This window comes from Marisediminicola sp. UYEF4 (genome assembly GCF_040546025.1).
GTDB lineage: Bacteria > Actinomycetota > Actinomycetes > Actinomycetales > Microbacteriaceae > Marisediminicola.
In genome coordinates, this window is the sequence record NZ_JBEPNA010000013.1 from 56,263 (window position 1) to 100,866 (window position 44,604).

Sequence of the window (44,604 nt, forward strand, 5' to 3'; positions counted from 1 at the left end):
AGATCACGCCCCGTCAGTTCCGTGACGACCGGGGCGTCTTCCTCGAGTGGTACCGGTTCGACAAACTCTCCGAGGTGGTGGGGCACCCGCTCGACCTGCGACAGGCGAACACGTCGGTGTCGCGCCGGGGGGCGTTGCGCGGCATCCATTTCGCGGATGTCCCCGCCGGGCAGGCGAAATACGTGACCGCGTCGCAGGGCGCCGTGCTCGACTTTGTGATCGACATCAGGGTCGGGTCGCCGACATTCGGTGAATGGGACAGCGTGCTGCTCGACAGCGTCGACCGGCGGGCCGTCTACCTGGCCGAGGGGCTCGGGCACGCCTTCGTCGCGCTCACGGAGGATGCGACGGTCAGCTACCTCGTCTCCGACGTGTTCAACGCCCCGCGCGAGCATGGCATCAACCCGCTCGACCCGGCCATCGGGCTCGTCTTTCCGCCGGAGGCGGGCGAGCTTCTGCTCTCCACGAAGGATACCGACGCGCCCGGCCTGATCGAGGCGGCCGAGGCCGGGCTCCTTCCCACCTGGGACGTCGTCCGCGCCCATTACGCCTTCCTCTCCGAAAAGAGCAACTGACCATGCGCGGAATCATCCTCGCCGGCGGATCCGGCACACGCCTCTGGCCCATCACCAAGGGCATCTCGAAGCAGCTCATGCCGATCTACGACAAGCCGATGATCTACTACCCCCTCTCGACGCTCATGATGGCTGGCATCCGCGAGATCCTCATCATCACGACGCCGGAATACAACTCGCAGTTCCGGGCCCTCTTCGGCGACGGCTCGGCCCTCGGGCTCGACATCCAGTATGCGGAGCAGCCGTCGCCCGACGGGCTCGCCCAGGCCTTCATCATCGGCGAAGATTTCATCGGCGACGATTCGGTCGCGCTCGTGCTCGGCGACAACATCTTCCACGGCGCCGGCCTCGGCACGGCGCTCCGGCGCCACCACCAGATCGACGGCGGCCTGATCTTCGCGTACCGGGTCGCGGACCCGCGGTCGTACGGCGTCGTCGAATTCGACGACGACCTCAAGGCGGTCTCCATCGAGGAGAAGCCCACGAGGCCGAAGAGCAACTACGCGGTGCCGGGGCTCTACTTCTACGACAACTCCGTCATCGAGGTCGCCAAGAGCATCGAACCTAGCGCACGAGGTGAACTCGAGATCTCGACCATCAACGAACGGTACCTGGAGCGCGGCACCCTGCAGGTGCAGGTGCTCGACCGCGGCACGGCCTGGCTCGATACCGGCACCTTCGAGTCGATGATGCAGGCATCCGAGTACGTGCGCGTCATCGAGGACCGTCAGGGGTTCAAGATCGGCTGCATCGAGGAGATTGCGTGGCGGGCGGGCTGGATCGACGATGCCCGCCTGTCGGAGCTGGCCACGGAACTGAACAAGAGCGGCTACGGCACGTATCTCGCCTCCCTTCTCGCGCGGGCCTACCCGGCCTGAGACGCCACCGGGTATAGCCGGGCGGCGACCGCCAACTTCGCCTCGCCGCACTCGATCGCGTGCGCCGCGAACCGGCGGTTGCCCGTGGCGTGCAACCCGGACTCGTCGATCGCCTCGGTGCTGCCGGCATTGGACCATCCGGTGCCCAGCTCGACCAGCGAACCGTGCTTGATGTCGTAATAGCCGGGCTTGCCGGTGATGAACGCGCCCTTCGCGCCGCCGGCCGCGGCGAGCAGGTGGATGTGAAAGCGGGTGGTGAGCCACTGCTGCCCGGGGCGGACCGGAAGGCCGATGTTCCAGAGGTAGGAGAACGGGTAGAAGCGGCTCTGGGGGAACCGCCCGCGTACCAGTTCGTAGAAGCGCGAGTCGTCCGGCGGGATCGCCTCGACGAAACCGATCGGGTTCCCGCGGTCGCCGCCCACCCCGGCGACGAAACGCTCGACGGCATCGAGCAGACCGTCCACGTGGCCATCAGGAATCAGGTCGCCCTGGATCAGGATCATGATCTCCGGGCTTGATGCGTCGCCGTCGAATACATCGCCCTGCGTGATGCCGAGAAAAGCGTCGTCGACGCCCAGCGGGATTCCGAGCAGCTGGGCACCGGCGGAATCCCGTGATTCCACCAGGTCGAACTCGGGCAACACGCGGCGCAACACCTCGGCGGAGTCATCGTTCTGGGGCAGGAGTCCCATGCCGGTCGCGTAGATGGGGATGCCGAATGCCCGCTTGATGGCGACGAGGGCGTGGATGAGTCCCACATTGTTCTGCCAGAGGCGGTTGATGTAGCCCCCACCGAGCAGGTGCACCGAGCGCATCGTGCGGATCGCCTCCAAGCCGGGATCGAGGCGCGGTGTCCCGAGCTCGCGAATGAGCCGTTCGGCGGTGCGGCCGACCTCGAGCGGATCGCCATCGCCGATCAGACCAGTCAGCTGCCATAGGGTGTTCGTCGTCCGCAGGCGCGGGTGAGCGTCCGCGAACAGGAATGCGGCACGGCCTGGCTCGAGGCAGTCGAGCCACACGTCGACATCCGGATGCTCCGCCGCGAGATACCGCAGCCATGCGCGGGTGATGAATTCGTCGCCGTAGTTCGGCAGTCCCGCTGCGCTCACGAGGTAGAAGGCCCGCCCGGTCGATGGCACCAGTCGAGCCTGCAACTTCTGCAGCCCTCTCGCGCCGCGCCCGAATGTGGCGCCGATGATGCGTTGTGCTTGGTGACGCAATGCCATGCTGCCTGTGCTTCTCTGAACTGTGCCGGAGTGGATCGGACCGCGTGCTCGGGCGGCTCGAGAGCACAAGGCATCGAGCCAGCTCCCGGCGTGACCTGCCCCTGAGAATAGGGCATTGCGCGGCTCCCGACCAAGTGCGGCCGCGCCGGGAGTGAGCCCGCAGCTCACCTGGCGCGGATGGTGCCCCGATACTCTAGGGGTGTGCCTTTCATGACCCCGACAGACGAGACTCGCCACTTCGAGGCTCCAGCATCCACCGGGGGACCGGACTGGCGCTCATCCGGCGTGCTGTGGGGAGTGGCCACCCCGGTCGTCGCCGCTCTCGTCGCCCTCATTCCCCTCCTGTTCAACGCCCGCTTCTACTTCTACGACGACACCCAGATCGGCGCCTACCCGATCTGGTTCGAGATCGGCAGCCAGGTCAGGGACGGCGTGTGGCCGGTCTTCAGCGCGCAGGGCTGGCAGGCGGGCAACTATGCGGCAGAGGGACAGTGGGGGATCTTCAGCGTTCTGACGATCGCGATCGGCGTGGCCGCGTCGTACGCGACCGATGCCGTTCTGTTCTCGTCCGCCATCAAGATCGTCTTCCTGTGCACGGCAAGCATCGGGATCTTCCTCCTCGCCCGGTCCTACGGTGTCTCTGCCCCCCTCGCCCTTGCCGCTGGCGTCACGAGCGTGATGGCCGGGTTCACGGTGTACCTGGACTCCGCATCGTGGGTGACCGGCCTCATGGTGTGGGCCTTCCTCCCGCTGGTCTGGTGGGCGCTCAGGCGGATGGTGAGGGACGACAGGTCGCCGATCCCCGCCATCCTTCTCGGGTATCTGCTCATCTCGGTGGGATACGTGCACGGCACGATCATGCTCGTCCTGCTGTTCGTCGCGGTAATCGTCGAGGTGGCGATCGCGCGGGACTGGCGCCAGCTTCGCCGCGTCTTCTTGGCCGGCGTCATCCTCGGCCTCGTGGCGCTCGCCGTCTACCTTCCCGGCGTTCTCACCCTGCAGTCGACGTCCCGCAAGACGATCATCGACAACACGAACTTCCTCACTGTCGACCTCAGCGGATTCGCGGGCTCCACTCTCGCCACCGCCTCGCCGCAGGTGGCGTCGTGGTGGTGGGGCCCATTCGCGCCCGTCCCGCTCACCTACATCGCGTGGTTCCTCCCCCTGCTCGCGCTCGTCGACTTCGGGCGACTCCGAACCCTGCTGGCCGCCGGAGCGGCGGTGCCGGTCTACCTGCTGCTGTCGACGGCGCTCGTGCTCGCGCCGAGCGATCTCGGCCCATTGCGCACACCCGTGCGGCTCATGCCCTACGTGAGCCTTAGCGTCATCCTCCTCTTCTTCATCGCGTTCTCCCTTGCGAGACTCGCGAGGTCAGGTCGAGCGCGGTGGGTGGCGGTCGGCGCCCTCTTCGTGGGAAGCGCCTACGTGGGATGGACGGGCAACCCCGACACCTGGAAGGCGTCCGCCCTCGTCAGCGCGGTCATGGCACTGGGCTTCGCGGCCATCGCTATCGTGTTCAGAAAGCGCGGAAGCGACGCGACGGCGACGGTACTGGCGGCCGGCATCGTGGTGCTCGTGAGCGCGGCCATCGCCGTTCCCCAACACCGGTTCTTCCCGAGTCCCCCGGTGCAGGACTTCCTGATGTCGGCGTCGGTCGGCGACTATACGGACCAGCTGGCCGGTGCGGTGGGCCAGACCATCGTGGTCGGCACACCGTCGGCGCTCGGCGACGAGGGGGTGGATGAGGCCCTCGTTGGCAACTCCTGGTACCTCAACGAGAATCCGGTGCATAACCTCTACAGCCCCACCCAGAACGCGGCCTACGCGACCGACCTGTGCATGGCCTCCCGAGGTGAGACCTGCGACGAGCTGGCGTCGAAGCTGTTCGAGATCGATCCGACCACGTCACTGCCGATTGCCGACCTCCTGCGGGTCGACTCGGTACAGATCGTGCGCACGCCGGAGGATGCCGGCGTGTCCCGCCTGCTCGACGAGGAGGTGCCGGAGGGCTGGACCCTCGCCGACATCGGCGAGGACTCGGTGTTGTGGACACGCGACGAGCCGCTCGGCGACGTCGGCGCGCCGGTGTGGGAGTCGGAAGGCACGAGTGTCGAACTGGTGTCGAACGAGAACCGCGAGGTGGTCTTCACGGTGACCGCCGTCCCGGAGGACGGGGGAGAGGTCGTGCTCAGCAGGATCGACTGGCCGGGCTACAAGGTGAGCGGTGCCGAGCTCACGGACTCGCTGCGCGACTATCTGCTGACGGTGAGCCTCGACGATGCGAGCGTCGGCGACACGGTGACGATCCGGTTCGACCCGCCCGGCTGGACTCTGGAGATCGGATCGATCCTGCTCGCGGCGCTTCTCACGGTCACGTGGGGAGGGCTGCACTGGTGGCGGCGGCGTGGCTCGGGGGATGAGCGGCGGCTGAGCGTCGCCGCTCTCTAGCAAGCGTTCAGCTCGCGGCCTTGTCCGCACCGGGCGGCGTCGCCGCCACCGGGACGTCGGTGCCCGCCGGAGAGTCGTGGTGAAGCGGCGGATCATCGACGGCGCGTTCCGGGATGTTCTGCACTGACATCGACCGGAGTTTGCGCCGGGAGGGCTCCTCGACGAACCGCCAGAGCAGGTACCCGCCCGCGACAACCACGAACGGCAACAGGATGAATCCGATCTTCGACCCCACGGACCCCTGTCCGAGCGCGTTCGGCCAATGGTTCTGTGCGAACCAGAAGATCTCGATGAGCGGCATGTGCACGAGGTAGACGCTGTAGGAAGCCATGCCCCCGGTGACCATGATGCGAGTCCCGAGGAGTCTCGCGACGTGGCGATCGGCGATGCCGAGAGCGCCGACCGTGACCACGAGAATCGGGATGAGCACGCCGATGTAGCGGGTGCGTCCGGTGAGGTCGAGCACGAAACAGCCGACGATGACGCCGACAATGGCGACGAGCGCGATATGGCTCGCGAGACCACGGCTCCTCGCGGTGTCGGGAAAACGATCGACCACGTAGAACGCGAGCGCCCCCGCAATAAACGCGCACAGGATCCGCAGCGCCCACATCCACGGCGCGTAGAGGCCGAGAACGTAGGAGAAGAACACGACGGGGAAGAGGGCGAGCAGCCCGGCGATGACGAGACTGCGGGTGGAGAAAACCCGGTTGAACCGGAAGACGGCGAGAATGATGACAGGGAAGAGCAGGTAGGCGAGCGCCTCGGCGGACACGGACCAGGCGGGGCCGTTCCAGGCCAGGCGGTCGGAGTCCGACTCGGTCCACTGCACGACGAGGAGCGCCTGCCTGATGAAGCTCGTCACTCCGTAGTCGCGCACGGCGACGGGGTCGGACACGTCACGCGCGAGCAGCACGCCGCGCCAGATGGTGACGAAGATGAGCATGAACATGTAGGCGGGCCAGACCCGGGCGATGCGCGCCCACCAGAACCGCACCGTCGCCCTCCGGTCGAGCCGGAGACCCATCCGGCTGCCGTAGTTGAGCGCGAGCACGTAGCCGCTGAGTGCGAAGAACAAGTCGACGCCGAGCTCGCCGTGGTTGATAACCGGGCCGATGACTCGCGTGAGCTCGGGGAACTCGGCGGCAAGGTTGCCGCGCAGGTGGAACAGCACGACCCAGAGCGCAGCGATTATCCTGACGCCTGTGAGGGCGTGGACCTGGCGCACCTTCCGTGGCGCGGCCACCGCGTTGGGCGCCCCGCCTCCGCTCACGCCCGGCTCCCCGCCCCGACCGCCACGCCGGCCGGGTAGCGCACCTTCGGATTGAAGCGGAACCCCTCGACGAGCTTCTTGGTCATCGTCCAGCGCAGCGACCGCCGCACGCGCCCGCGGCGCATCATGATGAGCACTCGCGCAGCGAACAGCGCGAACGCGGCGAGCCCCTCGTGATGGCGCCGGTAGGACGCCTCGTTCCGCACGCCGTACGCGAATTTCCACGCGTTGCCGGCATCGATGCCGGCGAAGTTGACACCCTGGTTGACGCCCATGTCGTGCACGACGAGGCTGTCCAGCACCTGCACGCCCGGGCAGGTCCGCGTGAGCCGCAGGGTGTACTCGTGGTCGTCGAACCAGATGAAGTACTCCGAGTACGGCAGCCCGTGCTTCTCGAGCGCCCAGCGCGGGATGAGCACCGACACGAAGGAGCACGACTTGACCATGACGCTGTTCTGCCCCTTGACGAGCAGTCGGCCCCAGTCCCAGGTCGGCGCCGGGTTGTTCATCTCGCAGATGTTCCCGTCGATGAACTTCACGACGGAGCAGGAAAAGGGCACATCCGGTCCGAGTTCGGCCACGGCATCCGCGAACCCGCTCTGGAGGAGAGCGAGCGTGGTGGGTGCCGCATAGCAGTCGTCGTCCATGATCCACACGAAGTCGGCGCCGAGATCGTGGCCGCGCTCCATCCCGGTCGAGAAGCCTCCGGCGCCGCCGGTGTTCGTCGCCAGGCCCACCACATCGAGAGTCAGCGTCGACTCGCGGGTGCGGAGGTACTCGCCTGTGCCATCGGTCGACGCGTTGTCCACCACGACGATCCAGGTTGGCGGCGTCGTCTGCGCCTCGATCGCGGCAAGCACGGTCTTGAGCTTCTCGAGCCGGTTGAAGGTCACAACGACCGCAGCTACTTTGTCCATGATTTGAGGACCCCCTGTGCCCATTCGCTCGCCTGAGGCAAGTCGGAGAATTGTCGTGCCCTGGTCATCTGTTCTGTCCAGGCATCGCGCCGCCGATCGTCGTCCACGGCGAATCGGATGATGGTGGCCGCCGCCTGCTCGATGAACGGGCCCGGTGCGCGCGGCACGAGGCTCTCGCCGCCGATCAGGGTGTTCTGCGAGCCGACGTCGGTGGAGAGAACCGGGATTCCGCGGGCAATCGCTTCGAGCGTGGTGAGGGTGAGCCCCTCGTTCTGGGAGCTCACCACGAGCACGTCGGAGTCGTCCAGCGTGCTGTCGACGTCGCTGTCGTGCGCCCGCAGCTCGACGACCGAGCCGAGGTCGAAGCGGTCGATCAGCCTCGTGACGACCGAATCCAACTCGCCGCCGCCCTGCATGATCGCCCTGATCGGCACAGGGCTCGACGCCGCAAGCTCCTTGACGAGGCGGAGGAAGAGATAGGGCCGCTTCTGCCGCACGAACCGGCCGATGAATGAGATCGTGAACGCGTCGGCGGATGCGCGGGGCGCGTAGGCCCCGCCGGACTGGTCGCTCGTGAGCTCGACGAGCGGCGCGAGCACGATCTTGGATTCATCGACCCGCTGCACGTCGTGGAGCCAGGTCGCGAGCTGCGGGGAGATGACGTGGTGGGTGTCGATGTAGTTGTCGAAGTGGGCGCCGATCGCGGGGTAGCCGCCGCCGGCGTACTCGATGATGTGGAGCGAGTCGACGACGGCGACGTCGGGGCGACAGTGCTTGATCCACGGGAGGCGGTCGTAGAGCCACTGGCAATGGTGCAGGTAGACACCGCGGACGTCGACGTTCTCCAGGATCGCCCGCAGGAGGTTCTGCGAGCCGTCGCCGTCACCGGTCGGGTGGGTCAGCGGCAGCACGATGGCGCCGTCGAGTTCCGGCCGGGTGACCCAGTCGTGCTGTGACTCACGATCGGTGATGACGATGGGCAGCAACCCCGCCTGGGCGGCGATTGTGACGGTCTGGATGGCCCAGCGCTCGGCGCCGCCGATCTCGAGCCAGTGCAAGCCGAAGATGGCCGCACCACGGGCATCCTCCGCCGCCGGCCCGGCCGGCACGATCGGCTCGTCCCCGGGCACGCGGTCGACCCTGGCGATGACGTGGCTTTGCAGGCTCCGTTCGCGCCGGCTCAACACGAGCTGGCGGAGCGAGTCGTAGTAGTTGGGGAACGACTGCTCGAGGTCGCGGCGAAGCCGCCAGTAGGGCGAAATGTGCCGGTCGATCTCGAGCGAGCCGCCCGTGTCGCCCGCGAGTTGGATGTGGCGCACGCCGGACTCGATGAACGGCGACCCGGTCGACCCGTCGAGGGGGGGCAGCGAGCGCTCGCCGTCGGCGATGCTGCGGATCTCGAGCGATCCGACCAGTACAGCGCTTTCGTCGAGGTCACCGGTCCTCGTGCCGAGGTCGGTGAAGTGCGGCGGCGCGGAGGGGCTCGCGACGTACACCTCGAGGGCGAGTGGCGCGCCCTGGTTCTCCAGCGCGTGGAAGTTGGCGGCGCCGAGCAGGAGAAGGCGGTTGCGTTCGCTCAGCTCCATCAGCCAGTCGGGGAGGTGGCCGTCGCCGGCCAGCTCGAAGAAGACCGGCCGTCCGAGAATCTGTCCGATCACGGGTTCCCTGCAGCAGTGGCGGTCAGGCGCGGCTTCAGCTTGTTCTCATACATCGTCAGGGCCGCCCCGATTGCCATGTGCATGTCGAGGTACTGGTAGGTGCCGAGCCGGCCGCCGAAGAACACGTCGGTCTCGGCACCCTGGAGGGCGCGGTAGGCGAGCAGCATCTCCCGGTCGGCGGCGGTGTTGACGGGGTAGTACGGCTCGTCGTCCTTCGTCGCGAAGCGGGAGAACTCCCGCATGATGACCGTCTTGTCGCTCGGGTAGTCGCGCTCGGGGTGGAAGTGCCGGAATTCGTGGATGCGGGTGAAGTCGGCGCTCTCGTCGGCGTAGTTCATGACCGACGTGCCTTGGAAGTCGCCGACGGGGAGAACCTCCTGCTCGAAGTCGAGGGTGCGCCAGCCGAGCTCGCCCTGGACGAAGTCGAAGTAGCGGTCGAGCGGCCCGGTGTAGACGATCGGCACGGTGCCCAGCAGGGCCGCCTTGTTGATCTCCTGGCTCTCGTCGAAGAAGTCGACCCCGAGCCGAACTTCGATGTTCGGGTGGTCGGCCATCTTCTCGAGCCAGGCGGTGTAGCCGTCCTTCGGAAGCCCCTCGTGGGTGTCGCTGAAGTATCGGTTGTCGTAGGTGTAGCGCACGGGAAGGCGGCTGATGACCGAGGCCGGGAGCTCGGTCGGCGAAGTCTGCCACTGCTTGGCTGTGTAGTCACGGATGAACGCCTCGTAGAGCGGCCGTCCGATGAGGGCGATAGCCCGCTCCTCCAGGTTCGTCGCATCGTCGACGCCGAATTCGCTCGCCAACTCGGCGATGCGCGCCCGCGCTTCCTGCGGCGACATGGCCGACCGGAAGAACTGGTTGATCGTACCGAGGTTGATGGGGAGCGGGTAGACCTCGCCGTTGTGGTTCGTGTAGACGCGGTGCTCGTAGGAGGTGAACTCGGTGAAGCGGTTCGCGTACTCCCAGACCTTCTCGTTGGAGGTGTGGAAGAGGTGGGCGCCGTACTTGTGGATCTCGATGCCCGTCGTCGGCTCGACCTCGCTGTAGGCGTTGCCGCCGATGTGCGATCGACGGTCGATGACGATGACCCGCAGACCGAGTTCGTTGACGATCCGCTCCGCCACCGTCAGTCCAAAGAAGCCGGATCCAACGATCACAACATCGGCGTTTACCATTCACTACCCTCTGCTTCGGTGCGGACGCCTCGCTATTCCGCAACCGTTAGAGTACCGGAACAGTCTGCGCGGGCCGTCTCGGCGCTCCGCCGCGCCGACCCGACCGCCGAGCGCACGGCTAAGCTCGTCTGGGATCGCCGTGTGAAGCAGAGGCTGCCGCCCTTACATCCCGGTCTACTCCCGAATGCAAAGGATCACGTCTTGTCGGAAATGTCTGCACGGAGTGTTGGTGCGTTCGTGCGCCCGGGAAAGGGCGGCGGGCTCGCGGATGTTGTCGAGCGCCGGTACCTGCTCTCGCTGCTCGTGCGTAAAGAGGTGCAGGTCCGCTATCGAGGCTCAGTTCTCGGCTGGGCGTGGTCGTACGTCAAACCCGCCGCGCAGTTCGCCGTGTTCTTCGTGGCCCTCGGCATCTTCCTCCAGCTCAACCAGTCGCAGGTCAACTACCCGATCTACCTGTTCTCGGGCATCATCCTCATCAACCTCTACGTCGAGGCCTTCTCGAACTCGACCAGATCGCTCGTCGACAACGGGGCCCTGATCAAGAAGATCTACCTGCCGAGGGAGCTGTTCCCGGTGGCATCCACGATCGTCGCGCTCGTGAACTTCCTGCCCCAGGTCGTCATTCTCTTCGCCGTGTGCCTTGTGGTCGGCTGGGCCCCCGTTCCTCTCCAGGTGCTGGGGATCCTCCTCGGCATCGCCATCGTCGTCATCCTCGCGATCGGGCTCGGGATGCTGTTCGGAGCCGCGAACGTCTCGTTTCGCGACTCCCAGAACCTCGTCGACCTCATCGTCATGGTCGTCGTCTGGGCGTCGCCGGTGCTCTACCCGTTCACGCAGGTGCAACAGGTGCTCCCCGAGTGGCTCCTCGTCCTCTACCGGCTGAACCCGATCACCTCCGCCGTGGAACTGTTCCACGCGGGGTTCTGGTATCCCACAACGGGCGGCGACGGGTCCGTCCCCGACGACCTCTTCCTCTACGGGGCCATCGCACTCGGCACGGCGCTGCTCACGCTCGTACTGGGCCAGCTCGTGTTCAGAAGGCTGGAGGGTCGTTTTGCCCAAGACCTCTAATCGCGTCCAGGAGACGCGACGGGTGATCGTCGAGAACGTCAGCAAGCGCTTCCTGCTCCGCCACACGCACTCCCTCAAGGAGACGTTCATCGCGACCGTTCGGCGCAAGCCGCTCGCTACCTCGTTCAATGCGCTCGAGAATGTGAGCTTCGAGATAGCCGAGGGCGAATCGGTCGCACTGCTCGGATTCAACGGATCGGGAAAGTCGACGCTCCTGAAGCTCATCGCGGGCGTGCTCCAGCCCGATTCCGGAGAGGTTCTCACGCGGGGCCGCGTCGCGGGGCTCATCGAGGTGGGGGCCGGGTTCCACCCGGACCTGTCCGGCCGCGAGAACATTTACCTCAATGCCGCGATCCTCGGGATGACGGCGAAGGAGACCCAGGCGCGATTCGCCGAGATCGTCGAGTTCTCCGAGATCGAGAAGTTCATCGACACCGAGGTGAAGCACTACTCGTCGGGAATGTTCCTGAGGCTCGCCTTCTCCGTCGCGATCCACACCGAGGTCGACATCCTGCTCATCGACGAGATTCTGTCCGTCGGGGACGAGCCGTTCCAGCGCAAGTGCCTCGCGAAGATACGCGAGCTCCACCTCGCCGGGAAGACGCTCGTCGTCGTCAGCCACGACCTCGACATGGTCTCCGGGCTGTGCGAACGCGGCATCCTCATCTCCGGCGGCACGGTGGCCTTCGACGGCGGCTCGAAAGACGCCGTGAATCGGATGCGTGCCTGAGGTGGAGGCAGAGTCTACCCAGCCGCCAGCGGGCATGAGCGGCGCGCCCGGCCCCCTGTTCCGCCTCATCAGGAACCAGAAGGTGGCGTTCCTCATGGTCGGCGCCGCAAACACGGCAATCGGCTTCGGCTTCTTCGTGCTCTTCGAGCTCACCATCGGCGTGCTCTACGGCTATCTCGTGACCCTCATCTTCGCCCATGTGTTCAGCGTCATCTGCGCTTTCTTCCTCTATCGGACCTTCGTTTTCAAGGTGCGCGGAAACTTCTTCGGAGACCTCGCGCGCTTCGAACTGGTCTACCTCACCTCGCTCGGCGTCAATTTCGTGCTCCTCCCGATCCTCGTCGAGCTCGCGGGGCTGCCCCCGATCACCGCGCAAGCGCTCATCGTGTTCGTCACCGCGATGATCAGCTTCTTCGGGCACCGCGACTTCTCGTTCCGCCGCAAGGCACCGCTGCCGGACACGCCGGCAGCACTCCCGACCCCGTCGCCTGAGGAGGCAGATCCCGTGACTCCGAAGGTTTCGATCGTCATTCCCGCGTACAACAACGCCGACTACCTCGCCGAGACGGTCGGGTCGGTGCTCGCCCAGACCTTCCAGGACTTCGAGGTGATCATCTCCGACCACTCGTCGACCGACGCAACCTGGGAGGTCATGCAGGGCTTCGCCGGCGACCCCCGGTTCCGTCTGCTCAAGACGGAGGCTGGGGGCGGCGCACTTCGCAATTGGAACCGGGTGAGCCAAGAGGCGACGGGCGAGTACATCAAGCTCGTCTGCGGTGACGACTTGCTCTATCCGGAGATCCTCGCCCAGCAGGTTGCCGCGCTCGACGCCGCTCCGACCGCGGTCCTCGCCGCCTCGAAGCGCGACATCGTCGACGCGAACAGTGCACCGATCATCCGGGCCAGGGGGCTCGCCGGGCTGTCCGGGGTGAGCGACGGGGGGCTCGCCGTGCGCAAGACCGTGCGCGCGGGAACCAACATCTTCGGTGAACCGGGTTGTGTGCTCTTGCGCCGGCGCGATCTTGAGGCGATCGGCTGGTGGGACGACCGGTGGCCCTATCTCATCGACGAGACCACCTACGCCCGAGTGCTGCTCCGCGGAGACGTCATCGGCGTTGGCTCCGGGGCGCTCGCCGGATTTCGAGTGTCCGACAGCCAATGGAGCGTTCGGCTGGCGGGGAGCCAGCACCAGGCCGCCTCCGCCTTCCACCAGTGGATGCACGAGACGCACCCCCACATTGTCAGCCGCGCAGACGTGGTCGTCGGCAACCTCACGGCGCGGGCGATGGCCCTCGCCCGCCGACTCACCTACCTCTACCTCGGCAGGCGCATGTCGAAGTCGAAAGCCAAGGTCGCGTGATGTCGACTCAGCACCCGGGGACGACAGCGCCGCCCGTGGTAAAGTCGGCGATTGTGAGTTCGCAAGTGGGTGATGCGCCGGTCGCAGACCACAGCATCTCGATCGTCGTGCCCGTGTACCAGGGAGAGCGCACGCTGCCGTCGCTCCTGGCCGAGATCGAGCCCCTCACTCGGCCGTCCTTCAGCAAGTCCGGCCACAGCTTCGTGGTGAGTGAAGTACTGCTGGTTTTCGACAACGGCCGGGACAACTCGGCGGCGGTCATGCGGGACATCGCCGGCGAGTACGACTTTGTCCGCTTGGTCTGGCTCAGCAAGAATTATGGGCAGCACGCCGCCACCCTCGCCGGTATGGCCTCCTCCGGGGGCGACTGGATCGTCACCCTCGACGAGGACGGCCAGCACGACCCTCAGGATATCGCGTCGATGCTCGACGTGGCGATGGACCGGCACGCCTCGGTGGTCTACGCGGCCCCGACGAACAAGCCCTCCCACGGCTACCTGCGGAACACGGCCTCGAGCGGTGCGAAGTGGGTGCTCAACCGGCTCGCCTCGGGGTCGAACGCCGAGATCTTCCAAAGCTACCGGCTCATGCTCGGCGGTGTCGGGCGAAGCGTCGCGGCATATGCCGGTTCCGGCGTCTACCTAGACGTTGCCCTCGGCTGGGTCGCGCACAATGTCGTCACCTGTCCGATCCGCCTCCGCGACGAGGGTGATCGGCAGTCCGGCTACTCGGCGCGTCGGCTGTTCTCCCACTTCTGGAAGATGGTGCTCTCGAGCGGCACGCGAGGGCTCCGGCTGGTCAGCGCTGTCGGCGCGGTCTTTCTGATCCTCGCGGCGGTCGTCGCGATCGTCATTCTGATCGGAAGACTCACCAGCAACGACGTACCGGAGGGCTGGGCGTCGACGATCGTCGCGGTCCTGGTCAGCTCTGGGGCTGTGCTGTTCTCGCTCGGTGTCATCGCCGAATACATCGGGGTCGCCGTCGGGATGGCGCAGGGCAGGCCACCGTACCTCATTGTGCGCGACCCCTTGGATGGCCCGCTGGGCAGGCCGGCGCGTCGGACGCCGTGACCACCACCCACGCGTGGGTGGTGGGCGCCAGGGGCCTGCTCGGGGCGGCGGTCGCCGAACGGATGGCCGTTGCGGCCGACTGGGTCGTCGTCGACATCGAACCCCTGCCGTGGTCCGAGCCGGACGCCGACGAATTCGACGGCGCCGTCCGCGCCGGCGCTGAGCGGCTGCTTGCCTCCGCCGCAGGGTCGACCTGGGCCGTCGTCTGGTGCGCGGGGGTCGCCGTGACCGGGAGCACCGCGGCGCAGCTCGAGCGGGAGCGCGACCAGTTGCAGCGGGTGCTCGACATCCTCGCGGGTGCGATCGCCCGCTATACGGGTCCGCCGGGGTCATTCTTCTACGCCTCCTCGGCCGGGGGCGTCTACGCGGGCGCGGACGCTCCGCCGTTCACCGAGAACACCGAGCCCAGGCCGCTGGCCCCCTATGGTCACGCGAAGTTGCGGTCCGAAGCCATGGTCACGGGGTTCGGGGTCACGACGGGCACGAAGGTGCTCGTCGGCCGGATCGCCAACCTGTACGGGCCCGGGCAGTCGATCGGCAAGTCGCAAGGACTCATCACCCAGCTCGCGAAGGCCAATTTTTCGCCCCAACCGGCGTCGATCTACGTTCCGCTCGAAACAGTGCGTGATTACATCTACGCCGACGATTGCGCCGCTCTCGTCGTCGACGCCCTTGAGCGCCTCGTCCACGGTGACGACGCGTCCGTCATGAAGATCTTCGCGTCCCATCAGGCGGTCACGATCGCCGCACTGCTGGGGCACTTCACTGCGCTTCACAAGTCCCGTCCACACGTGATGCTCGGCATGTCGCCCACCGCGGGCTACCAGGCCGTCGACCTGCGCCTGCGTTCCGTGGTCTGGACCGACCTCGACCGCCGCGACCAGATGCCGCTGCCGGTGGGAATCCAGGTCACGGCACAGGCAATCATCGCCGCGATGCAGGCCGGGTCGCTCGCGCGTTGAGCCGCCCCGCGCGGACCGGCCCGGTGCTCCCGCAGCTCCCCGTACACTGGACGCCTATGTCAACGGCCCCACACACCACCCGGCGCAACAGGCCCGTCCGGATCGCGCTGTCCGCGCTGGCCGTCGGTGCGGCCGCCGTCATCCACCTGTTCGCGCAGGCGGGAATGCTCTTCTTCCGCCCCGAGTGGTCGATCTCGACCTTCCGGGCCTACTACCCTTTCGACCAGCTGTCCTACCTGAGCATGGTGACCAACGCGTCGATGGGCGACTACGCCGCCGTCGAACCCTTCACCGAGACCGGATCGAACTTCTACCCGCGGGCCTGGTACCTGTTTCTCGGCACGGTCGCGAGGGTTCTCGACTTGTACCCGCCCACCGCGTGGCAGGTCGGCGGCCTGGTCATTCAGGTGATGCTCGTCGTGACTCTCGCGGTCACGCTTATCATCATGACGGGCCGTCCGCTCACGGGGCTCCTGGCCCCTGCGCCCTTCGTTCTCGGCACCTTCGCGTTCCTCGGCGGCGAGAACTGGTTCACCTCCATGGGATCGCACGCGGTTCTGTGGGGGCCGTTCGGCGTGCTCCACACCCTCAACGGGGAGGCCGCGTCGCTGTCGATTGCGGGCATGGCGATCCTGCTGCTGCTGCTGGCGTGGGGGAGGGACACCCCTCGGGCGCGCCGGATCGTGCTGACGCTCGTCGCCGCGGCCGCCATCGGGGCGCTTGCCAACGTGCAGACCTACTCATTTCTCGCCGCGGTCTACATCGCCTCGATGGTTGCTGCGGCGTGGGCGCTCGTCCGCTGGCGCAACCGCGTCGCGATCGTGCTCTCGATCGTGCTCCTCCCGACCCTGTTCATTGTCGGCCCGATCGTGTTCGAGCGCTTCGGGCAGTTGCCGTCTCTCGTATTCGGTCTGCTCCCGGCCATTCCCGGGCTGGTCCTTCTGCTGGTCCGAGCGGGCCCGCTCGTGCTCGCCTACTTCGGTATCGCCGTGCTCGCTGCCGCGCCCCAGGTCGTGTTCACGGTGCTCGGAATCGCATCCGACGACCCCTTCCTCAGCTATCGCGTCGCGTCCAACCAGAACCTCGGCGTCGAGCCCGGCCCCGGCCTGCTCGGTGCCGTCGTCCTGCTGCTTCCGCTCGCCGCACTCGCTGCCGCCGGAGTCATCCGCCGCCGCCCGCTCTGGATCGCGTATCCGATCGGCGCGGCCACCACCTGGTTCATCCTGGCCACGAACGACATTTGGGGCCCGAACGCCGAGCCCTATCGGCTCTGGATCGACTCCTTCCTCCTCGTCGCGGTCGGCCTGCTGCCGTTGTTCGTCACCGCCGTCATCGACCTCGCAGGTCCAGGGGCGCGAACCCCCGACCGGGCGGGCGCCGCCCGTAGCCTGCGGGTGGGGACCGTCGTCGTCGCCGCACTCGTCACCCTGACCGCCGCGGTGTCCGCCACGGACTGGATCAGGTTCTATCAGGACGATGAGGTCCACGGGGTGTTCGTCTTCACGGACTCGCGGTCCGCCGCGCACTCCGACCTCGCCCGGCTCGCGGACGACGGCTCTGGCGACCTTGTCGGCATGGACACGTGCGTCGATCCGCAAATCGTGAAGCTCAACAGCGGCGCCCCGGTGGCGTTCTATAACCTCGGAATGGCGTGGCCGCAGGAGCGCGATGCGGTCCAGTCGTTTCTCGCCGATCGCGCCGAGGGAGAAGTCGACCTCGACACGCTCGCAGCGGCCGGCATCGGGTGGATGCTGACGGATTCGGCCTGCGGCGACGGCTGGGAACAGCAATTCGACGGGGAGCTCGACGTCGCCGATCGCGCAGCCTACGACGGCGGCGAGGCCACCCTGTGGAGGCTCCCGGCCCCGTGATCTCGGCCTCGGCTCCCGGGGCCGGCGACCACGACGGGGTAGGGTGATCCACTGTTGCCATTCACGCATTACCAGCCCACGCGCCGCCGAACGGATCCCAGATGAACCCCAGTCGCACCACGGGAGCGGCCTCGTGAGCGCTCGTGTCGTCGCCGTCGTCGTCGCCTACAACCGACGCGAGCTGGTCACCGAGACCCTGTCGGCGCTGACCAGGCAGGATCGGCTGCCCGATGCGATCGTCGTCGTCGACAACGCCTCTGACGACGGGTCGGGAGACGCGGTTGCAGCCGGATTCCCGGAGGTATCGCTCCTGCGCCTCGAGCGAAACACCGGAGGGGCAGGCGGGTTCACCGTCGGTATTGTCCAGGCCATCACCGACCAGGGCGCAGACCTAGTCTGGCTCATGGACGATGACACCGTTCCCGACCCCGGCGCGCTCGCCGCCCTCCTTTCCGCGCGCGATCACGCGCCCGACGAAACCGTCGTGCTCGCCTCCGCCGTGCGCTGGGTCGATGGGCGCCCGCACCCGATGAACACCCCGAGGGTTCGTCCCTTCGCGACACGCCGCTCCGTCGAGCGCGCGCGGGCGTTCGACTGCTACCCGGTGCGCTCGGCATCCTTCGTGTCGATCCTCATCGACGCGAGCGCCATCTGCCGCGCAGGACTCCCGATCGCTGACTACTTCCTCTGGAACGACGACTTCGAGTTCAGCTCGCGCCTTCTCCGCAACGGCCGCGGCTATCTCTGCCAGGGCAGCACCGTCGAGCACCGCACCAAGACATTCGGGTCGACCGACGTCGACCCCGGAGCCCGCTTCTACTTCGAGGTGCGAAACAAGATCTGGCTCCTCCGGTTCTCCTCCGCCCTCAGCGGCGTCGAACGCGTGCTCTACGCCGGCGCGACACTGCTGAACTGGACTAGAACGATTCGAAAGTCATCCGACCGGGCGACCCTGTTCCGCGGGCTTCGCAGCGGCGTGAGAGACGGCGTTTCGCGACCGCCGCGCTCGAACGCGGAGGTGCTGTCCGGGCTCGGCGCCGTCACCGACGCCATCGGCAGCTTCGAAGCCGGCATCCCCGAGGGCGGCACCGGCCGTGCCTGAGGCGTTCTCGCTGTTGCTGCCGGTCTACAGCGGAGACAAGCCCGACTACCTTCGCCGGGCCTTCCGGAGTTCGGTGCACGACCAGACCGTGCGCCCCGACCAGATCGTCATCGTGCGCGATGGCCCCATCGGCGCGGAGTTGGCTGACGCGCTCGCCGAGCTCGTGGGCGCGTGCCCGGTTCCCGTCGAACTGATCGAGCTGCCAGAGAACCGGGGCCTCGCCGCCGCGCTCGAGGCGGGGCTCGCCGCGTGCGCACACGACCTGATCGCGAGGATGGACGCCGACGACATCTCCCTCCCGACCAGGTTCGCACGCCAACTCGAACTCATCGGCACCGGCCTCGACCTGGTCGGCACCGGAATGTATGAGTTCGTCGACGAGATCGGCACCATCGTCGGGCGCCGGGTGCCCCCGGTCGGTCCGCAGCGGATCAGCAGGTACGCACGGTTTCACGACCCGTTCAACCATCCGACGGTGCTCTATCGGCGCTCCGCGGTGAGGTTGGCCGGCGGCTACCGCGACATGGGCCTGATGGAGGACTACTACCTCTTCGCGCGGATGATCCAAGCCGGAGCGCGCGTCGACAACCTGCCCGATCCGCTCGTCATGTATCGGGTGGGGGACGGCGCGTACGCGCGGAGGGGCGGCTGGGCGCAGCTGCACGCCGAGCTTCGGCTCCAGGCGGCTCTCCGGCGAGCGCGCTTCACGTCGTGGCCGCAAGCCATCCGCAACGTGCTCGTCAGGGGTGGATACAGGCTCGTGCCCGTCGGCCTGCGGCGTTTCGCGTACCGCCGACTTATCGCCAGGAACGAATCGGCCCCGCCCGCCTGAAGTTTTTGTTGCCGGTTTGCTGCCCGGTCTGGGGGTGACCGGCCTAGAATGGGCTTCGGCGTCTGTTCTTACCCACTGAGGGTCTGCGCGGTCGCCCGATTCTGGGGTGGAATCGAATGTCGTCGGGGAGTCGTTCTCCCGTCGCGATCGGGAGGGGAATCATGACGATGACGACCAAGCTGGGCCGTGCAACGAGACGGATCGGTGCCGTCGCACTGGTCGCCGTTCTGGTCGGAACTCTGCTCGGACTCACGGAGCGCCCGGCGCCCGTATCGGCAGCCGTCGGGGGCGATTTCAACGCGGGCAACATCATCAGCGACGCCACGTTCTACGACTCGAACACCATGTCGGTCGCGGAGATCCAGTCGTTCCTGACTGCGAAACGCCCCTCCTGCGCCTCCGGGTTCACCTGTCTGAAGGACTACAAGGATTCGTTCTCGTCCCGCGCTGCAGATTCCCGCTGCGGCGCCCTGCAGGGGCAGAATCTCATGTCGGCGGCCGCGATTATCTACTGGGTCGGCAAGGCATGTGGCATCAACCCGCAGGTGATGATCGTGCTGCTCGAGAAGGAACAGGGGCTCGTGACCGCGTCGAGCCCGACTTCGACCCGCTACAAGATCGCGACCGGCTATGGCTGCCCCGACACCGCGCCGTGCGACTCGCTCTACTATGGGTTCTTCAACCAGGTGTATAACGCGGCGCGGCAGTTCAAGTCCTACCAGTCGTACGCGACGAGCTTCCGCTACCGCGCCGGGCAATGGAACACGATCCAATGGCACCCGAACGCCGGATGTGGGTCGTCCTCGGTCTACCTCGAGAACCAGGCCACCGCCGGGCTCTACAACTACACCCCGTACCGCCCGAACGGTGCAGCGCTCGCGAACATGTACGGCACGGGTGACTCGTGCTCGTCGTATGGCAACCGCAACTTCTGGCGGATCTTCTCCGACTGGTTCGGCAGCACGCAGGGAGGCAGCGACTTCGTCCGCACGACCGCAGATCCGCGCCTCTTCCTCCTGACGGGGGCGACGAAGCACCACGTGCCGACGGCGCTCGTGCACACCGCCCTCGCGCCGCTCGGCGGCTACCGCATCGTGAGCCCGGAGTACCTCAAAGGCTTCGCCGAGGGCAAGCCGGCGAGCGAGGTCGTGCGTGACCCGGCGACCGGAACCGTCTCGCTCGCGCAGGGCGGCGCGCTGCACCGGTTCCCCAGCTGCGAGCTCGTCGCGCTGTACGGCTACGCCTGCACTGACGCCATCAATCTTGCGCCGACCCAATTCGCAAAGTTCCCCGAGGGGGCCGAGACGACGAAGTATTTCCAGGTCGTGCCCGCCGCCACCGTCTTTTCGGCGGAGGCCGGCGAGAAGGTCTCGTTCCGCACGATCGAGGCGCTCGACGCCTTCGCGGGGGGGCGTCCGGCATATATCGCTTCCATGCGGGCAGAGGTCGCCGCGCTCTACCCCGATGGGCGCTCGTACGCGGCACCGATGTCGCTTCTCAAGTCTCCAGACCGCCCCGAGGTCTACCTCGTCGATGGGTGGGACCGCAAGATCCCGATCGCGTCATTCGCCTCGGCGAGCGACGTGGGCTCGAACGGGTACCGGGTGGAGCCCAGCGCGGTGGTTGACGCGTACCCGACCGCGCCTACTGGCCTCGCCTCGGTCGTGCGCTGCGATGGCCAGTTGTTCATGGCCGGATCGGGTCGCCTGAGCCAGGTGACGAGCGGAGACGCCGCCGGGCTCCCCGTGACAGACCTGTCGAGCATTAGCTGCGCCAGCGCGGCGAAGAGCGCGACCACGATCGACGGCGCAATCTTCGTCAAGGCGACCAATAACGCCGTGGTCCACATTGCGAAGGCGGGCAAGCTCCACCCGGTCGGCAACTTCGCCTCTCTTGTCGCACTCAACGGCGGCAAGGTGCCCGCGATCGCGGCCGTCTCCCCCGAACCCCTTGCGATGCTGCCGAAGGGCGAGACCGTCCTCAATCCAGGCACCCTGGTCCGCACCCAGACGAACGGGTCGATCTTCCTGATCGACGGACTCGACCGCAAGATCCCGATCGCGGCGTTTGCGACCCCCGCAGAATTCGGGGTGACCGGCTGGGGTTACGCGAGCGAGACGATGCTCGCGCAGTACGCGACCGCGCCCGCCCCGCTCGGCATGATGGTGAATTGTGGGGGTGTCGCCTACTTCGGGGCATCCGGTGCACTTCACCCCGTGGCCCCGACCGCCGGAACCGGACTCACCGGGACTGAGCTGAAGCCCGGCACCTGCGGGCTCCTCAGACGGTCGACAGCGGCTCCGCTCGAGCAACTGCTCGTGAAGACGGCGACCTCCCCGACCGTGCACTACATCCAGAACGGACAGCGGCGGTTGGTCTCTAGCTGGGACTCGCTCCTCGCGATCACGGGGGGAGTGTCCCCCCGGATCCTTCAGGTCAGCGGCGCCACGATCGCTGCACTTCCGGAGGGGCCGCGCAGCTGAGGCGTCAGGCACGCAGCCGATAGTCTGGGGTGGCGTCGCCGTCTCGGCGCGCGTTGAGGGAGCGTCAATTGAGGCAACCGTCGGGGCTGTCCCTGATCGTCGCGGCAACGGGTGTCGCAGCGGCGGCTGGCTACCTCGTGATCTGGCTCGTCCCCCGCCAGATCGGACTCGACGCCTACTACTCCTTCGGCCTGTTCTGGGCCGCCATGTACTTCGTGGTCGGAACCCTGTCCGGGCTCCAGCAGGAGGTCGCGCGGGCCACGGCGCCGGTCAGCGCCGATCGGCCTCGGCGGGGATCGACCCGCAACTTCGCCTTCGTGTTCTCGGCGGCCGTGTTCGCCACCGTGATGGTGACGGCGCCGCTCTGGGTCGGCACCGTCTTCCCCACGGGCGGCTGGGCGCTCGTGCTGCCACTCGCGGTCGCCACCTCGTCGTACGCCCTCGTGGCGGTACTCGCCGGGACCCTCTACGGGCTCAGTGGATGGCGGGAGCTCGCGGCGATGGTCGTCATCGACGCGCTACTCCGGCTCGTTGCGGTGGTCGCGGTGGCGAGCGTGACGTCGGATGCCGCGGCGCTGGCCTGGGCGGCCGCACTGCCGTTCCTGCTTGCCATTGCCGTGCTCTGGCCCGGCATCCGGCGCAAAGTCGTCGGCGCCGCGGCGCTCGATGTCGAACTGCGGGCCCTGACCTGGAACGTGGCCAGGACGGTTCTCGCCGCGGCGTCGACCGGTGTGCTCGTCAGCGGACTCCCCGTCGTCATCGGCATCGCCGCGGGGGACACCCCGCGCGCTCTGACGGCGGCGCTGTTCCTCGCCGTCATGATCACGCGCGCGCCGGTCATCGTCGTCGTGATGTCGCTGCAGAGCTACCTGCTGGTGAAGTTCCGTGACCAGCGAGCGCCGCTGGGACCGACGCTCTGGCGGATGGAGACACTCGTTCTCGGCGGCGGGGCCCTCCTCGCCCTCGTCGCCGCCGTGATCGGCCCGGGGGTGTTCGAGCTGCTCTATCCCGGCCAGGTCGAGCTTCCCGGATGGTTCTACGCGGTGCTCGTGCTGTCGTCGGCCCTGATCGGCGGACTCATCGTGACCGGGTCTGCGGTGCTGGCGGTGGGGATGCACCGGGCGTACACGCTCGGCTGGGTGGTCGCAGCCCTCGTCACGATCGGGAGCTTCGCCCTGAACGGCGACCTTCTCACGCGGGTCGCCATCGCCGTCGTCGCGGGGCCGGTGGCGGGGTCAGCTGTGCAGTTCGGGTTCCTTCTGGCGCGGCATCGGCGCGGTCTCCGGCTCGGCTGACCAGCCACACCATCAGGCCGGCCGTCACCGTCACTGTCGCAACGAACACAGATGGCCAGAGGAGGACGCCGCCGGGCGGAACCCACTCCGGGCGGAGCACGAGGTCACCCCAGGTTCGGTCCGTCCCGACACCGAACCGTTTGAGCGCGAATAGGAACGAATAGGAATGGCCGACAGCCCACACAGCGAGGGCGACCAGGGCGAGCCGACGTATCGACGGGCCGCCGAACTGCGGAATCCGGTCGGCGAGCGCGGCGCCGATCGCGATGACGAGGCAGACAAAGGCGGGAAGGGTGTACCGGCCCTGCCAGATGAATCCGCCACCGGTGATGTAGGCGGCCTGGATGAGGGCTGGCACGACGATCACACAGGCCAGCAGTAGGAGGACAATCGCGAGATGTCGTCCGCGCAGTAGCACGAGCGCGGCGAGAACTGCGCCGCCAACGGCGACCGACCAGGCGAAGTAGACGATGTCAGGTGCGGGGGTGTCCAGCCAGCCGAAGACACCGATCATGCCTTGGCCGAGGCTGAGTGTCTGTTCCAGCGTCGTCAGAAAGCCGCTGAAAGGGGATTCCCCGACCCGCTCGAAGACGATGTTCTCGCTCGGGCTGTCGATGCCGGCAGCGAGCGAGCCCGATCCGCGAATCCAGATGAGCGCGAGTGCGGTCGATACCGCGACGCCGGCGATCGCGACGCGGATCGATGTGCGACGCAGCAGCGAGGCGAGCTGCCCCGATGTGGCCAGCACGAGGGGGCTGAGGAGAGCGACCGCGACCCACAGTGGTGAGAGCCCTCTCGTGTTGACCGCCACTGCCGCCGAGACCAGCACGATGGCCGCGCGGGAGCCGAGACGGTTCGAGTTCGGGTGCAACACGATATCGAGCATCGCGACAAACGCCGCGAACACGCCCGCGATCTCGAGCGAGTTCGGGTTTACGGTGCCGCCGAGGAACAGGATCATTGGCGTGATCACAATGGCCACGCCGAGCAGGGGGATCCCGGGGCGACGCCATCCGCACACGAGGGCAAATCCGACGGCAAGAAATGCCGTGCTGGCCGCTGCGCTGACAAGGCGCATGGCGTAGATGCCGCTCTCGTCCTGAGCGAGCAGGGACGGCCAGCCGACGATCGCGTAGTACAGCGGATTGTAGAGTCCGGCGGTCGTCGCACCGTCGATGATGGCGGAGGGATCCCCCTTCGGCGGGTCGGTGCACGCGGCGCTCACCTCGGGATCATGGGCGAAGCAGGGCTTTCCCTCGGTCGCCGCAATCCAGCGAGGTACCTGTACGACGTGGCCGAGGTCCGATGGCTCACCGACGAGCTGCCCGCGAACCACTGATGCCGCCTTGATCAGGTGGGATGGCTCATCCGGTGCGCCGCTGACGGGTGTCGCCATCGCCCACGCCCCACACAGGAGGAACAGGAGGAGCCAGGCAGCCCCGAAGGCACGCCGGAAGCTCACGAGTCACGCTGTTTCGCTGCCTCGATGGCCAGCTGCTCCTCGAGAATTCGCAGTCGCAAATCGTTGAGCGCAACACGTTCGGCGAGAGTGCGGGTCTTCGCCTCAAGCCGGGTCAGCTCGGCGCTGTGCTGAAGACAGACAAGAAAAAGCGTGCCGATGCTGACGAAAAAGGTCAGGTTGATGGGCACTTCGATCCCGGCGAGTGACGCGGCCCACACGAGGGTGTTGGGGAACACCCCGATGACGAGTGCGAGGGTACCGGCGACGATCCACCACACCGCGTGCCGCTCGCGCAACTGGTGGCGGCGGAGCAGCGTGATCACGACCACCAGCACGAGGGTGGCGGATGCGATACCGAAGATGTAGCTTGTGGGATTCATTCGGGCGCTGTTTCCAGGCGGAGGGATGACGTGGAGCGCACGAGCGGGAATGCGAGAGCCATACAGGCGCGCAGCAGATATACCGTGGCACGGATCGGGTGGTGCGAGGGCACGCCCGCGCTGCGGACCCGCATCGACACCGGTACCTGCGCAATCACACAGTCGGCGCGGGCGGCGATCGCGAGCGCCTCTATGGTGTCGCCGAGGTACTCCGCCGGATAGTGCCGTGCGAACAGGGTCACCGCCCTGGGGCCGGCAGCTCGGAAGCCCGATGTGGTGTCGGTGAGCGGGGTTCCCGCGGTCCGGCTGAGCGAGACGGCGAGCACCTTCATCGCCCACTGTCGGGGGCCGCGCACACGGTACTCGCCTTCACCTGCGAACCGCGCGCCGAGAACGAGATCGGCGTCGGCGAGCCCGTCCAGCAGTCGCGGGATGCTGGCCGGATCGTGCTGTCCGTCCGAGTCCAACTGCACGACGTTGGTGTAGCCCTGATCGAGAGCGAACCGAAATCCGGTTCGCATGGCACCGCCGACACCAAGGTTGAACGGAAGTGTTGCAACAAGGGCGCCGGCATCTCGAGCCACCCTTGTTGTCGCATCGGACGAACCGTCGTCGACCACGAGAACATTGGCGCCCGGGAGCTTGGCGAAGACCTCGCGAACGACGTCGCCCACCGACGCCTCCTCGTTGAAGGCCGGCATCACGATCAGCGTGCGTTGGAGCACCGATTGCATAGGGCGATCCTACCAATGCCTCAACCCGGCAAATGCTCGCGCCGGGCGCGGCAGGAGGGGCTCGGTCGAGTGTGCCGCATCGGATTGCGTACGCTCACTCGGCTTTATCGTCAAGGTAAAGTCAAGCGACAAGACACTGTTCCAACCGCGCCGGGGGAACATCCGGAGACAACATCGCGAAAGGGTGAACCGTGCCCACCTCAGACGTGCTCGTCGTTCTTCCCACTTTGGGGGACCGTCTCGAATACCTGCGGCTTACCCTCGAGTCGATTGCCGGTCAACGCGAGGACATCGATCTCACCGTTGTGGTCGTCGCGCCCGAGGATGCCCACGAGGCGCGGGAGCTTGCCGTCGAATTCGGCGCGATCGTCGCAGATGATCCCCGCGAGGGTATCTCGGCGGCGACCAACAGGGGACTCGCCGCGCGAACCACCGAGCGATACTACGCCTGGGTCGGCGACGACGACCTGCTCCTCCCCGGCGGCCTCGCCCTGCTGCGGGACAGCCTTGAGCGGGACCCGGAGGCCGTCCTCGCATTCGGTGGCTGCGACTACATCGATCCGGCCGGCCGCACGATCGGCACGAGCAACGCCGGTGCACTCGCCACACTTCTGTTGCCGTGGGGGCCAGACCTCATCCCGCACCCTGCAACCATGATCCGGCTCGATGCGCTCGAAACTATTGGCGGCTTCGACCCCACCCTGCGGTACGCGATGGATCTCGACGCGTTCCTCTCGCTACGCGCCCAGGGCCGGTTCGTCTGGACCCGGCGTGCAGTGTCGGCGTTCCGCTGGCACCCGGATTCGCTCACGGTGGCCAACCGCCTCTCCTCGAGCATCGAGGCCGAGGGAGTGAAACGACGACACCTCCCGCCGCGGCTGCGCAGGATCAGCGGACTTTGGCATCGACCGGTCCGCTGGGCATCCGCTTTCGCCGCCGGGAGGGTCAGCGCCCGAGCGCGCAAAATAGGACGACAGCTATGACCCGGGGGAACTGAGGTGACGCGTCCGGCTGACCCCCTGCGTGTCGCCCTCTCGATGCTTACTCTGGTGCCCGGCGGCATGGGCGGCAGCGAGACCTACGCGAGGGCGCTCACTGAGCAGCTCCACACCACGGACAAGGTGAGAACCACCGCGTTCGTCCCGTCGACGGCCGCCGGATTCAGCCGCGGCATCCCCGAAGTGGTCGTCTCCTCGGTTCGCGTCGGCCCGTCGACGAGGGGGCGCCTTGCCGGTGTCGCCTCGGCGACGCTCAACGGCCGGTCGATTCGCGCGGCCATGGCGAACGCCGACGCCGTGCACTACCCGTTCACCGTCATGGTGCCACGCCCGGCGAAGTGGCAGGCCGTCGTGCAGTCGCTGCTCGACGTGCAGCATCTCGAACTGCCCCACATGTTCGGCCGGGCTGAGCTCCTCTACCGCCGCCACTTCTACGAGGGGGCTGCGAAAACGGCCGACATCGTCGTCACGATCAGCGAGTTCGCGAAGCGCCGCATGGTCGAGCTGCTCGGCATCGCCCCCGACCGCATCCACGTCGCCCACCTCGGCGTCGACATGGATCGCTACACCCCGAACCTCGGCCCGCGCGAGAACTTCGTCCTCTACCCGGCGCGCGGCTGGGCGCACAAGAACCACGCCCGGCTCATCCAGGCGATGGCGATCCTCCGGCGGGACCGGCCGGAACTCCGGCTGGTGCTCACCGGCGGCGCGCTCGATGCCCTCGGCGACCTGCCCGACTGGGTCGACCGGCGTGGTCTCGTCAGCTCTGATGAGCTGCTCAGCCTCTACCGGTCCGCGGCGGCGCTGGCATTCCCGAGCCTGTACGAGGGATTTGGCCTCCCCCCGCTCGAGGCCATGGCGTCCGGATGCCCCGCCGCCGTGTCGAACGCGGGCTCGATCCCCGAGGTGTGCGGCGACGCCGCCGTCCTCTTCGACCCGATGCATCCCGAGGACATCGCGGCCGGCATCGCGCGCGCGATCGACGACGGCGAACGGCTGTCGGCGGGCGGGATGGCGCAGGCGGCCCGATTCACGTGGGAGAGCTGCGGCGACGCGCACGTGACGGCGTACGGCAGCGCGATTGAGCGGCACGGAGGCTAGACGGGGGGCGGCCCGCCCGACTGAGCCGCTCCGCCGTGCCCCCTAAACTGAACCCATGGCGTCAAACGGTCCCACCGTGTCGACTCTCGTCACGGGAGCGAGTGGGCAGGATGGCAGCTATCTGCTCGAACGACTTGCCGGCCACGGCGAGGTGCACGGGCTCTGCCACTCCGCCGAGGCCGCCTCGGTCCTCTCTATGGCGTTCCCCGAGGTCACCACTCACGTCGGCGACTTGGCCGACTCCGACGGAATCCGCCGACTGATCTTCGAGATAGAACCGACCCACATCTTCAACTTCGCGGGGAACACCTCCGTCGAGCGGTCCTGGACGTTTCCGACCGAGACAGCGGACGTGCTCGGGATCGGCCCCGTGCGCATCCTCGACGCCGCGTGGCAGGTGCAGCAACGCTGCGGTCGTGCCGTGCGCTTTCTGCAGGCGTCGAGTGCGGAGATCTTTGGCGACACCAGCGTTGTGCCACAGAGCGAGTCGACGCCGCGCAGGCCCGTGACGCCCTACGGGGCCGCCAAATCCTTCGCCCACGAGATGGTCGGCGTGTACCGCGCGCGCGGCATGTTCGCGAGCTCGGCGATCCTCTACAACCACGAGTCGCCCCGTCGGCCGCGCTCGTTCGTCGCGCGGAAAATCTCCCACGAGGCCGCCCGGATCTCGCTGGGCCTGTCCGACGCGCTCGTGCTCGGGCAGATGGATGTCTTCCGTGACTGGGGGTACGCCCCCGACTACGTCGACGGAATGATGCGCATCCTCGGCGCGGACGAGCCCGGCGACTTCGTCGTCGCAACGGGAGTGGCGCACTCCGTGCGGCAGTTCGTCGAGCACGCCTTCGCCTATGTGGGCATCGACGACTGGTCTGCGTACGTGTCGGTCGACCCCGCCCTGTACCGCCCCGCCGACCCGAAGCAGCTCGTCGGCGACCCCTCCCGGCTCCGGTCCCTGGGCTGGTCGCCCAGCGTGGACTTCGAGCAGCTCGTGCATCTCATGGTCGACGCGGACATCCGCGCGCTGACGAGCGTCCCGTCCGACCGCTGAAACACGATCAGCCTTGCGGCAGGGGCAGCCGTTCGCGCCAGCTGAGGTTCTGGGATGCCTTCAGGGCGCAGATCACCAGGGTGAACCAGCCGAACTCGATGAGGATCGAGCTTTCGGCGGCGGAGACGATGATGAGCGCCACGAGCATGAGGGCCGGCCAGACGAACACAAAGCTCCGCTTCGTCGCGGCGAGCAGCCACGACCGCACGAACGCGAGTCCGACGAGCGCGAGGAACGAGAACAGGCCGACGATGCCGAGTTGGAGCAGCACATCGACGAAGGCGTTGAGTGCGGTCTCGTGGGGAGCGGCGAATGGGCCGATTCCGATGAACGGCGGGATGTCCTGCCGCCAATAACCCACCCAACCGAATCCTTCGAGGGTGCTCGCTGACGACACGTCGAGGATGTCCCGCCAGAGCGAGTAGCGGAACTCGAACTCGCTGCCGGCGTTGAGCAGCTCGATCACCCTGCCGCGGGCGGCGAACAGGATCAGCAGCGTCAACGCCGAGGTGCCGAGCAGCACGAACTGCCAGGCGCGTCGTCTGGCGGGGTCGAGGCGGCGAAGCCCGATGAGCGCGAGAGCGGCCAGCGCGACGATCACGACGGTGCCGAGGATCACCGGCGACCGGGAGAACACGATCATGGTGGCGGCGAGGGCGATCGAGGCGAGCCCGATCGACCGGCTGACCGAGCGGGTCTGGGTCTCGACGAAAAAGGTCACAACGGCCATGAGCGCGACAAGCCCGAGCTGGTTCCGGGTGCCGAGCAAACCCTGGATCGGGCCACCGTCGGCGAGGGTTCCGGTGATGCCCAGGAATGTAAACGGGGTGTCCACGATGATGCCCGACATAATCTCCAGCAGCAGCGACGCCGCGAGAATCACCCGCAGCACGTCTCCGAAGGCCCGCACGATCTGGATGAGGTCACGGGTTAGCGCGATGTAGGCGCCGAGGAAGGCGAAGGCCACTTGGTATGCGACGGCGCCGAGGGTCACCCACTGGTAGTCGCTCCAGAGCAGGGAGAGCGCGCTCCAACCGATGAAGACCAGAAGCGAGATCGTGAGCAGCCCGTGCCACTCGAGCTCATGGCGTTTCACGGTGATCGACGCGGCCGCGAGAAGCACGAGCGTGCCGAGGATGCCGAGCAGCCCGGGCCACCCCATGGTGCTGCGCAGCGCGAAGGCGAGGAACGCCGTCCCGACTGCGCACAGCGTCACCGCTCGTGCGAATCGTGCAGATCCCAGCGCCGCGAGTGCGGCGTCCGCGATGCGTCGTGATGGCGAGTTCATTTCTCCCCAAAGTTACGGCATCGGCGCGGGCGCGTCGTGCGTTCAGGCTGCGCGCGCCGCTCCCGCCCGGCTATTCGCCGGTGTTCTCCTGAGGCGGCCGAGCATGCCGAGCTTCGTCGTGACGGCGAGGATGACGAGCAACACCCACCCGCCCTCGATGAGAAGCCGGCTCTCGGCGAGGCTCTGCACGAGGAGGGCGGTGAGCAGCAGGGGTGGGAGCAGCGAGAGTGACGAGAATGAGCCACGGTCGCCCGGGCGGGTCACTACCCGGTTGGTGGCGAGGAGCCAGGACCGGATCGCGGTCGTGGCCACGAGCGCACCGAACACGAGCAGCCCGACGACCCCGAGCTGCAGCCAGACATCGAGCCAGGCGTTGTGGGCGTGCAGCTGGATGACGCCGTTGCGGGTGACGAGGTCGTCAAAGGGTTCGACCCAGGGTGCCCAGAAGCTGACCCATCCCCAGCCGAAAACAGGCCGCTGCGTGGCGAGTCCGATCACCGCGTCCCAGATGTCGAGCCGGCCGGTGAGGTCGTCGCTCTTGCCGAGCACGCCGAGCAGCACGGGCCGGAACGCCAGCGCCGAGCCCGCGACGCCCGCGAGCACGACGACGATGCCGCCGAAGACGGCCAGTCGGGCACGCGGCGACACCGCCCGGCGCAGCACGAGGATCATCCCGAGCACCAGCAGCACGGCGACGAGCGCCACGGTGATGGTTGCGGAGCGGGTGAGCGCGAGCATCGCGACGGCGAGGACCAGCCAGAGAATTCCGGACAGGCGGCGAACGGTTCCCGCCGCCAACTGCACCCCGAAGACGATCAGCGCGATCAGCGCGATCATCCCGAGCAGGCCGGAGTTGCCCACGATGCCCTGGATCCTGTCTCCCTCGAGCAGCAGGTTGCGCGACCAGTAGAGCATGAGCGGCGGATCGACGCGGTCGGCCGCGGTCACCCAGACCGGGAGGACCGGGGCGCGCACGACGAGTGACACGGCGAGCTCGAACAGGATCGACAGCACGAGGATGATGCGCAGCGCCCAGCCGAGCGCACGGAGCACTTCGTCCCCGGTGAGCACGAGCGCGATCGCGACGGCGGCGAGAGTCGTGATGACCTGGGACAATACGCCGATTGCGGAGGCGCCGGGGTAGAACGACCACGCGATCGAGACCGTGGCCAGGGCGAGAAAAGCCACGAGCGGCCACGGCAGGCTCCCGGGCCGGATGCTGGAGCGGTGCCGCACGAGCACCGCGACCGAGACTGTGGCGAGGATCGCAGCGAGCGCGCCGAACCCGTACCAGCTGATCGAGTTGCGCCACGCGTCGCCCGCCAGGACGGTGAACAGCGCGAGCGTCGCGAATCCCGCGAGGAACCCGCGACGCTCAAGAAGTCTCATGCGGCAAGGCTACCCGGGCGGCCGATTCGCCCGGACCCGATCAGACGAACGCGGCCTTGCCGGTGATCGCCCGGCCGACGATGAGCGTGTTCATCTCGCGGGTGCCCTCGTACGAGTAGATCGCCTCCGCATCGGCGAAGAAGCGGATGACATCGTAGTCGAGCACGATGCCGTTGCCGCCGAAGATCTCACGGCACCAGGCGACGGTCTCGCGCATGCGCGCCGTCGTGAAGAACTTCGCGAGTGAGGCGTGCTCGTCGCGCTGGGTGCCCTCGTCGAGCATGGCCGACACTCGCGTCACCATGCCGATGGAGGCCGTGATGTTGCCGAGGCTCTTCGCGAGCAGGTCCTGCACGAGCTGGTGGCTGCCGATGGTCTTGCCGAACTGCACCCGGGAGTCGGCATATGCGACAGCGGCGTCGTAGGCGCCGATCGAGTTGCCGACCGCGGCCCAGGCGACCTCGGCCCTGGTCAGACGGAGGACCGCCGCGGTGTCGCGGAAGGACTTGCCGTTCTGCAGCCGATACGAGTCGGCCACGACGACGTTCTCGAGCACGATGTCGGCGTTCTGCACGATGCGCAGCGATTGCTTGCCCTCGATCTTCGTTGCCGTGTAGCCGGGGGTCGTGGTGGGCACGATGAATCCCTTGACCTGGCCGTCCTCGGAGTCCTTGGCCCAGATGATCGTGATGTCGCTGATCGCGCCGTTGCCGATCCAGCGCTTCTCGCCGTTGATAATCCAGTTGTCCCCGTCGCGTGTCGCGACCGTGCGCAGGCCCTGCGCCGAATCGGACCCGGAGAGCGGCTCGGTCAGTCCGAAGGCGCCGAGCAGTTCACCGGACGCGAGCCGGGGCAGCCACTCGGCGCGCTGCTCTGGCGAGCCGGCGATCGCGATCGAGCCCATCACGAGGCCGTTCTGCACGCCGACGAGCGTCGCGACGCTCGCGTCGACGCGAGCGATCTCCAGGGCGACCCAGCCGCGGAAGACGGCCGAGTTCTCGAACTTCTTGGTCTCTTCCCACGGCTGGCCGAACAGTCCGAGGCCGGCGAGCCCTTCGACGATGCGGCGGGGCACGAACTCGGCATCCGCCCAGAGGCCGTTCACGATCGGGCGCACCTCGGTCTCGAGGAAAGCGCGGAGGTCGACGATGAGGGACTTCTCCTGGTCCGTGAGGGCGTTCTCGTAACCGTAGAAGTCGCTGCTGAGAGGCTGGAAAGACATGAGGATGCTCCATTGCTCGGGAAGGACGGGGGATCGGCCGCGGCGCCAGGTGCGGAGCGACCATCCATCGGGAGTTTAGGTGGGGTGCCGTCGGCGTCAAAAGGCGTTGGTAGTTTGGTCTAACGGGCGCCGAGCCGTGCCCGGCAGGCTTTGTAGATCGCCTCAATTCAGTAGCAAACCACTAGGGAATCCATCGGATGTTTGTAGGCATCACCAATCGTCCGCGACCCTATGTGTGGGGTTCCCGCACCGCGATCGCGGATTTGCTCGGATGGGCGCCGTCGGGCGGGCCCGAAGCCGAACTCTGGCTCGGCGCGCACTCCGGGTCTCCCAGTCGAATCGTCGACCCGGCCGCCGCCGGGGGCGCGGTCGACCTTGCGGCGTGGATCGCCGCCGACCCGAGCACGACGCTTGGGCCGTACGCCCACTCCGCTCGACTCCCGTTCCTGCTCAAGCTGCTCGCCGCCGGCTCGCCCCTCTCGCTGCAGGCGCATCCCACCGCGGAGCAGGCGAGGGAGGGGTTCCGTCGGGAGAACGAGGCGGGCGTGCCGCTCGACGCCCCGCACCGCAACTATCGCGACGAGCACCCGAAGCCGGAGCTCATCTACGCGCTCAGCGAGCGGTTCGAGGCGCTCTGCGGCTTCAGGACCCTCACGGAGTATCGCCGAATTTTGGCCGTGTTGCGCCGTCGCGCGGCCCCAGGGGAGCCGGTCGCGCCGCTCGACGCGCTGCTCGAACTGGCGGCATCGGACGACGCGCTGCCCGACGTGGTCGGGTGGCTCAGCCGCGGCGGCGACGATGTCGACGCGGTCGTGGAGCTCGTCGCGGACCTGGCCGGGCGTCCCGCGGCACCGGGGGAGGACGGGCGCTTAACTTCCGCGTTCGCCACCGTCGTCGACCTTGCCGCGGACTACCCCGGCGACCCCGGCGTCGCGGTCTCACTGCTGCTCAACCGCGTGTCCCTGCGACGCGGGGAGGCCCTCTACCTACCGGCAGGCAACATCCACGCTTACCTGTCCGGCCTCGGAGTCGAACTCATGGCGGCATCCGACAACGTGATGCGGGGCGGGCTCACCCCCAAACACGTCGATGTTCCCGAGTTGCTGAATGTGCTCGATTTTGACCCGCGCGCGGTACCGGTCCTGACACCGGAGCATCCGTCGCCGGGCCTCGAGGTCTACCGGCCGACCGTGCCTGACTTCGTCCTTGTCCGGTTCGGCGGCGGACCGCCGGCGAGCTTCGCGCTCCACGGACCGGCGATCGCGATCTGCACGCGCGGATCGGTCGTTCTGTCTGGCGCGTCCTCCTCCTCGCCGCTGGATCGGGGCTCGGCCGTGTACATCACGCCGGACGAGGGCGAGATCACGTTCGGTGGCGACGGCGAGGCATTCGTCGCGACGTCGGGCTGACCCGACCGCGCCGAGGCGAGCGCGCGGTCACGGCCGGCGGAATGAGAAGAACTTGTGGCCGAGGTAGCTGATGATCGTGGTGACGATAATGATGGCGGCCTGGGCGGCGAGCGATGACCAGCCGGCGAGTTCGACCAGCACGGGCAGCAGCACCGCGTTTGCGGAGAGCATCATGACGTAGACGCTCTCGAACCGGAGGAAGTCGGCCACGAGGCTCGCCCGGCCGGTCACCGCGAAGGTGAACCTGCGGTGCAGCATGAAGGCCAGTATGGTCGCGACGAGGTACGACAGCAGCAGGCTGAGCAGGTAGCGGCCGCCGAACGCGGCCTCAAACGCCACGAACAGGCCGTAGGCGACGACGGTGTTGATACCGCCGATGATGATGAAGCGCGTGCGTTCATCGGCGAGGAGTCGTCGCAGGAGGGTGGGCACCGGCCCAGCCTGACAGACGGCCTCAGAGACTGCCTGACCGACGGCACAGGGTGCCCGGCAATACAGTGGAGCCATGACTTGGCTAGTGACCGGCGGCGCCGGCTATATCGGTTCCCACGTGGTGCGCGCGCTCGTCGGGGCGGGCCTGCGCGCCGTCGTGGTCGACGACCTGTCCAGTGGGCGGGCGGAGTTCCTGCCGACCGGTGTCCCGTTCGCGCGCGGCAGCATCCTCGATGGGGACCTGCTGATGCACACGATGGATGCCCACGACGTCACCGGCGTCATCCACGTGGCCGGCTACAAGTACGCGGGGGTCTCGGTGACGCGCCCACTGTTTACCTACGAGCAGAACGTCACCGGAACCGCGATCCTGCTCGCCGCGATGCAGGACCGCGGGGTCGATCGGATGGTGTTCTCGTCGAGCGCGGCCGTCTACGGAACCCCGGACACCGACCTCGTCACGGAGGCGACCCCCAAGTCCCCCCAGTCGCCGTACGGCGAATCGAAGCTCATCGGCGAATGGCTGCTGCGCGACCAGGCGGTCGCGGTGGGCCTTCGCCACACCTCACTGCGCTACTTCAACGTCGTCGGGTCAGGCGAGGGCGGCGTCTTCGACGTGAGCCCGCACAACCTGTTCCCGCTCGTGTTCGAGGCGCTGCTCGATGGGCGCACGCCGCGCATCAACGGCAACGATTACCCCACGCCCGACGGCACCAACGTGCGCGACTACATCCACGTCGCCGACCTCGCGATCTCGCACGTCGCCGCCGCCCGCCGCCTCGATGCCGGCGAGCCGCTCGAGAGCGCCTACAACCTCGGAAGCGGTGACGGCGTCTCGGTCGGCGAGATCATGAGCACCATCGCGGATGTCACCGGCATACCGTTCTCCCCGGAGATCGCCCCCCGGCGCCCCGGCGACCCGGCCCGCATCGTCGCGGGCGGCGCTCTCGCCGCACGGGATCTCGACTGGCGGATGCGGCACAGCCTGCGCGACATGGTCGAGAGCGCATGGCAGGCACGCACGGGCTAGCGATCATTCCCGTCCGGCGCGTCGCCAACCCTCCACAGGGAGTTGAGGGTTTACGATTCGCGGCTTGACGCGGGGGTAACTACACAGGTGTAATTATCCCTAACGCGACAGGCTGTCGTAAGAACGCCGAGCGGAGGGGAGACCGTGATATGGCAATAGCCGAAAACGCCGCTGTCAACAGCAACACCGGAAGCGCCACCACCAACCGTCGAGGCGTGCCAGACGACTGGTTTGTCGACCCGGTACGACTCGGGGTTCCCGGGGTTCGCAAGATGGTGCCCGTGGGCGACGACCCGCTCGCGTGGCAGACCGACTCGCTGTGCGCGCAGACCGACCCCGAGGCGTTCTTCCCCGAGAAGGGCGGATCGACTAGAGACGCCAAGAAGATCTGCCAGTCGTGCGAGGTGCGCTCCGAGTGCCTCGAGTACGCGCTTGCGAACGACGAGCGGTTCGGCATCTGGGGCGGCCTCTCCGAGCGTGAACGCCGCAAGCTGAGGAAGCGCGACTCGGCCTGACCTGTTACCTGCCGAGCGGGTGTGGGGGTCGGGCTGAGCGTGTCAGTCGCCCGCTCTTGGCAATCGCGCCTAGGCTCGATGGGATGCAACAGCGAGTAACCGCGATTCTTGTCGCCCGGTCGGGGGCGGAGTATCTGCACCGGACCCTCGCGGCGGTCGACAGGCAGGTTCGCAGACCCGACTTCCTGATCGCGGTCGACGCCGGGTCGAGCGACAACTCGGGCTCGCTGCTAGCCGCCGCCGGTCCCGCCCAGCTCGTCGCAGCCTCAGCGAAGGCCTCGTTCGGCGAAGCCGTCGCGCACGCCCTGCACGTGGCCGCCCCCGCGGTCTCCGACAACGAGTGGCTCTGGCTGCTCGCCCACGATAACGCGCCGGAACCGGACGCGCTCACCCGGCTGCTCGGAGCCGTCGAGATCGCCCCGTCCGTCTCCGTCGCCGGCCCGAAGTTGATGGGGTGGAAGCGGCGCGACGTCATCGCCGAGTTCGGGGAGTCGATGACTCCCGTCGGCACCTCGGTGCGCCTCGTCGAGGACGAGCTCGACCAGGCCCAGCACGACATCCGCGGCGACGTGCTCGGTGTGGCGGCATCGGGCATGCTGGTCCGCCGATCCGTCTGGACCGCGCTCGGTGGGTTTGACCCCGCGTTACCGTCGACGGATGCCGCGCTCGATTTCTGCGTCCGCGCCCGCCTCGCCGGCCATCGCGTCATCGTCGTGCCGGGAGCCCGGGTGGCGAGCGCCGGCGGACCGCAGCACTTCGGGCGCCGGTCCCTGAGCGACCGAAGCCGCATGCAGATCGCCAGATCCGCCCAGCTGCACCGCCGCCTCGTCTACGCGCCCTCCGCCGTGGTGCCGCTGCACTGGCTCTCGCTCATCCCCCTCGCCATCATCCGGTCGATCGTGCACCTGCTGGCCAAGTCACCGGGTGCCGTCGGCGCCGAACTGGTGACGGCCTTCCGCGCCGCCTTCGACGTTCTCCCCGTCATCCGGGCCCGGCGCAACCTCCGTCGCACCCGACGCCTGGGCTGGAAGGCGATCGCGCCGCTACGGCTCTCCTGGCGTCGGGCCAGGGAGCAGCGAGCCCACCGCCAGGACAGCGACGACGGGATGGGCCCCGTCGGCCCGGCCGTGTACCGCGAGGAGCCCATCGGCTTCGTCACCGGCGGTGGCCTGTGGGCCGTTCTCGTCACCGGGCTTGTCGGCCTCGTCGCGTTCGGCGGGCTCCTCGGGGCCACCTCGGTCTCCGGCGGCGGGTTGCTTCCCCTCGGAAGCGTCGACAACCTCTGGTCGCAGGTGGGGTACGGCTGGCGGGAGATCGGCATCGGGTTCACCGGGGCCGCCGACCCGTTCAGCTACGTGCTCGCCTCGCTGGGATCGCTCGCCTTCTGGCAACCCTCGGTCGCGATCGTCGCGCTCTACGTGCTCGCGCTGCCACTGGCGACGCTCGGTGCGTGGTTCGCGGCGCGTCAATTCACCGTGCGCCCGTGGCCGCCCGCGCTCGCCGCCGTGCTGTGGGGAATCGCCCCGCCCCTTCTCTCCTCGCTCGAAACCGGCCACCTCGGCGCCTCGATCGCCCACCTGCTGCTCCCGTGGCTCATACTTCTCGGCCTCTCCGCAGGCAGGTCATGGACGGCCTCCGCCGGCGCCGCTCTCGTGTTCGCCGCCGTGACGGCCTCGGCTCCCGTGCTCACGCCCGCGCTTCTGGTCATGTGGCTGGCCCTCGTGCTCTCCCGGCCGCGCCGCGCCTACCGGCTTCTCGGCATCCCGCTCCCCGCCGCAGCGCTGTTCGCACCGCTCGCGATCGACCAGATCCTGCGGGGAAACCCACTCGGACTTCTCGCCGACCCCGGTGTCCCCGCGGCGGGCGGCGCCACCTCCGGCATCCAGCTCGCCCTCGGGTCCGCAGCCGGGGGCTCGAACGGCTGGACGGCACTGCTCGATCGGGTACTCCTGCCCGCCACGACAGCGCCCATCGTCGTGGCTGCACTGCTGCTTCCCCTCGGCCTGCTTGCCCTCCTCGGGCTGTTCGTGCGCGGATCCCGACGCTCGATCCCCGCGCTCGCGGTCGCTCTCCTCGGCTACGCCACGGCGGTCATCTCTACCCGCCTCGAGCTTGTCGCCGTGGGGTCGGAGACCGTCGGCATCTGGCCGGGGTCCGGCCTCAGCCTGTTCTGGCTCGGACTGATCGGCGCTGCCCTCGTCTCGCTCGACGCGATCGGCGCCGCGGCGAGGGGGTTCGCGGTGCTGCTCGGCGTCGCCTCCCTTCTCCTGGCCGTACCGCTTGTGGGGTCCAACCTGCTCGGAACGCTCACCGTGCAACCCGGCCCGGCCCGGCTGCTGCCCGCCTTCGTCGACGCCGAGGCGACCTCCCGGCCCGAGATTGGCACGCTCATCCTCGCGCCGGCGGGCGATGGCGCCATCTCGGCCGCACTGGAGCGCGGCCGCGGCACCCTGCTCGAGCAGCAGTCGACGCTCGATGCCACGGCGATGGGGATGAGCGACGCCGACGCGCGGCTCGCGAACCTCGCCGGCAACCTGGCCTCGCGCAGCGGCTACGACTCGGCGGCCGACCTCGACGACCTCGCGATCGGCTTCATCGTTCTCGAGGGCGCGGATGCGAATGCGGAAACGGACACGGACATGGACGCGGATGCGTCTGCGACCGCGGCCTCCGCTGACGAGGCCGAGGCTGCGGTGCTGCGTCGCACTCAGGATGCGCTTGACGGCAACGCCCTGCTCGTGCCGGTCGGCGAGACGTCGCGAGGGCTGCTCTGGCGTTACGTTGGCGAGGCAGACGCCGTGGCGGGAACGGGGCCGTCGAACACCGGTTCGGTGCTCGGGATGATCGTGCTCGTCGGCCAGGGGCTGATCATTGGCATGACCGTGCTGCTCGCGGTGCCGACGGCGCGCCGCCGCCGGGAACACGTTTCGCGCGGCACCGAGAACGAAGAGCCCGCCACGACGTTCGACGAGGACACCGATGACTGACCGCGACGACGAGCCCGCCGGCCTCGCGCCGGACAACTGGACACCCGCAGAGCCCAGCGGCTCGGCGGCCGACGAGCCGTCGTCGCTCGAGTCCACGGCGAGAGACGTGCCGGACGAGACAAGCGGTCCCAGCCGCGCGCCGCGCCGATTCACCGGCAGGGGCGCCGTCGTCGTCGGCGTGCGCGGACTCATCGGAATCATCGGGGGCACGGTCGCGGCGACCGCCGTGGTCGCCGCCACTGTCATCACCGGCCCCATCTACACGCTGACGGCGCCGTCGGCGTCAATCGCGCCCGTGCCCACCGCGCAGGAGCGCGTATGCCCCGGGCCGCTGCTGCGGCTCGGCGACGACGCCGGCCAGGGCGCGACCATCGCGACGTCGGTGGGCGACGCGGACGTCGAGTTCCAGTCGGTGCCCCGGGAGGCGACGGCGGGCCGCCTCCCCACCACGGACAACCCGAGCGGCCTCGCTCCCCAGGTGCTCGTGCTCCCACCCGGAGAGCCGGGCGGAAAGCCGGCGCTCGCCGGGAGCCAGTCCCAGTCCGTCACCTCCGGCGGGCTGCTCGGGCTCGCGACAGCCGAGTGCGCCGAGGCGAGCGGCGACACCTGGCTCGTGGGCGGTGCGACCGATGTCGGGCGCACAACGCTGATCACGATCAGCAACCCCAGCGCGGTCATCGCGACCGTCGCGCTGAGCATCTACGGCCAGTCCGGCCCCGTCGTCGCGCCGGGGGCCGAGGGCATCGTGGTGCCGCCCGGATCGCAGCGCATCATCTCGCTCGCGGCGTTCGCCCCCGAGATTGTCGCTCCGGTCGTGCGGGTGGAGAGCCGGGGCGGCCAGGTGGTCGCCAATCTGCAGCAGTCCATCGTGCGCACCCTCGCCCCCGGCGGGGTTGAGATCATCGGCGAGACGAGGGGCCCCTCGCGCAGCGTCGTCATCCCCGGGCTCGTCGTCGCGTCGGCGGAGCGCGTCGCCGAGGTGCAGACGGAGCCCGGTTACATCGACGTCGAAACCGCCGTGCGCATCCTGCTTCCCGGTGACGCCCCAACGACCGCGACGGTCACCGTTACCCCCGAGCGCGGCGAGCGCGACCCCACGGTCTTCGATCTCGAGCTCGTCGGCGGCCAAGTGGGCCAGGTCGCCGTCGCCGGCCTCGACGACGGCAACTACACCGTGACCGTCGAGGCCGACCTTCCGGTCGTCGCCGGGGTGCGGGCGAGCACCGTGACCGACGACGGCACCGCCGATTTCGCCTGGCTCGGCGCTCCTGAGGCGCTCGGCGACCGGGCGCTTCTCGTGATCGCCCCTGGCCCCTCGCCGCGCGTGCACCTGGCCAACCCGACCGCGAAGGACGTCACCGTGACGGTCGAGTCGGGCGGGGAGGCGCGCAGCATCGACGTCCCCGCCGGGCGCAGCGTGTCAACGCCAGTCGCGCGCGACAACGTCGTGCTGACGGGAACCGCCGGTCTCATCGCGAATGTCAGCTACACCGGTGACGGCGCGCTCGGCTCGTTCGGAGTGACAACGCCAGGCCCCGGGTCGACCCCCATCACGGTGTACCGCTAGGTCAGGAATCAGGCGCCCGTTACCGTGACGACACGAAGCGTCCGCTCAGTGCAGGTGGCGGAACCGGTCGGGCGCGAGATCCCACGGGTCCTTGCCGAGAAGCTCGGCGACGGCGCGGAACACGCAGCTCTCGACGAGCATCCGCCGGTGGAGAGCGTCCGAGCGGTGCAGCTTCGCGAGCCGTTCGATCGGCAGCCGGAACAGGATCACGCGCCGCTCGGCGACGGAGACCTGCCAGCGATCCACACCCCCGGTAGCGCCGACCTCGCTCGGCAGCCCGGCGATCTCGAAGCTCACCTGGCGCAGGTCATCCGGCCACAGGTCCTTGAGATATTCGGCCGTCTGCACAACCGTGGTCTCGAAGACATCCGCTCGCGTCGCCAGAAGCGGCAGGTGCGGCCCCGTGACGGCAGAACGGATGCCGCGCCCGTGCCGGTCTCGCCAGCCGCCCCGCACGGAGCGGTGGCCGGTCACACGATGCGGGGAGCGAGCCATTGGCCAAGTCTAGGCCGCGACCCGGGACGCGACGGTGGGTCGCGACGCCCGGCGGCCACCCTCGGCCTAGGGTGGGGAAAATGGATGGACGGCCCTGCAGCAAGGTGGCCTGCGTCGCGGACGCGGTGTCGACCCTCACCTACGATTACGCCGACTCGATGGCGGTGCTCGGACCGCTGAGCTATACGCCGGAGCCGCACAGCTACGACCTCTGCCCGAAGCACTCGGAGCGCCTGTCGGTGCCGCAGGGGTGGCAGGTCGTCCGCCACGTCGTGATGCGTGACCTAGGCTTTCCCGCATGACTGGCCTCCAGGCTTCGACGGGTCCCATCGACCTTGCCCCGTTCATTAAGGCCTACGACGTGCGCGGGCTCGTCGGCTCGCAACTCACCGTCGGCGTGGTGCGCGCGCTCGGAGCGGCCTTCGCCGACGAGGTCGGCACGCCCGGTGGCGAGATCATCGTCGGCCACGACATGCGCGACTCCTCGCCCGGCTTTGCCGAGGCGTTCTCCGCCGGCGTGCGGGACCGCGGCGTGAATGTCGTGGGGATCGGGCTGTGCTCTACCGACGAGACCTACTACGCCTCCGGCCACCTTGACCTTCCGGCAGCGATGTTCACCGCGAGCCACAATCCGGCCACCTACAACGGCATCAAGTTCTCCCGGGCCGGCGCCCAAGGCATCAGCTTCGACACCGGGCTTCGGGCGATCCGCGACCGGGCCACGACTTTCCTCGCCGAGGGTATCGACACCGCCGAGGAGCTCGGAGGTGCCCGGGAGCTTGCCGTGCTCGCCGACTATGCCGCCTACCTCCGCGCCCTCGTCGACCTCTCCGGTATCCGCCCGCTGCGCGTCGTTGTCGACACGGGCAATGGAATGGGCGGACTCACCGTGCCCGCGGTGCTCGGCGCCGCCGCCGGCCTGCCGGAGCTCCCGATCGAGGTCATCCCGCTCTACTTCGAGCTCGACGGCACCTTTCCCAACCACGAGGCCAACCCCCTCGACCCCGCTAACATCGTCGACCTGCAGCGCGCGGTTCTCGAGCACGGCGCGGACCTCGGCCTCGCCTTCGACGGCGACGCCGACCGCTGCTTCGTCGTCGATGAGAAGGGCGAGGGCGTCACCCCGTCGGCCATCGCCGCGATCGTCGCCCTGCGCGCGATCGAGCGCGCCACGGCGCTCGATCCCGACGGTGAGGTCGTCGTGCTGCACAACCTGATCACCTCCCGCGTCGTGCCGGAGACGATTGTCCAGGCAGGCGCGATCCCGGTGCGCACGAAGGTGGGGCACTCCCTCATCAAGGACGAGATGGCGGCCACCGGCGCGGTGTTCGGGGGTGAGCACTCCGCGCACTACTACTTCAAAGAGTTCTGGGGTGCTGACAACGGCATGCTCGCGGCAATGTACGTGTTGGCCGAGCTCGGGCACCAGAGCGACCCGATGTCGGGGATCTCCGCCCGGTTCACCCCGTACGCGCTGAGCGGCGAGATCAATTCCACCGTGACCGACATTCCCGGCGCCTACTCCCGCATCGTCGACGAGTTCGTCGGCATGGCGGAGTTCGACGAGCTCGACGGACTCACGGTCACCGGAATCGTGCAGCGCGATGCCCCCTTCTGGTGGTTCAACGTGCGGCCGTCGAACACGGAGCCGCTCCTGCGGCTCAATGTCGAGGCCGGCACGAACGAGGAGATGCTGCGAATCCGGGACGTCGTGCTGGGCCTCATCCGCGGCTGACGCCGCACCCCGGTCAACGCCCCGCTTCCGCTCAGCCCCAAGCTGGCAGAATGGGCCGATGACCATCTCCACTACCGCCGTTCCGTTCAAGGTCGCCGACCTCTCCCTCGCCGAAGCCGGGCGCCACCAGTTCCGCCTCGCCGAGAACGAGATGCCGGGCCTCATGGCGCTGCGCGAGGAATTCGGCCCGTCACAGCCGCTCAAGGGCGCGCGCATCGCCGGGAGCCTGCACATGACCGTGCAGACCGGAGTGCTCATTGAGACCCTCGTGGCCCTCGGTGCGCAGGTGCGATGGGCGAGCTGCAACATCTTCTCCACCCAGAACGAGGCCGCGGCTGCCGTCGCCGTCGGGCCGACCGGCACCGTCGACGCGCCAGCAGGGGTGCCTGTGTTCGCCTGGAAGGGCGAGACCCTCGAGGAATACTGGTGGTGCACGACCCAGATCTTCGACTGGTCGGCGGAGGCCGCGGCCGTGGGCGAGACCTGGGCCGGGCCGAACATGATCCTCGACGATGGCGGCGACGCGACAATTCTCGTACACAAGGGCCGCGAGTTCGAGGCCGCCGGCGCCGTGCCTCCCGCCTCGGCATCCGACAGCCAGGAATATCGGGTCATCCTCGACACCCTCCGCGCGTCGCTGGCCGAGAGCGGTGATCGCTGGACGAATATCGGCGACGGCATTCTCGGCGTCACCGAGGAGACCACAACGGGCGTGCACCGGCTCTACGAGCTTGCCAAGAGCGAGAACCTGCTGTTCCCGGCCATCAACGTCAACGACTCGGTGACCAAGTCGAAGTTCGACAATAAGTACGGAATCCGGCACTCGCTGCCCGACGGCCTCAACCGGGCCACCGATGTTCTCATCGGGGGCAAGGTCGTGTTCGTCGCCGGGTACGGCGACGTCGGCAAGGGTGCGGCGGAGGCCATGCGTGGGCAGGGTGCCAGGGTGATCGTCTCCGAGGTCGATCCGATCTGCGCCCTCCAGGCGGTCATGGACGGCTACCAGGTGACGACGATCGAGGATGTGCTCGACGAGGTCGACATCTTCGTGACCGGAACTGGCAACGAGAACGTCATCACGGTCGACCACCTGCTCGGCATGAAGCACCTCGCGATCCTCGCGAACGTCGGTCACTTCGACAACGAGATCGACATCGCCGGCCTCGAGGCGCTCGTTGGGGCCGAGAGAATCGAGATCAAGCCGCAGGTGCACGAGTGGCGGCTGCCGTCGGGACGCGCGATCCTCATGCTGTCCGAGGGGCGTCTGATGAACCTCGGCAATGCGACCGGGCATCCGTCGTTCGTCATGAGCACGTCGTTCGCGAACCAGGTCCTCGCGCAGATCGAGCTCTACGCACACGGCGAGAACTATGACACCCAGGTCTACGTGCTGCCCAAGCATTTGGACGAGAAGGTCGCGCGTCTGCACTTGGATGCGCTCGGCGTGAAGCTCACGACCCTCACCGCCGAGCAGGCCGCCTACATCGGAGTAAGCATCAACGGACCGTTCAAGGTGGACCAGTACCGCTACTGAGTGGCGGTGGCCGCGAGGTCCTGCGATCGGAGTGCGCCTGGCGACGAGTGTGTTTGTTGGCGCCGAGTGTGCTCGTTTCGCCCATGCAGTTGCCTGCTGGGCGCCGAGTGTGCTCGTTTCGCCCATGCAGTTGCCTGCTGGGCGCCGAGTGTGCTCGTCGGCGCCGACTGTGCCGGTTGTAGCGGGCACGCTCGGTGCGGGTGGGCACTCTCGACGGGGGGAGGCTGCGATCGCGGAGTGAGGTCGCGCGGTCGGAGCGAGCCTGGCGACGAGTGTGTTTGTTGGCGCCGAGTGTGCTCGTTTCGCCCATGCAGTTGCCTGCTGGGCGCCGAGTGTGCTCGTTTCGCCCATGCAG

37 protein-coding genes (1 of these 37 only partly in view) are annotated in these 44,604 nt (G+C 68.0%); 24 read left to right on the forward strand and 13 right to left on the reverse strand.

The genetic code is table 11. The features are described from left to right. Together ABIB15_RS11780 and rfbA are read left to right on the forward strand one after the other, a co-directional pair. Window positions 1-575: the 3' portion of a dTDP-4-dehydrorhamnose 3,5-epimerase family protein gene (locus ABIB15_RS11780; protein WP_354478680.1), read on the forward strand. 37 nt of this gene lie to the left of the window's left edge; 575 of the gene's 612 nt are visible here — the last part of the coding sequence; the start codon falls outside the window, past its left edge; it ends in the stop codon at window positions 573-575. A 2-nt stretch (window positions 576-577) separates the two neighbouring features. Further along, on the forward strand, window positions 578-1,453 hold the full coding sequence (gene rfbA / locus ABIB15_RS11785) for a glucose-1-phosphate thymidylyltransferase RfbA (RefSeq protein ID WP_354478683.1): 876 nt from the start codon (window positions 578-580) through the stop codon (window positions 1,451-1,453). Here the strand turns inward: rfbA and ABIB15_RS11790 are convergent. Continuing rightward, window positions 1,441-2,679: a polysaccharide pyruvyl transferase family protein gene (locus ABIB15_RS11790; RefSeq protein WP_354478685.1), complete on the reverse strand. Its 1,239-nt coding sequence runs from the start codon at window positions 2,677-2,679 to the stop codon at window positions 1,441-1,443. The two genes, rfbA and ABIB15_RS11790, sit on opposite strands and share 13 nt — an antisense overlap. Window positions 2,680-2,889: 210 nt before the next feature. Between ABIB15_RS11790 and ABIB15_RS11795 the strand changes: the two genes are divergently transcribed. Further along, on the forward strand, window positions 2,890-5,127 hold the full coding sequence (locus ABIB15_RS11795) for a glycosyltransferase family protein (RefSeq protein WP_354478688.1): 2,238 nt from the start codon (window positions 2,890-2,892) through the stop codon (window positions 5,125-5,127). 7 nt (window positions 5,128-5,134) lie between these two features. Here ABIB15_RS11795 and ABIB15_RS11800 read toward each other — a convergent pair whose 3' ends face one another. From ABIB15_RS11800 to glf, 4 genes are read right to left on the reverse strand one after another with little or no spacing between them, the layout of a single operon-like run. Further along, on the reverse strand, window positions 5,135-6,400 hold the full coding sequence (locus ABIB15_RS11800) for an acyltransferase family protein (protein ID WP_354478691.1): 1,266 nt from the start codon (window positions 6,398-6,400) through the stop codon (window positions 5,135-5,137). Beyond that, complete coding sequence (locus ABIB15_RS11805; RefSeq protein ID WP_354478694.1) at window positions 6,397-7,317, reverse strand: glycosyltransferase family 2 protein; 921 nt, start codon at window positions 7,315-7,317, stop codon at window positions 6,397-6,399. The genes ABIB15_RS11800 and ABIB15_RS11805 overlap by 4 nt, the downstream gene beginning before the upstream one ends. Beyond that, window positions 7,305-8,975, reverse strand: a complete 1,671-nt coding sequence (locus ABIB15_RS11810; protein ID WP_354478696.1) for a glycosyltransferase — start codon at window positions 8,973-8,975, stop codon at window positions 7,305-7,307. The genes ABIB15_RS11805 and ABIB15_RS11810 overlap by 13 nt, the downstream gene beginning before the upstream one ends. Beyond that, window positions 8,972-10,147: a UDP-galactopyranose mutase gene (gene glf, locus ABIB15_RS11815; protein ID WP_354478699.1), complete on the reverse strand. Its 1,176-nt coding sequence runs from the start codon at window positions 10,145-10,147 to the stop codon at window positions 8,972-8,974. The genes ABIB15_RS11810 and glf overlap by 4 nt, the downstream gene beginning before the upstream one ends. Before the next feature lie 210 nt (window positions 10,148-10,357). Here glf and ABIB15_RS11820 point away from each other — a divergent pair, with 210 nt between their 5' ends. The 10 genes from ABIB15_RS11820 to ABIB15_RS11865 all read left to right on the forward strand — a co-directional run bounded on the left by ABIB15_RS11820 (window position 10,358) and on the right by ABIB15_RS11865 (window position 22,923). Then, window positions 10,358-11,218: an ABC transporter permease gene (locus ABIB15_RS11820; protein ID WP_354478776.1), complete on the forward strand. Its 861-nt coding sequence runs from the start codon at window positions 10,358-10,360 to the stop codon at window positions 11,216-11,218. A gap of 22 nt (window positions 11,219-11,240) precedes the next feature. Next, the gene (locus tag ABIB15_RS11825) at window positions 11,241-11,948 is read left to right on the forward strand and encodes an ABC transporter ATP-binding protein (protein WP_354478702.1); all 708 of its coding nucleotides are present in this window, start codon (window positions 11,241-11,243) and stop codon (window positions 11,946-11,948) included. A gap of 34 nt (window positions 11,949-11,982) precedes the next feature. After that, window positions 11,983-13,308, forward strand: a complete 1,326-nt coding sequence (locus ABIB15_RS11830; RefSeq protein WP_354478705.1) for a glycosyltransferase — start codon at window positions 11,983-11,985, stop codon at window positions 13,306-13,308. 53 nt (window positions 13,309-13,361) lie between these two features. Continuing rightward, window positions 13,362-14,378 carry a glycosyltransferase gene (locus ABIB15_RS11835; RefSeq protein ID WP_354478708.1) on the forward strand — a complete coding sequence of 339 codons (1,017 nt, stop codon included), beginning with the start codon at window positions 13,362-13,364 and terminating at the stop codon, window positions 14,376-14,378. After that, entirely contained in the window at window positions 14,375-15,340 is a 966-nt protein-coding gene (locus tag ABIB15_RS11840) for an NAD-dependent epimerase/dehydratase family protein (protein ID WP_354478711.1), read from the forward strand. Before ABIB15_RS11835 ends, ABIB15_RS11840 begins: the two co-directional genes overlap by 4 nt. Window positions 15,341-15,396: 56 nt before the next feature. Then, window positions 15,397-17,211: a hypothetical protein gene (locus tag ABIB15_RS11845; protein ID WP_354478714.1), complete on the forward strand. Its 1,815-nt coding sequence runs from the start codon at window positions 15,397-15,399 to the stop codon at window positions 17,209-17,211. A gap of 133 nt (window positions 17,212-17,344) precedes the next feature. Continuing rightward, window positions 17,345-18,313, forward strand: coding sequence for a glycosyltransferase (locus ABIB15_RS11850; protein ID WP_354478717.1), 969 nt, complete (start codon window positions 17,345-17,347; stop codon window positions 18,311-18,313). Next, complete coding sequence (locus tag ABIB15_RS11855) at window positions 18,306-19,145, forward strand: glycosyltransferase (protein ID WP_354478720.1); 840 nt, start codon at window positions 18,306-18,308, stop codon at window positions 19,143-19,145. Before ABIB15_RS11850 ends, ABIB15_RS11855 begins: the two co-directional genes overlap by 8 nt. Window positions 19,146-19,306: 161 nt before the next feature. Further along, on the forward strand, window positions 19,307-21,628 hold the full coding sequence (locus ABIB15_RS11860; RefSeq protein WP_354478722.1) for a LasA N-terminal domain-containing protein: 2,322 nt from the start codon (window positions 19,307-19,309) through the stop codon (window positions 21,626-21,628). A 68-nt stretch (window positions 21,629-21,696) separates the two neighbouring features. Continuing rightward, a complete protein-coding gene (locus tag ABIB15_RS11865) occupies window positions 21,697-22,923 on the forward strand; it encodes a hypothetical protein (protein WP_354478724.1) in 1,227 nt (408 codons plus the stop codon). On the opposite strand, the gene ABIB15_RS11870 is transcribed toward ABIB15_RS11865, so the two are convergent. From ABIB15_RS11870 to ABIB15_RS11880, 3 genes are read right to left on the reverse strand one after another with little or no spacing between them, the layout of a single operon-like run. After that, window positions 22,820-24,385 carry a DUF2142 domain-containing protein gene (locus ABIB15_RS11870; protein ID WP_354478726.1) on the reverse strand — a complete coding sequence of 522 codons (1,566 nt, stop codon included), beginning with the start codon at window positions 24,383-24,385 and terminating at the stop codon, window positions 22,820-22,822. The genes ABIB15_RS11865 and ABIB15_RS11870 overlap by 104 nt on opposite strands. Continuing rightward, on the reverse strand, window positions 24,382-24,765 hold the full coding sequence (locus tag ABIB15_RS11875) for a DUF2304 domain-containing protein (protein WP_354478728.1): 384 nt from the start codon (window positions 24,763-24,765) through the stop codon (window positions 24,382-24,384). The genes ABIB15_RS11870 and ABIB15_RS11875 overlap by 4 nt, the downstream gene beginning before the upstream one ends. Continuing rightward, a complete protein-coding gene (locus ABIB15_RS11880; RefSeq protein ID WP_354478730.1) occupies window positions 24,762-25,499 on the reverse strand; it encodes a glycosyltransferase family 2 protein in 738 nt (245 codons plus the stop codon). Before ABIB15_RS11880 ends, ABIB15_RS11875 begins: the two co-directional genes overlap by 4 nt. Before the next feature lie 191 nt (window positions 25,500-25,690). Here ABIB15_RS11880 and ABIB15_RS11885 point away from each other — a divergent pair, with 191 nt between their 5' ends. From ABIB15_RS11885 to ABIB15_RS11895, 3 genes are read left to right on the forward strand one after another with little or no spacing between them, the layout of a single operon-like run. Continuing rightward, window positions 25,691-26,482, forward strand: a complete 792-nt coding sequence (locus tag ABIB15_RS11885) for a glycosyltransferase (RefSeq protein WP_354478732.1) — start codon at window positions 25,691-25,693, stop codon at window positions 26,480-26,482. A 15-nt stretch (window positions 26,483-26,497) separates the two neighbouring features. Beyond that, window positions 26,498-27,598 (forward strand): glycosyltransferase family 4 protein, encoded by a 1,101-nt coding sequence (locus tag ABIB15_RS11890; protein WP_354478734.1) that lies wholly within the window; start codon window positions 26,498-26,500, stop codon window positions 27,596-27,598. Between the two features lie 55 nt (window positions 27,599-27,653). Then, window positions 27,654-28,646 carry a GDP-mannose 4,6-dehydratase gene (locus ABIB15_RS11895; RefSeq protein WP_354478736.1) on the forward strand — a complete coding sequence of 331 codons (993 nt, stop codon included), beginning with the start codon at window positions 27,654-27,656 and terminating at the stop codon, window positions 28,644-28,646. Window positions 28,647-28,653: 7 nt separating this feature from the next. On the opposite strand, the gene ABIB15_RS11900 is transcribed toward ABIB15_RS11895, so the two are convergent. From ABIB15_RS11900 to ABIB15_RS11910, 3 genes are read right to left on the reverse strand one after another with little or no spacing between them, the layout of a single operon-like run. Further along, window positions 28,654-29,934, reverse strand: a complete 1,281-nt coding sequence (locus ABIB15_RS11900; RefSeq protein WP_354478738.1) for an O-antigen ligase family protein — start codon at window positions 29,932-29,934, stop codon at window positions 28,654-28,656. A gap of 42 nt (window positions 29,935-29,976) precedes the next feature. Continuing rightward, window positions 29,977-31,323, reverse strand: a complete 1,347-nt coding sequence (locus ABIB15_RS11905; RefSeq protein WP_354478740.1) for an O-antigen ligase family protein — start codon at window positions 31,321-31,323, stop codon at window positions 29,977-29,979. Window positions 31,324-31,363: 40 nt separating this feature from the next. After that, window positions 31,364-32,545: an acyl-CoA dehydrogenase family protein gene (locus tag ABIB15_RS11910; protein ID WP_354478742.1), complete on the reverse strand. Its 1,182-nt coding sequence runs from the start codon at window positions 32,543-32,545 to the stop codon at window positions 31,364-31,366. Between the two features lie 197 nt (window positions 32,546-32,742). On the opposite strand from ABIB15_RS11910, the gene manA reads away from it, so the two are divergent. After that, window positions 32,743-33,954, forward strand: coding sequence for a mannose-6-phosphate isomerase, class I (manA, locus tag ABIB15_RS11915; protein ID WP_354478745.1), 1,212 nt, complete (start codon window positions 32,743-32,745; stop codon window positions 33,952-33,954). A 27-nt stretch (window positions 33,955-33,981) separates the two neighbouring features. Here manA and ABIB15_RS11920 read toward each other — a convergent pair whose 3' ends face one another. Beyond that, window positions 33,982-34,386 carry a GtrA family protein gene (locus tag ABIB15_RS11920; protein ID WP_354478748.1) on the reverse strand — a complete coding sequence of 135 codons (405 nt, stop codon included), beginning with the start codon at window positions 34,384-34,386 and terminating at the stop codon, window positions 33,982-33,984. A 73-nt stretch (window positions 34,387-34,459) separates the two neighbouring features. Between ABIB15_RS11920 and galE the strand changes: the two genes are divergently transcribed. The 4 genes from galE to ABIB15_RS11940 all read left to right on the forward strand — a co-directional run bounded on the left by galE (window position 34,460) and on the right by ABIB15_RS11940 (window position 40,485). Further along, window positions 34,460-35,416 (forward strand): UDP-glucose 4-epimerase GalE, encoded by a 957-nt coding sequence (galE, locus tag ABIB15_RS11925; RefSeq protein ID WP_354478751.1) that lies wholly within the window; start codon window positions 34,460-34,462, stop codon window positions 35,414-35,416. A gap of 149 nt (window positions 35,417-35,565) precedes the next feature. After that, window positions 35,566-35,931: a WhiB family transcriptional regulator gene (locus ABIB15_RS11930; protein ID WP_502908958.1), complete on the forward strand. Its 366-nt coding sequence runs from the start codon at window positions 35,566-35,568 to the stop codon at window positions 35,929-35,931. 83 nt (window positions 35,932-36,014) lie between these two features. Continuing rightward, window positions 36,015-38,918 carry a glycosyltransferase family 2 protein gene (locus ABIB15_RS11935; protein ID WP_354478754.1) on the forward strand — a complete coding sequence of 968 codons (2,904 nt, stop codon included), beginning with the start codon at window positions 36,015-36,017 and terminating at the stop codon, window positions 38,916-38,918. Further along, window positions 38,911-40,485 (forward strand): DUF5719 family protein, encoded by a 1,575-nt coding sequence (locus ABIB15_RS11940; RefSeq protein ID WP_354478757.1) that lies wholly within the window; start codon window positions 38,911-38,913, stop codon window positions 40,483-40,485. Before ABIB15_RS11935 ends, ABIB15_RS11940 begins: the two co-directional genes overlap by 8 nt. A gap of 45 nt (window positions 40,486-40,530) precedes the next feature. On the opposite strand, the gene ABIB15_RS11945 is transcribed toward ABIB15_RS11940, so the two are convergent. Next, a complete protein-coding gene (locus ABIB15_RS11945; RefSeq protein WP_354478759.1) occupies window positions 40,531-40,980 on the reverse strand; it encodes a metallopeptidase family protein in 450 nt (149 codons plus the stop codon). Window positions 40,981-41,060: 80 nt separating this feature from the next. Here ABIB15_RS11945 and ABIB15_RS11950 point away from each other — a divergent pair, with 80 nt between their 5' ends. Genes ABIB15_RS11950 through ahcY form a run of 3 tightly spaced genes read left to right on the forward strand, consistent with a single transcriptional unit; the run spans window position 41,061 to window position 44,249 of the window. Continuing rightward, on the forward strand, window positions 41,061-41,282 hold the full coding sequence (locus ABIB15_RS11950; protein ID WP_354478762.1) for a DUF3499 family protein: 222 nt from the start codon (window positions 41,061-41,063) through the stop codon (window positions 41,280-41,282). Beyond that, on the forward strand, window positions 41,279-42,715 hold the full coding sequence (locus ABIB15_RS11955) for a phosphomannomutase/phosphoglucomutase (RefSeq protein WP_354478765.1): 1,437 nt from the start codon (window positions 41,279-41,281) through the stop codon (window positions 42,713-42,715). The genes ABIB15_RS11950 and ABIB15_RS11955 overlap by 4 nt, the downstream gene beginning before the upstream one ends. Window positions 42,716-42,773: 58 nt before the next feature. Then, the gene (gene ahcY, locus ABIB15_RS11960; RefSeq protein WP_354478768.1) at window positions 42,774-44,249 is read left to right on the forward strand and encodes an adenosylhomocysteinase; all 1,476 of its coding nucleotides are present in this window, start codon (window positions 42,774-42,776) and stop codon (window positions 44,247-44,249) included. Window positions 44,250-44,604: the final 355 nt, after the last annotated feature.

Coding starts and splice junctions, on each gene's coding strand:
- rfbA (WP_354478683.1), top strand. CDS start 578: ATGCGCGGAATCATCCTCGCCGGCGGATCCGGCACACGCCTCTGGCCC.
- ABIB15_RS11790 (WP_354478685.1), bottom strand. CDS start 2,679: ATGGCATTGCGTCACCAAGCACAACGCATCATCGGCGCCACATTCGGG.
- ABIB15_RS11795 (WP_354478688.1), top strand. CDS start 2,890: ATGACCCCGACAGACGAGACTCGCCACTTCGAGGCTCCAGCATCCACC.
- ABIB15_RS11805 (WP_354478694.1), bottom strand. CDS start 7,317: ATGGACAAAGTAGCTGCGGTCGTTGTGACCTTCAACCGGCTCGAGAAG.
- glf (WP_354478699.1), bottom strand. CDS start 10,147: ATGGTAAACGCCGATGTTGTGATCGTTGGATCCGGCTTCTTTGGACTG.
- ABIB15_RS11820 (WP_354478776.1), top strand. CDS start 10,358: ATGTCTGCACGGAGTGTTGGTGCGTTCGTGCGCCCGGGAAAGGGCGGC.
- ABIB15_RS11830 (WP_354478705.1), top strand. CDS start 11,983: ATGAGCGGCGCGCCCGGCCCCCTGTTCCGCCTCATCAGGAACCAGAAG.
- ABIB15_RS11845 (WP_354478714.1), top strand. CDS start 15,397: ATGTCAACGGCCCCACACACCACCCGGCGCAACAGGCCCGTCCGGATC.
- ABIB15_RS11860 (WP_354478722.1), top strand. CDS start 19,307: ATGACGATGACGACCAAGCTGGGCCGTGCAACGAGACGGATCGGTGCC.
- ABIB15_RS11875 (WP_354478728.1), bottom strand. CDS start 24,765: ATGAATCCCACAAGCTACATCTTCGGTATCGCATCCGCCACCCTCGTG.
- ABIB15_RS11880 (WP_354478730.1), bottom strand. CDS start 25,499: ATGCAATCGGTGCTCCAACGCACGCTGATCGTGATGCCGGCCTTCAAC.
- ABIB15_RS11895 (WP_354478736.1), top strand. CDS start 27,654: ATGGCGTCAAACGGTCCCACCGTGTCGACTCTCGTCACGGGAGCGAGT.
- ABIB15_RS11900 (WP_354478738.1), bottom strand. CDS start 29,934: ATGAACTCGCCATCACGACGCATCGCGGACGCCGCACTCGCGGCGCTG.
- ABIB15_RS11905 (WP_354478740.1), bottom strand. CDS start 31,323: ATGAGACTTCTTGAGCGTCGCGGGTTCCTCGCGGGATTCGCGACGCTC.
- ABIB15_RS11910 (WP_354478742.1), bottom strand. CDS start 32,545: ATGTCTTTCCAGCCTCTCAGCAGCGACTTCTACGGTTACGAGAACGCC.
- manA (WP_354478745.1), top strand. CDS start 32,743: ATGTTTGTAGGCATCACCAATCGTCCGCGACCCTATGTGTGGGGTTCC.
- galE (WP_354478751.1), top strand. CDS start 34,460: ATGACTTGGCTAGTGACCGGCGGCGCCGGCTATATCGGTTCCCACGTG.
- ABIB15_RS11930 (WP_502908958.1), top strand. CDS start 35,566: ATGGCAATAGCCGAAAACGCCGCTGTCAACAGCAACACCGGAAGCGCC.
- ABIB15_RS11935 (WP_354478754.1), top strand. CDS start 36,015: ATGCAACAGCGAGTAACCGCGATTCTTGTCGCCCGGTCGGGGGCGGAG.
- ABIB15_RS11940 (WP_354478757.1), top strand. CDS start 38,911: ATGACTGACCGCGACGACGAGCCCGCCGGCCTCGCGCCGGACAACTGG.
- ABIB15_RS11945 (WP_354478759.1), bottom strand. CDS start 40,980: ATGGCTCGCTCCCCGCATCGTGTGACCGGCCACCGCTCCGTGCGGGGC.
- ABIB15_RS11950 (WP_354478762.1), top strand. CDS start 41,061: ATGGATGGACGGCCCTGCAGCAAGGTGGCCTGCGTCGCGGACGCGGTG.
- ABIB15_RS11955 (WP_354478765.1), top strand. CDS start 41,279: ATGACTGGCCTCCAGGCTTCGACGGGTCCCATCGACCTTGCCCCGTTC.
- ahcY (WP_354478768.1), top strand. CDS start 42,774: ATGACCATCTCCACTACCGCCGTTCCGTTCAAGGTCGCCGACCTCTCC.